We start from the raw sequence: 55,016 nt of genomic DNA, 5'->3' as shown, positions 1-55,016 counted from the left end.
TGGAAACGCGATGCAGCCGCGCGCGCTCACCGGCGACCTGAAGGCCGCGCTCGGTGTGATCCTCGGCCTCGATCACGAGATGGCCGAAGCGCTCGGCCAGCGTGACGAAATCGCCCTCGGGGTCGATGATGGCCTGCTGCACCCAGGGCGCGCTCTGCTCCAGCAGCCGCCGCAGCAGATGCGACTTGCCGGAGCCCGAATTGCCCTGCACCAGGAGGCGGGTCGCCAGCAGTTCCTCGAGGTCCATGGCCGCCGCGGCGCCCGCCGTGGTCAGCCCCATCTCGATCGCAACCGTCATGTCCCGACTCAAGTCCCCATCATTCGCGGACAGGGGCTTATCAACCCGGCCGCGGCGCGTCGAGCGCCGCAGCGCGAATCATGCTCTGTTGCCCACGGCGGAGTTCAGGCGTGACCGGGAACCGTTCCGCCCGCGTGGAATGACGCAGATCAAGGTCCATGACCCCGAGACCTGTTAGCTGGGTGCATGAACTTCCTGACCTTCTTCACGGCGACCTGCTTCCTCCTCGCCATGCCGGGACCGACCAACACCTTGCTCGCGACGTCGGGAGCAGGGATCGGGATCTCGCGGTCGCTCCATCTGCTCGCAGCCGAGCTGTTCGGCTATCTCGCGGCGATCGCGCTGCTGCGGCTGGCGCTCGGTCCCGTCGTGAGCGGCATTCCGCTTGCGGCCGTCGTGCTTCGCGTAGCGGTCAGTGTCTACATCCTGGGCCTTGCCGTCATGCTCTGGCGCGTCAACGCGCGGGAGCTGCGCGGCGGCGCCGTGGTGACGTTCCGCCAGGTGCTGATCACCACGCTGCTCAATCCGAAGGCGATTGTGTTCGCCTTCCTGCTCCTGCCGCTCCAGGCCGGACCGTTCGAGCTCCTGCCCTGGCTCGGAATGATCGCGCTTCAGATCGTCGCCGCGGGAGCTGCGTGGATTGCGTTCGGCGCAACGCTCGGCCGCGGCGCGCGTCGTCTCGGCCACCCCGAGATCATCACGCGCACCGGCGCGGTCACGCTCGTCGCGGTGACCGGCCTGATCTGGTTCCAATCATTCCTGAGCGCGTGAGCGCCGAGGATCGCACGATCGCAACAGAAGCGGCGTGCCGCTACTGCGCGCCCGATCCGCCCTGCACGATCTTCTCGTTCAGCTTCTGGTCCACGGTCTCGACGGTGCGGTCGATCTCGGGGTTGGGCGCGCCGAGCTGATGCGAGATCAGCTTCACCAGCAGGTCGACGCGCTCGATGAAGGGCGCGCCGCTCGCCACCGCGCGCGCGGCCGACGACGGCTTGAGCAGGCTTTCGGCCGCCTTGGCGTATTTCGCGAACGGCACCTGATCCTGCGGATCGGCGCCGAGGCGGCGGGCGATCGCGTCGACATGATCGTAGATCGTCTGCGAGCGCTCGAGATCGCCGTGCACGGCGTCGCGGATCGACTGCGGCTCGTGCGGCGTGATGCAGCGATAGTTGCCGGTCAGCAGCATCGACCATTTCGCCAGCGGCACGAACAGGGACGAGAACACTTTCAGCTTCACCGGCACGTCGAGGCCGTTGAGCGTCACCGCGTCGATGTCGGCTTCGAGCTCGCGCAGCACCTTGTTGTGTTTGTCGTCGGCGAAGACCGATGCCTTGAAGTTGGTGGGCAGGCCGACATGAAGCACGTTCGCGGCTTCCTCCGGCGGGCGGAAGGCCTGCGGGTCGGGCGAGCACAGCGTCACCAGCCCCGGCTCGAACCGCTCCCACACCTGCGCATTGGTGTAGGCCTCCTCGAGATCCATGCCTGCGAGCGCCGGGATCCGCTTCAGATAGGGCAGCGGCGGCATGTTCATGATCGACAGGCACGGCAGCTTCGCCGCGGCGATCTTGACCATGAGCACGCGCACCGTATGGTTGGTGTATTGCGGCTCCTGCATCGCGAGGCCGACCATGTCGTAACGGGAGACGTCGACATCGCCCGGCGTCACCGCGTCGAGCTTGCCGGGCAGGTCGCGCGAGAAGATTGCCCGGTGCACCGCCTCGTCGCGCAGCTTGATGCGTACCTCGGTACCGTCACGGTTGATCAGCTCAGCGGTCTTGGCGCGGCAGACCAGGGTGACATTGTGCCCCGCCATCAGCAGCTTCGTGCCCAGCAGGGAGCCGTAGGAAGCCCCAAGAATCAGAATATTGCGCGCCATGCTTCGTCCCTTTGACAATTTCTGCGGATTTTTGAGCCTCGGCCGTCATCCGAGGGCGAGTTGGCGGCATCTAAAGCGAAGTGCCCGGCGATGGCAACTGGGATAATGCATACAAGACTACCACCACACATTCCCCCAATGATCCGGAGCGACGCGTCATGCGAGGGTTTTTGCCCCGGATGGCGAAGCCTCAAAGCCCGACGGGCAAAACACCGGCAGGGCCTGTCAATCCGTCCGCGCAGAAATATTCCGCTTTACCGAAATTCGGATTTGTCGTATGTGTCGTCCATCCCGGCTTGACCTTGAGGGGCGATCATGTGTCGTCATTTTTCGCGAGCCGGGTTGCGGTGGACGCGGCGGCGTCGGCACGACATGGCGCGGGCAGGGCGGGTAGTCCCCGTGAGCCCGAAACCGCGTGCAGATGAGCGGCGCTGAAAGTTCGTCTCGCCAGCATTTTTCCGGCTACGTCGACAAGGCCGGAGAACCCTGCGGCGGTCAGCGAATGCGCGTACGGCAAAACCGTGTGGTCCTGGCCGTCGTTGCTACGGTCAAGCCTTTCGCGGAGGTGCACGCGAGCCCAACCGGGCGGACGGCATCGTCAATTCGCGGGGTGAGGGAGGCCAGAAGGAATTCGGCTCCCGGGAGAGCACGGCATAAGCCGTCAGGCCACTGCGCAGGGAAGGCCGAGTGTTTTGGCTGCACCTGTATGCCGCTGTGCATCTTTTCATGCGCTACACGCGCACAGCGGACCGTGGGTGCCAGCCGGCACCCGGCCTTCCCTGCGCCCTCTTGGCCTAGAGAGGGTGGAGCGATGAAGCAAAGCTCGGGCGAAATCCGCCGCGAGAGCGCGAAGGCGTGTCTGCGACCACATACTCGCCGTCATCGCCCGCCTTGTGCGCACTTGCGCACTGGGGCGGGCGATCCAGTATTCCAGCGACGGTTGTGATTGAGCCCGAGAGGCCGCGCCGTACTGGATTCCCCGCCTTCGCGGGGAATGACAGTGGTACTTGGAGACGAAGTCGATGCCTCTTGCTCCGTCATTGCGAGCGCAGCGACGCAATCCAGAGTCTTGCCGCGGAGGGCTTCTGGATTGCTTCCGCCTTCGCTAAAGCTTCGGCGGACAAGTCGCTGCACTCGCAATGACGATGTGGAAACTACGGGCTTTTATCTCTCACCGTCACCCCTGCGCAACGGCTTCGCCGTTGCGCGGGGATGACGGAGCTGATGGTGCCGTCATTGCGAGCGCCGCGAAATCTTCCGCAAGCTTTGGCCGCGCGATCCGTGCGGACGTTGCGCTCAGGCTGCGGGCCTTCGCCTCATCCCTGGCTCGCCACGCGCGCGCGGTCGAGATGCTCCTCGATCTTCGGGCGGTCGCGGGTGCGCTCGAAACTGGTGCAGAGCAGCTCGGTCTCCTCGAGCGAGACGGGGGCGCGATACAGCCGGCACATGAATTCTGCGGTTGCGCGCCCCTTCGCGGCGGCCGGGCCGACGCCAGGGCTGCGCTCGGCGAGAAACATGCAGTCCCGGCAGATGCTGGCGTCGAGCCGTTGGTGAGCTGCGTCGAGGTGATTGAGGATCTCCCGCAGCGAGTCGCGCAGCCTGAGACACTCGTCGGTTCCGAGCGCCGTGACCGCATTCAACACGTGGTTGATCGGGTCGTGCTGGTTCAGGCACTTCTCGCCCTGCGCGGTGACGTGGAGCACCACGGAACGCTTGTCCTCGTGCGAGGGCTTTCGCACCAGGAAGGACTTGCTCTCCAGCGTCTTCACGATCTGCGATGCAGTCGCTCTGGTGGCGCCGATGAAGCCGGCGAGCGCGGACGGTGTGCGCGAAAACCTGTTGGCGCGGTTGAGAAAGCGCAGCGCCATCCATTCCCGATCGCGCAATCCATGCTGATTGCCTTCGAAATACCAAGCCCTCGCCGCCTGGACCAGCAGCTCGACGGCTTCTCGTGCCAATGGCATGGATTTACCTCGTCCCCGGAACTTCGTCTGCGGCGTCCCGAAGCCGCCTTGCACCGTGGTTCGCGAATACTTCGGAAGACGTCAGACCTCCGGAGATGTCCGAGAAGCACGTCGTGCCCGATTCCTGCTCGACGGCTCGGACTGCAACGCGCCCGACCTGGACCAGCGTGCGTCGCGTCTTCCGGAGCGAGAGGCCGGCTCGCGGAGGGCATGCCAATCGCGTCGTCGTCGCGCGGGAGCCCGAGTTGCCGCCACGAACGGACGATGGACCGGAATTGTTCAACCGAAGCCTCTGAGTACAAGTCACAAGAAGACGTTTCTTGATATTCCACCGAAACGATGAATGACCTTCTCAACAAAATCAAGTAGAGACACTCACGGAGACTGGATGTCGTTGCAGGTGAATGTAACGTTCAAGACAATCTCGCTCTTAGGGACACATGATAGTGAACGCAATACGGAGTCCTACGAGCATGCCCGCAGTTATATGACGGTTTGATTGCAGGGCACGTAGTTGTCCGCCGTCGATGCAAGTTGATCGAAGCTTGTGCATGACAAGGGTGATGTGCGTTGATGAGTCATCCACAACTTGTGCGATGAGTCCCGAGAATCGCCGAGGGAATTTGCAGGGATTACACGCGGCGGTTGTTGCGGCTGCCGTCGCGGTGTCATCCCTCAGCCGCTTCCGTCGCGGCCGCCCGATCATTCATCCGAACGGTTGATGCGCTGACGACGGACCGCGGTGGCGGCGATGGATGTGCATGCGCCGGCAGCGTGACTGCATGCGCGGACCGGCTGTTGAAATAATGAGCAGGGCGAGATCGCGGGCGCGCCCCGCGCGGTCTCACCTGCTAGTCGCCCTTGAGCATGTCCCTCAGCTCGCGGAACGGATCGGCGCTCGGCTGAGCCGATGCGTCTTGCCGCATGGCGCTGTAGATCCTCGGAACCAGGTCGATCGCCTGGTCGAGGCCCGAATCACGTCCCGACTGGTACCCGCCCATCAGGCGAAGATCGCGCGTGTCCTCGTATTTGGCGATCATGGTGCGCAGCTTGCTCACCAATTCGCGCTCTTCGGGGTCCCAGACGTTATGGGCGAGGCGGGAGACCGAGGCCAGAACGTCCACGGCCGGGTAGCGCGCCTGGTCGGCGATGTGCCTGGAGAGCACGATGTGCCCGTCGAGCGTGCTGCGGATGGTGTCGGCGATCGGCTCGTTGTGATCGTCGCCGTCGACCAGCACCGAGAAGATCCCGGTGATGGTGCCGGATCCCTCCTCGCCAGGGCCGGCGCGCTCCAGAAGGCGCGGCAGGTCGGTGAAGACCGTCGGCGCGTAGCCGCGCGCGACCGCGGGCTCGCCGGCGGCGAGTGCGACCTCGCGGGCGGCGTGGGCGAAGCGGGTGATCGAATCGACCACCAGCAGGACCGATTCGCCCCGATCGCGGAAATATTCGGCGACCGCCATGGCCGTCTTCGGCGCCAGGCGCCGCATCATCGGGCTTTCATCGCCCGTCGATACGATGGTGACCGCACGATTGCGGTTGGCGCCCAGCACGTCCTCGATGAATTCGCGCACCTCGCGGCCACGTTCGCCGACGAGCGCCAGCACGACGGTGTCGAAGCCCTGGCTGCGGGCGAGCATCGCGAGTAGCGTCGATTTGCCGACGCCCGAGCCGGCAAAGATGCCGACGCGCTGGCCGGCGCAGATCGGGGCGAACAGGTCGATGACGCGCACGCCGGTGCGCAGCGGCTTGTGGACGCGCGCGCGCTTCATGGCCGAGGGCGCCTCGGCCTCCGCCGAGACGGGCCGCGATCCCGGCGTCAGCGGACCCTGTCCGTCCAGCGGGGCGCCGAGCGCGTTGATGACGCGGCCCTTCCAGCTCGGATCGGGCGCGAAAGACAGCGGCGGCATCCGGTAGGCGACGGAGCCGAGACCACCGGCAAATTGCCGGTCGAACGGCTTGGCGATGATGCCCTCGCTGTCGATCCGCACCACCTCGCCGATCTGCGGCTTGCCGCCGGAGTTGACGCCGATGAGTTCACCGAGCCTGACGAAGCGCGACAGGCCGGAGACACGGAAATGCGTCGGCGCGATCTCGGAGATCGCGCCGCTGACGCTTGCCAGGGGAGTGCTCTGCTGAAGCTCCAGCAGCGCCCACTCGAGTTGCCGAAGAGCGTTCAAGGAAACCGTCCACCCTCATTGCGCGCGAGGCGCACTCTACTTGCCGGGCTCGCCCAGCGTCCGGATTGCGTTCTGGAGCGAGCTCTCGGTACCCTCGATCATCGAATTGGTGCCGTCGAAGGCGCGCGAGGCCGCCATCAGCTTGGTCAATTCCATCATCGGATTGGCGCCGGAACCCTCGACATAGCCCTGCTTGAAGCCGTCGCGGGAGAAGTCGGCGATGGCGGTCGCGGGCCGGTCGGGCGTGACGCCCGAATTGCCGTAGCGTTCGAGATTGGCGTCGGCGGGAATGTTGAACAGGCCGATGGTGCCGATCTCGTTGTTGTCCTGGGTGATCGCGCCACTGCGGGCGATCGAGACCGGCCCGCCGTTCGGGTCGAGCGTGATCTGCGCGCCGCCGGCGTCGATGACGGGGAAGCCGGCCACCGTCTGAAGGTCGCCGTTGGCGGCGATCTGGAGGCGGCCGTCACGCGTATAGACGGTGCCGTTCGGGCCGGCGAAGGCGAGCCAGCCCTGACCGACCACGGCGACGTCGAGCGGATTGCCGCTCTCGGTGATGCTGCCGGTCTCGCGCGAGATGATGTTGTCGCCGGGCGAGGAGAACGCGACCGGGGTCGCGCCGGCCTTGGACAGCACGGTCTCGAACTTCACCACGTCGGTGCGGAACGCCGCCGTGTTGACGTTGGCGACGTTGTTGGCGATCGTCTGGAGGCGCTTTTCGAGGGCGACCTGGGCCGACAATCCCACATAGAGAGCCGATTGCATGATTTACCTGTTGAACTTGATGTTCTGAAGCGTCGCGAGCATGTCGGTATCCAGGCTGGCCGACGTCGCCGCGCTGCCGATCAGGACCAACGCGGGGTTGGTCGAGTTGTCGCTCTGGGCCTGGGTCGCGTCCCACATCGCCGCGAAGCGCTGCACGAATTTGGTGACCTTGGTCGGGTCCTGGAAATCGGTCAGGTCGATCTTGTCCGTGATCATCTTGGCCTGGGCGTCGATATCGGACGAGCTGATCGTCGGCGACCAGCCCATCGCGGTCTGGACCACCTGGGTCAGCGCCTTGTCGGCGAGGATCTGGTAGGCGCTCGTGATCGTGGACGCCTTGCGGGTGAAATAGAGCGCCAGCCGCAGGCCCTCGTTCTGGTCGCCGGCCTTCTGCTCCATCGTCTGCGTGACGTACTGGGTGGCCGTGCCGGTCGTGGCTGCGGTGGTCGAGGTCGCGTTGGCGCCGAGGGCGGCGAAATTGAAGGCCGTGGCGAACTCGCGGTAACGGGTGTCGGTGAGCTTGTTGGCGAAGGCGTCCTTGTCCGAGACCCCCTCGGTCAGCACCTTGCGCATGAACGCCTTGGCGTAGGCCATGTCGCTGAGGCCATAGGCCTTCATCGCATAGGTGTAGAGGCGATAGTCCTTCAGGAAGTCGTCGATCGTCTTCACGTTGCCGATATGGCCGAGGAAGTAATCGGTCTCGCGGCTGACATCCGGCTGCTTCGCGACCTGCGTCATCGACTTGCCCAGGTCCTGGGTCAATCTGGTGTAGTCCGCGATGGTGGATAGCATGACCCGCGCCTCTTTGGCCGCAATTGCGACTGCGTCCCAAGCTGCCGCGAATTGCTTGCGTGAGGCTGGCGATGCGGGAAGCCAGCCTCGCGCAAGCGTCGCCGACTAGATATTCCCGGTGGGATCGGCGATGGAGTTGCGCGTTGCTCAGTTTCGTGGGGATTTTCATCACGGTGGCGGCGCTGCTCGGCGGATTTGCCGCCATGGGCGGGCATCTGGCTGTGCTCATGCAGCCGTGGGAGTTCGTGATCATCATGGGCACCGCGATGGGCACCTTCATCGTGGCCAATCCGTGGAAGACGGTCGTGGATACCGGGGTCGCCTGCATGCAGGCCATCACCGGCGCGGTGCCGGGGCAGCGCTACTATCTCGACCTGCTCGGTGCGCTGCATGCCCTGATGCGCGAGCTGCGGGGCAAGGGCCGCAACGAGGTCGAGGCGCATATCGACGATCCCTCGTCCTCCGAGATCTTCAAGGCGTTCCCGAGCGTGCTCGGCGACCCGTCGCTGCTCCAGTTCATCTGCGACTATGTCCGTCTCATCATCATGGGCAATGCGCGCACGCACGAGATCGAAGCGCTGATGGACGAGGAGATCCACACCATCGTGAAGGGCAAGCTGGCGCCCTACCATTCGCTGGTGACGGTCTCCGAGGCGCTGCCGGCGCTCGGCATCGTCGCCGCGGTGCTCGGCGTCATCAAGGCGATGGGCGCGCTCGACCAGTCGCCGAAGCTGCTGGGCGGCTTCATCGGTGCGGCCCTGGTCGGCACTTTCGCCGGCATCTTCCTGTCCTACGGCATCATTTCGCCCTTCGCGATGAAGATCAAGATGACGCGCGAGAAGAAGTGCCGGCCCTACATCATCGTCAAGCAGACGCTGCTGGCATTCATGAACGGCGCCATGCCGCAGATCGCGGTCGAGCACGGCCGCAAGATGATCTCGAGCGGCGAGCGGCCCTCGATCGACGTGGTCGAGAACGAGACGATCGCGGGTCCGAAAGCCGTCGTGGCCGACGCCGAACCGAAGGCGGCACGCGCATGACGATGGAAGACGTCGAAGTCGATCAGCGGAAGCAGCTGCCGAACTACCTGCTGGACGCGGCCGGCATATCGATCGAGCGTATGCCGATGCTCAATGTGATCTTCGATCGCATGGCGGCATCCTGCACCGACAGCCTGCAGCCGATGGCGGGAACGCCCTGCTATTTCTCGGTCAACGGCATCACCAATGATCGGGTCGGCGACATCATCAAGGACTACGAGGCCAATGCGGTCGCCGCCGTGCTCTATGCCGAGCAGTGGGACTCCCGCATCATCATCATGCTCGACCGCGACTTCGTGTTCACAATGGTCGAGGCGATGTTCGGCTCCGATGGCGCCGAACCGCCGCTCGACGTCGAGCGCTCGTTCTCGAACATCGAGATCCGCCTGGTCCAGGCCCTGTTCGACCGTTTCGCCAAGGCGCTGCAATCCGCCTTCGCCGGCACCTCCAACGTCACCTTCCGTGTCGAGCGGGTCGAAACCGCGATGGCCTCGCTGGCGATCGGGCGGAGCGGCAACATGTCGATCTGCGCGAACATCATGCTGCAGGCGCTCTATCGCGGCGGCCAGATGTTCCTCATCATTCCGCATTCCGCGCTCAACCCGCTGCGCCAGAAGCTCGCCCATGTTGTCGTCAGCGACGGCCGTGCGTCCGATCCGCGCTGGCGCGAGCAGATGGAGAGTGAGGTCCACCGCACCGAAGTGACGTTGAGCGCAGTGCTCGACGAGAAGATGGTGACCCTCGGCGACGTCGTGAAGTTCGAGGTCGGGCAGGTGCTCGAGCTCGAAGCCACGCCGCGCACGCTGGCCCGCCTCGAAAGCAACAACCAGGTGCTGTTCTGGTGTCAGATCGGCCAGCTCGATGGCTATTACGCCATGCAGGTGGCAGATCCCGTGGATCAGAAACGGGAGTTCGTCGATGATATCCTATCTCGTTGATGCGGTGCTGCTGATTGCGCTTGCCTTCACCAGCATGCGGGTGACGCGGATGCACCGCGAGCTGGCGCGGTTGCGCAGCTACCAGGGCGAATTCTCGACCATCGTCCACGAGACGGCGGGCGCCTTCGACACCGTCATCACCGCAGCGCACGACTCGACCGCGAATCTCGGACGGCTCGCCAACGTGCTGAGCACGAAGATCGACCAGGCCAATGAGGCGATCGCGGCGCTCGACGCCAGGAGCGGACTCGCATCCGCAGCGACCGCGGGCGGCGCCGACGTGAACAAGCATTGAAGCCGGGGCCGGCGAACCAAAAACGACCGGAACGCCGCGGCGCTCCGGGAGCGGAAATACCAAGAGGCGATACCACATGGCGCAATCCTTCGACTATGAGTCTGCATCTGCATCGGAAGAGACCGAGACGTCTCCGCTGGAGCGGCTGGCCGAGATCGCCGCGCGCACGGCCGAGGAGAGCGGCAAGTTCGCCAATGTCGATGCCATCCTGCGCATTCCCGTCACCATGCAGGTGGTGCTGGGTTCGGCGACCATCCCGGTGGCGAACCTGATGAAGCTCGGGCGCGGCGCGGTGGTTCCGCTCGATCACCGGGTCGGCGAGCCCGTCGACGTCGTCGTCAACGGCCGTATCGTCGCCCGCGGCGAGGTGGTCGTCGTCGAAGAGGACAATTCCCGCTTCGGTGTCTCGCTCACGGAGATCGTTGGACCGCTGGGGCAGGGTGATACCTGACCATGGCGGCACAGGTGGGCATCGCTCCCGTCAAGCAGCGAGGCGTTGCCGCGCTGGGTGGTACGGAAAAGGTCGCGGCGCTCCTGCTGGCGATGGGCCGGCAGGCGGCCGCGAGCGTGCTCGCGCAGTTCGAGCCGCAGGATATCCGCATCGTGACCAAGGCCGCGGCCGAGCTGCGGCCGATCACCGCGCAGGAGCTTGAGTCGATTGTCGAGGAGTTCGCCCAGCAGTTCTCGATGGGTGCCAACATTCTCGGCACGCTCGGCGGCCTCGAGGCCGTGCTTGGCGACGTGCTTCCCGCCGACCAGGTCTCGGCGATCATGTCGGACCTGCTTGGCAATTCGAGCCGGTCGGTGTGGGACCGCGTCTCGTCGGTGTCGGAAAACTCGCTCGCGAGCTACCTCTCCAAGGAGCATCCGCAGACCGCGGCCCTCATCCTGTCCAAGGTCAAGCCGGCCTGCGCCGCCAAGGTCATGAGTCAGCTTCCCTCGAGCCTGCGCAACGAGCTGATGCGGCGCGTTCTCAGCCTCAAGCCGATCGCCGACGATGCCATGAGGGTCCTCGAGAAGACGCTGCACGAGGATCTGACGCTGAACTTCGCCCGCAACCTCGGTGCGGACACCTATGCCCGCGTCGCCGACATCATCAACAAGATGGAGCGCGGCCACATCGAGGACATGCTGAGGAGCCTGTCGGAGAAGCGGCCGAAGTCGGCCGAAGTGCTGAAGGAGCTGCTGTTCACCTTCGACGACGTGATCCACCTGACGCCGAAGGCGCGCACCATGATCTTCGATCAGGTGCCGACCGATCGCATCGTCGTCGCACTGAAGGGGACCGACAAGAATTTCCGCGAGCTGATCCTGTCCTCGGTCGCATCGCGCGTCCGCCGCGTCGTCGAGCACGAGCTCGCCATCGGCGAGCCGTCGAACCAGCGCGACGTGCTGGAGGCGCGGCGCGTGATCACCGATCTCGCGCTCGACCTCGCGGAGAAGGGCGAAATCGAGCTCAACCCCGAGCAGGAGGATGAGCTGGTCTTCCGCTGACCGCTGAACGGGCATGGCAGAAACATCCGATCAGGAGAGCAAGACAGAAGAGCCGACCGAGAAGAAAGTCCGCGATGCGCTCGAAGAGGGCAAAATCCCGGTCTCTCGGGAGGCTTCCATCTTCGCGTCGATGGCGGCGCTGATGGTGATTCAGATGTTCCTGATCGGTCAGGGCGTGCAGCGATTGACGCCGACCCTGAAGAACCTCCTCGACGATCCCGAGGGCTTCCCGCTCAGCACCGGGGCGGACGCGCAGAACCTCCTCACCGTGGTGGGACTCGAGGCGCTGCGATTCCTGGTGCCGCTGGTGGTCATCCTGCTCGTGTTCGGGCTGGCATCGTCGCTGCTGCAGAACGCGCCCAGCCTGGTGCTCCAGCGCATCATGCCGGACCTTTCGCGAATCTCCCCGATCAGCGGCTGGAACCGGCTGTTCGGAACACAGGGCCTCGTCGAGTTCGCCAAGTCGCTGTTCAAGCTCGCCTCGGTGACCGCCGTCGTCGCCTTCGTGCTGCGCTCGTCCGAAGCAAGGGCGTTTGAGGCGATGTACACCGATCCGGTCGCGCTGCCGGAGATGATTCTCAGCATCGCGATGCGGATCGTCTCGGCGATCTGCATCGCGACCATCGTGCTGGTCGCGATCGATCTCGCCTGGGCGCGCTTCCACTGGCGGCGCCAGCTGCGTATGACCCGGCAGGAAATCAAGGACGAGCACAAGCAGGCCGAAGGCGACCCGCTGATCAAGGCGCGCCTGCGCTCGCTGGCGCGCGACCGCTCGCGACAGCGGATGATCGCCTCCGCATCGCGCGCGACGCTGGTGATCGCGAACCCGACACACTTTGCGATCGCGCTGCGCTACAACCGCGAGGAAAACCCGGCGCCGCTCGTGGTGGCCAAGGGCATGGACGTGATCGCGCTGAAGATCCGCGAAGTCGCCGAGAAGAACAGGATCCCCGTGATCGAGAACAAGGCGCTGGCGCGCGCGCTCTACGAGGCCGTTCAGGTCGATCAGGTGATTCCGGCCGAATTCTTCCGGCCCGTCGCCGAGATCATCTACTTCCTCCAGTCGAAGCAGACGACGCGGCCCGAGAAGGTCCAGTAGATTTCCGAGGATGGTGCTTCGCCCAACAGCTTGACGAAAGCTTAACGCCCTAGGCTTCTCCTCGAATGGACCAGAATGGGGCTGTCGTGGGACCGCTTTATCTCTTCGAACTCGCATCGTCGCAAGCGCGGTATCTCGAACTCCGCCAGTCGACCATCGCCACCAACGTCGCCAACGCCAATACGCCGGGCTTCAAGGCGCGCGACGTCGAGCCGTTCAACAAGGTGCTCGACGGAATGCCGGTCCGGCTCGCGACGACGTCGCCGACACACATGCAGCTTTCCCCGGCAGAGACCGACACGCGCGCGACCGCCAAGAAGGACAGCTGGGAAGTGGTCCACTCCGGCAATTCCGTCAGCCTCGAGCAGGAAATGATCAAGGGTAGCGACGTCAACCGCGACTACTCGATGAACTCGGCGGTCGTGCGGTCGTTCCACCGCATGCTGCTGTCGAGCACGAAGACCTGAGGTGAATTGACATGCTGGACTCACTGAGCGCCTCCCTGACGGTCGCGAGCTCGGGGCTCGAAGCGCAGTCGACGCGCATGCGCATCGTCTCGGAAAACCTCGCCAACGCGACCTCGACGGGGCGGACCGCCGGCGCCGATCCGTATCAGCGCAAGACGATCACCTTCGACGCCGCGCTGGACCGTGCCTCGGGCGCGCAGCTCGCGAAAGTCAAGGAGGTCGGCGTCGACACCACGCCGTACCGCGTCGAGTACGATCCGGGGCATCCCGCCGCCGACAAGTCCGGCTACGTCAAGCTGCCGAACGTCAACATGATGATCGAGATGGCCGACATGCGGGAAGTCAACCGGTCCTATGAGGCCAATCTCCAGGTCGTGAAACAGGTGAGGTCGATGCTGGGCATGACCATCGACCTTCTGAGGAGCTGACAATGCTTGAGGCAATTTCGTCCACGGCGATCTCCGCAGGCCAGGCGGCGAGCCGCGCAACCGAGGCGCAGGCGATCTCGCCTGCGGCGCCGACCGCGATCCAGTCCGGCGGCGACGTCGGCTTCGATTCGGTGATGAAGCAGGTGACGACGGACGCGATCGGCACGCTGAAGGCGGGCGAGGCGGCGTCGATCTCGGCGATGCAGGGCAAGGAATCGACGCGGCGCGTCGTCGAGGCGCTGATGTCGGCCGAGCAGGCCTTGCAGACGGCGGTCGCGGTTCGCGACAAGGTCGTGCAGGCCTACCAAGAAGTCGTTCGTATGTCGATTTGATCTGAAGGAGTCACATTGTGAAATCGCTTGCCATTGCGGCCACGGGCATGAATGCCCAGCAGACCAATATCGAAGTCATCGCCAACAACATCGCCAACATCAACTCGACGTCGTACAAGCGGGCGCGGGCGGAATTCACCGATCTGTTCTACCAGATGGACCGCATGCAGGGCGTCGCCAACGTCAACGGTTCGTCGCCGATCCCCGAAGGCTCCAATCTCGGCCTCGGCGTCAAGTCGACGGCGATCCGCAAGCTGCACATTCAGGGCACGCTCACGCAGACCGGCAACCCCTACGACCTCGCGATCAACGGCCGCGGCTGGTTTCAGGTGCTGGGCCCGAACAACGAAGTGCAATACACCCGTGCCGGCGCGTTCAGCCCCAATCCTAACGGCCAGCTCGTCACGACGGACGGCTATCTGCTGGATCCCGCGATCACGATCCCGCAGGGCACTGTTCAGGTCACGGTGAACCAGACCGGGCAGGTGTTCGCCAAGCTGGACACGGAAGTGAACCCGCGGCAAATCGGTCAGCTCAACCTCGCCAACTTCGCCAACGAGGCGGGCCTCGAGCCGCTGGGCAGCAATCTGTACCGCGAGACGACGGCGTCCGGCACGCCCGTCGTCGGCCTGCCGGGCGATTCCGGTTACGGCAAGATCAACCAGCAATATCTCGAAGCCTCGAACGTCGATCCGGTCAAGGAAATCACCGAGTTGATATCGGCGCAGCGCGCCTATGAAATGAATGCCAAGGTCATCCAGGCCTCGGATGAAATGGCCTCGACCGTATCGAAGGGCCTTCGCTAGTTCCGGTGTGTCCATGTTGAACAGGGTGGGCCTGATCATGCGCGGGTTGGCCGCCGTGCTGCTGGTTCTCGTCTCGGCGCGCGTTGCTGCGGCCGAGGAGAAGCGGCTTCCCGTGCCGGCCGTGTCGATCCGCGCCGGCGAGCTGATCCGGGACGACATGATCACGGAGCGCGCCTTCGCGCCGAACCTGCTCGGCGTCGCCATGTTCATCGAAGGACGACAGGTCCTGGTCGGCCGCATGGCCCGGCGCGCGCTGCTGCCGGGCCAGCCCATCCCGACCAATTCGGTCGAAGACCCCTGGACCGTCGCCCGCGGCGCCATGGTCAAGGTCGTCGTCGAAGACAGCGGCCTGTCGATCGTCACCTACGGCTCGGCGATGCAATCGGGCGCCGCCGGCGCGCTGATTCCGGTGCGAAACACCGACACCGGCGTGATCATCAGGGGCGTCGTCCAGCCGGACGGCACCGTCAAGGTCGTGGACGGATCATGACCAGGCTCCTGCTTGCGCTCGTCCTTATCGTTTCCGCCGCCAGCGCCCAGGCCGCCGTCCGCATCAAGGACATCGCGGACATCAAGGGGCTGCGCGAAAACCAGATCATCGGCTACGGCCTCGTCATCGGTCTGAACGGCACCGGCGACACGCTCCGCAACGCTCCGTTCACGGAGCAGTCCCTGCAATCGATGCTCGAGAACATGGGCATCAATGTCAGGAACGAGACCACGAGCACCACCAATCCCGCGCGTCCGACCACCCTGCGCACGCGCAACGTCGCGGCCGTGATGGTGACCGCGGACCTGCAACCTTCGATCGGGGCGGGCGAGCGGATGGACGTGACGGTGTCGTCGCTCGGCGATGCGACCTCGCTGCTCGGCGGCACGCTGGTGATGACGTCGCTGCGCGCGGCGGACGGTGCGGTCTATGCGGTGGCACAAGGCGCGGTCACGGTCGCCGGCTACAGCGTGGGAGGTCAGGCGCAGAACGTCAGCCAGGGCACCCCGACCGCGGGCCGCATTCCGAACGGCGCGCTGGTCGAGCGAGAGGTGCAGGGAAGCCTCCATGAGATGGAATTCCTGGTGCTGGAGCTCAAGAACCCGGACTTCGTCACCGCAACGCGCATCCTCGATGCGATCAACCGCTACGCCGGCGGCCGCTATCGCGCGCAGATCGCCTTCGAGCGCGACTACCGCACCATCGTCTTGTCGAAGCCGCGCCATATCGGTCCGGTGCGCTTCCTCGCCGAAATCGGCGAACTGACGGTCGAGCCGGACACGCCGGCGCGGGTCGTGATCAACGAGCGCACCGGCACGGTGGTGATCGGACGGGACGTGCGGATATCGACGGTCGCGGTGACGCACGGCAATCTGACGGTCCGCGTCACCGAGATGCCCGTGGTGTCGCAGCCGGCGCCGTTCTCGCGCGGGCAGACCGTGGTCGTTCCGCAGACCGTGGTCGAGGCCAACGAGGCCGGCTCGCAGGTGGCGATCCTGAGCGGTGTCGATCTCCAGCGCCTGGTGCGCGGGCTGAACCAGATCGGCCTCAAGCCATCAGGCATCATCGCGATCCTCCAGGCGATCAAGACGGCCGGCGCGCTCCAGGCCGACGTCATCGTCCAATGATGCATAAGCGTCGGGCAAGCTTGGTCGCCCAATGCTGAGGTCTCGACCGAGAATCGCACGCGGCCCGATGCTGAAGCTGGATCACAAAGCCAAACTCCTCCTCCTGGTCGCGGCCGCGGCGCTCGCGGGCGCTTCGCCCGTGCTGGCGCTGGATGAGGCCAAGTCGTCGAAGCCGCTCAACCTGCTCTCCTTCGCGCGTGCCCGCGCGCCCGGACCGCAGAAGCCGCGCGCGCCGGTCGCGGGCGACATCGCGTCCATCCGGGCGACGGCATGGGCGGCCGAAGATACCGGACCGGCGATCACCGGTGCGGTGCCGGCTTCCGAGACGCCTGCACCGGCGCCTGCACCCGCGCCCGTACGTCCGGCCAAGCCCGGCAGCGTCACGGCGCCGCCAAAGCCCGCACCGCCGCAGGCCGCTGCGACCGCGGACAACGAGATCGCCCTGTTCTGCAGCAACGTGGCCGATCCCGCCGTCGATGCGAGATTGGCCTGGCAGCTCAAGGAGCTGGAAAAGGCCGAGAACCAGCTCCGCGAGCGCATCGCAGAGGTCGAGGCCAAACGCGCCGAATACGAGAAGTGGATGGCGCTGCGCGACGACTTCCTGAAGAAGGCCGAGGCGCAGGTCGTCGAGATCTATTCGCGCATGAAGCCGGATGCTGCCGCCACCCAGATCGCCGGCATGGCGGACGAGACCGCCGCCGCCGTGCTCGCCAAGCTCAGCCCGAGGAGCTCGAGCGCGATCTTCAACGAGATGGATACGGCGCGCGCCGCGCACCTCGCCGACCTGCTCGGCGGAATGCGCCGCGTGGATGACGGAAAGACGAAGTAGATGAAGAATCTGATCCTCATCCTGCCGCTCTTGATGCTTGCCGGATGCGTCGGTGATCCGGCGGAAGTCCTGACCGGTCCGCGATTGTCGCCGGTCGGCAGCGGCCTGCGGAGCCAGGCCGACCCGATCCCGGTGACGCCCCGCGTGCGTACGCCGGTCAGCTATCGCTCGACCTGGGACGACGGCACCGATCTCTATCGCGATCCCCGTGCCCGGCGCACCGGCGACGTCGTGACGGTGATCATCTCGATGCAGGACAAGGCCAAGCTCGACAACAAGACCGACCGCTCGCGCGATTCGCAGATCAAGTTCGGGCTCGACTGGCTGATGGACGTCGCCGGATGGGCCGACAAGGGCCAGGCCACCGCCAACCTCAGCACCAACACCCAAGTCAAGGGCAACGGCCAGATCGATCGCACCGAGGACATCAAGCTGTCCATCGCCGCGATCGTCACCGACGTGTTGCCGAACGGCAATATGATGATCAGCGGCTCGCAGGAGTTCCGCGTCAACACCGAGATGCGCGTGCTCAATGTCGGCGGCATCGTGCGTCCGCGCGACATCTCGCGAACCAACACGATCTCCTACGAGAAGATCGCGGAGGCGCGCGTATCCTATGGTGGTCGCGGAAATCTGTCGGATGTGCAGCAGCCTGGATGGGGACATCGGATCTATGACGCCGTGGCACCGTTCTGAGGTTCGCGCCGGCCGGGCCGCGTCGCGAGGGCAGGGGACGCGATGCGCCTGATTGCCGCCATTTTGGCGCTGACCCTGGTCGCGATCGGTGCCGGTGCCCTTGCCGGCCTGCATCTGTTTGCGGCCGCCGAGCGCGTCGCCGACGCGAAGAAGAGCGCCACGCCGCCGCCGCTTGCGTCGAGCTACGCCGGCAGCGCGCGGCTTCGAAAACTGTCCCCGATCGTGACCAATCTCGGCGCGCCGGCCAACAACTGGGCCCGTGTCGAGGCCTCCATGGTGACCGAGAGCATGAGCGACGAGGACGCCGGCATCCTGGCCGCCCATATCAGCGAGGACATCGTCACCTATCTGCGGTCGGCCTCGGTCACGCAGTTCGAGGGATCGCGCGGGCTCCAGCATCTGCGCGACGACCTCGCCGAACGCGCCAATGTCCGCTCTTCGGGCAAGGTGCGCGAATTGATCATTGAGACGTTGGTGATTCAGTGAAATTGAGAGTCCTGCTGCTCGCGTTGATTCTGGCGGTGCTGCCCGAGATGGCATTCGCCCAGATTCCGGACCTCAACTCGCTGCTGCCGCCCGGAAACGGCTCGACCAGCGGCCGCATCATCCAGCTGATGGCGCTGATCACGGTGCTGTCGGTGGCGCCGGGACTGCTCATCATGGTGACGAGCTTCACGCGGTTTGCGGTCGCGCTGTCGTTCCTGCGCTCCGGCCTCGGCCTCCAGACCACGCCGGCCAATCTGGTGCTGGTCAGCCTCGCGCTATTCATGACGTTCTACGTGATGGCGCCGACCTTCGACCGCGCCTGGGAGACCGGCGTCCAGCCGCTCATGAAGAACGAGATCTCGGAGGAAGAGGCTTATCTGAAGATCACCGATCCGTTCCGCGAGTTCATGCTGGCGCATGTCCGCGACAAGGATCTCCAGACCTTCGAGGCGCTCGCCGCGGAGAGCTTCCGCAAGAAGTTCGACGACAAGCGCATCGATTTGCGCGTCATCATTCCGGCCTTCATGATCTCCGAGCTCAGGCGCTCGTTCGAGATCGGATTCCTCATCATGCTGCCGTTCCTCGTCATCGACATGATCGTGGCGACGCTGACCATGTCGATGGGCATGATGATGCTGCCGCCGACGATTATCGCATTGCCGTTCAAGATGCTGTTCTTCGTGCTGATCGACGGCTGGAACCTGCTGGCCTCCGGACTGGTGCGGTCGTTCTCGTAGCAGCGGCGATCGCCGGCCGGCCGGTTATGGTTAGCGAGAAGTACCCGCTTATGGTTAGCGGCGGGTAATGTTAACCATATGATTTCACAGCGGAATTCAAGCCAACCTTAATCTGGCGGCAAGACTTCGCGTGCTAGCAATGCGTCACGGCGGGTTGGACCCCACCCACATCAGTCCAAAGGCATGATGCCGCCCCTCCGTACCGGTGAAAGCCCGGTATGTCCCCTCGTGAAAATGTAACGCGTACATAAAGGGACATTCGCAATGTCAAGCCTGCTTACGAACTCGACCGCCATGACCGCGCTCCAGACCCTCCGGTCTGTCAGCTCGCAGCTCTCCACCACGCAGAACCGCATCTCGACCGGCCAGCGCGTCTCGACCGCTTCGGACAACGCCGCCTACTGGTCGATCGCGACGTCGATGCGCTCCGACAACGCCGCGCTCGCTGCGGTCTCCGACTCGCTCGGTCTGTCGGCCGCGACCGTCGACACCGAATACACCGCTCTGACCACGGCTATCGGCGATAGCACCTCCGGTCTGACCAAGCTCCAGGCGCTGCTGGTCGAAGCCAAGACCGCCGGTGTCGATCGCACCAAGATCCAGGCTGACATCACCCAGATCCAGCAGCAGCTGAAGTCCACAGCCGGTGCGGCGACCTTCAACGGCATCAACTGGCTGAGCATCGACACCTCGAGCTCGTCCACGGCCACGCCGACGAGCTTCAACCTCGTGTCGTCGTACTCGCGCGTCGGCGGTACGCCCACCATCGGCTCCATCACCGTGACGACCGCCAACTACGCGCTCTATACCACCGGCGGCGCAACCAAGACCGGCATCCTGGACACGGTGACCGGCACCGGCTCGACCGCTGCGTCGGTCGACACGATCGCCATCGGCGCGCTGACCGACTCGGCGGCTGACCAGACCACGCTCGATGGCTACATCAAGCAGGTCACCACTGCGATCAACTCGGTGGCATCGGCCGCCGCCAATCTCGGTGCCGTCAAGAACCGCCTCTCGACCAACACGGAATTCGTCCAGTCCCTGATGGACTCCGTGGACCGCGGTATCGGCCAGCTCGTCGACGCCGACATGAACAAGGAGTCCACCCGCCTTGCGGCCCTCCAGGTCCAGCAGCAGCTCGGTGTGCAGGCGCTCTCGATCGCCAACAACAGCAGCCAGAGCATCCTGTCGCTGTTCCGCTAAACCTCAACTCGTCTGGGGGAGGGCCGCGCTTCTCGCGAAGCGCGGCCCTTTTTTGTCTGGCGTGACGCTGCGTCCACGCCATGATCCTGCCCCGCTGTTGCAGCGGGGTCACAGAGCCACAAGCCTCGCACAAGCTTCGGCGGGTAACCTCTCCGCTACGACAGGTTGGGCCCTTCACCGCATTTCCGCGGCCCAAAGGCATGACGCCGCCCTGTCGTACCGGTGCAAGCCCGGTATGTCCCCCAAACACAATTCAATCTTCAAAGGGACATCAAAATGGGTTCTAGTCTGCTCACCAACTCGTCTGCAATGACCGCGCTGCAGACCCTCCGCAACGTCAGCTCGCAGCTCGCGACCACGCAGAACCGGATCTCGACCGGTCAACGTGTCTCGACCGCTTCGGACAACGCTGCCTACTGGTCGATCGCGACGTCGATGCGTTCCGACAACGCCGCGCTCTCCGCCATCTCCGACTCGCTCGGTCTGTCGTCCGCGACCGTCGACACCGAATATACCGCTCTGACCTCGGTTATCGGCGACAAGACCGGCGGTCTGACCAAGCTTCAGGCGCTGCTGGTCGAAGCCAAGACCGCCGGCATCGACCGCACCAAGATCCAGGCTGACATCACCCAGATCCAGCAGGACATGAAGCTCAAGGCCAACTCGGCGACCTTCAACGGAATCAACTGGCTGAGCATCAACACCTCGACCGGTTCCTCGGCCACGCCGACGAGCTTCAACCTCGTGTCGTCGTACTCGCGTGTCGGCGGTACGCCCACCATCGGCTCCATCACGGTGACGACCGCCAGCTACGCGCTCTACACCACCGGCGGCGCAACCCAGACGGGCATCCTGGATACGGTGACCGGCAACAGCACGACCGGTTTCGCGTCGGTCGACAACATGAGCATCAGTGCGCTGACCGACTCGGCGGCGAACCAGGCCACGCTCGATGCCTACATTGCGCAGGTCACCACTGCGATCAACACGGTGGCATCGGCCGCCGCCAATCTCGGTGCCGTCAAGAACCGCCTCGCGACCAACACGGAATTCGTCAAGACCCTGATGGACTCCGTCGACCGCGGTGTCGGCCAGCTCGTCGACGCCGATATGAACGCGGAATCGACGCGCCTGCAGGCGCTACAAACCCAGCAGCAGCTCGGCGTTCAGGCGCTCTCGATCGCCAACGCGAACAGCCAGAGCATCCTGTCGCTGTTCCGCTAAGCCGCGGCTTCGAAATCGGCCGTGCTCCCAAGGGAGCACGGTCTCCGCCATGACGGCGGATATGACGGCACAAGATGTGCCCGCAATCGATCTCCTGACGCCAGATTTCAAGCAACACGCCGCAGCCGATCGCGCCGCGATGCGTCCGGCCGTGCACCTGTTGCCGATCCGCGCGATAGCGTCCCCCGACTTCTTGTAAAATTACAACGCCTCGCCCGCGAACCGACACATTCGTGTTCCTGCGCAACCTTCAGACAAGGTTGGCAGCGGAGTGTCCCATATGTTCGCATTGGTACGAGGTCACATGCTGTTCAGTCGTGCGCAGATACAGCAACTGCTCAACAATCTGCTGGAGCTTGGGCCGCGACGCCTGATGGCCCTGGGATTGATCGGCTTTGCCGTTCTCGTCACCGTCGTCGGCGGCGCCTATTATCTGAGCCGGCCTGAATTCGAGACACTCTATACCGGCCTTTCCCGCGAAGATGTGACGCGCATGGGCGCTGCCCTGCGCGAGCAGAATATTGCCTTCGACGTCAATACGGCCGGAGACGCCGTCTCGGTGCGCCCGAGCCAGACGATGCAGGCGCGGATGCTGCTCGCCGAGAAGGGGCTGCCGACCAGCGCCAATTCCGGCTACGAGCTGTTCGACAAGATCGGCTCGCTCGGCCTGACCTCGTTCATGCAGGAAGTCACGAAACTGCGCGCACTCGAAGGCGAGATCGCGCGCACGGTCCAGCTGATGAAGGGCGTGAAGGCGGCGCGGGTGCATATCGTGATGCCGGTGCGCGGCTCGTTCCGCGCGACGCAACAGCCGCCCTCGGCGTCGGTCGTGCTACGCACTGACGGCGCGATCGAGGCGCGCACGGCGCAGTCGATCCGCCATCTCGTCGCGGCCGCCATCCCCGGCATGAGCCGCGACAAGGTGACGGTGCTGGATGCCGACGGCTCGATGCTGCTGGCCGAAGAGGACGAGGCCACCGCTGCGCCGACCAAGATGGCGAGCCTCCAGAAGACGGTCGGCGGGATGGTGCAGGAGAACATCCGCAAGGCGCTGACGCCGTATCTGGGTCTCGACAATTTCGAGGTGAGCGTCGCGCCGCAGCTCTCCACCGACAAGCGGCAGACCAACGAGACCGTCTACGATCCGGAGAGCCGCGCCGAGCGTTCCGTGCGGAACGTGCGCGAAAAGGAGTCGTCGCAGAACGCGGACCGCTCGACGCCGACCACGGTGCAGCAGAACCTTCCCGATCAGCAGGTGAACGGCGGCGGCAGCAAGAACTCGAGCGAGGACAAGACCCGTCGCGAGGACGTCACCAATTTCGAGGTGTCGTCCAAGACCACCACGACGGTAAGCGACGGCTATCTGGTCAAGAAGCTCTTCATCGCCGTGCTGGTCAACCGCGCGCGCCTTGTCGCCGATCTCGGCGACAAGAGCAACCAGGCCATCGTCGACAGCAAGCTCGCCGAGATCAGCCAGCTCGCGGCGACCGCCGGCGGACTGGACAAGCAGCGCGGCGACCAGATCCAGGTCACGGCCGTCGACTTCATCGAAGGCTCGCGCGAACTGGCGCCGGTGCCGCCGATCAGCTTCGTCGAGATGATCAACAAGCAGCTCGGCAGTGTCATCAACGCGGTGACGATCCTGGCCGTGGCGTCGATGCTGGTCTGGTTCGGCCTTCGCCCCGCGGTCAACGGCATCCTGACCCACCGCGCGGCGCAGGCGCAGACCGAGGCGGCGGAGGCCGCTGAGCTTGAAGCTGCCACAGCCCTTGCATTGGCCGAGAGTCAGGACCCCGAGCTCAACCTCGTCGAGGACCTCGAAGGCAAGATGCAGCGCACGCCGCAGAAGCGGCTGGAGCAGATCGTCCGGCTTGACCAGGCCCAGGCAGCAGCGATCCTTAAAGACTGGATGCGACGCGAGGAGGCGGCATGAACGCGGCAATCGGAAAACTCCTGACGCAGTTCGACGCGAACGGCCGGGTCAAGTCACCGCCGCCGCCTCCGCCGCCCAAGATCCAGGACGTGCTGACCAGGCCGAAGGAGGTCCGGCGCGAGCCGCAACCTCAACCGCAGCCTCAGGCTCATTCGCAGCCGCAGTTTCAATCGCCGCCTCCGGCGCCCGCGACGGAAGCCCCCCCGGTCAATCTCCTGGACGATGCCTACCGGCGCGGCCATGCCGCCGGCGTTGCGGAAGGCGATGCCAGGGTTGCCGAGGAACGCGTGCGCAGCGCGATCCGGCTCGGCGAGGAGCGGGCCAAATGGTCCGACCAGCAGGCGGTCACGATCGTGAGCGGCTTCGAGGCGGCTTGCCGCGAGATCGAGACCAACATTGCGAGCTCCGTTGCCCGAATATTGCTTCCGTTCCTCGCCGATGCGGTCCGCGACAAGGCGATCGGGTCGCTGGTCGAGCAAATCGCGGCGCTGACCGGCAACTCGCCGGTGCCGGTGTTCAAGATCACCGGCCCGAGCGAACTGCTTGACCTGGTGAAGACGCAGCTCGAGACGGCCCGGCGAACGGGCATCGAGTACGAGGCCGCCGAGACTTTCGAGGTTCGCGTCGTCGCCGACCAGACCGTGATCGAGACGAAGATCGCGGCCTGGAGCGAGCGCCTGAACGAGGCACGCCGGTAGCCCGCCATGGAGGAGGTCAAGCAAGAGCTCGTGATCGTCCGCCGGCGCAGCGCGTTCGCCGAGGAGGCGCATCACGGTGGCGTATGGAAGATCGCCTATGCGGACTTCATGACCGCGATGATGGCGTTCTTCCTGGTCATGTGGCTGCTCAACGCGCTCAACCAGGACCAGAAGCAGGTGGTCGCGAGCTATTTCAATCCGATCAAGCTTGCGGAGAACGCACCCGCCCCGAAGGGCCTCAAGGATCTCTCCAAAAAGGAACCGACCTCGTTCGAGGGCCAGGACGGCAAGCGTCAGCCGGCCGGGCCGAACGAAGAACGTCGCGGAGACTCGCCGACGGCGGAGAAGCCTGCCTCCTTCGAAGAGAAGGTTCTGTTCCGCGATCCCTATGCGACGCTTGCCGAGATCGCCAATAGCGCGAACCAGGCCTCGGGCCAGCGCCGCGCCGGCGCGCTGACGTCCGCGGAAGAGGATGGCCTCAAGGGCGGCGACGCCTACCGCGATCCCTTTGATCCCGGCTATTGGAAACTGGCGCCGCAGGCGTCGAAGGATTCGGATCGCTTCATCGAGAGCGAGCCCAAGCCGAATGCGTCCGCGCGCGACAACGCGGCCGGGACGGGCCAGGGCGAGCCGCAGGCGCGCCGTGCCAAGGCGGATGATGCCGGCGGAAGCGTGGCGCCGAACGCCGATGCGTCGTCCGCAAGCCTGTCGCCCCTGCTGCCGCCCGGACCCGCGCCGTCGCAGTCTTCGCGCGAAGGCAGCGCGCAGGCGAACGCGCAGCCGGGTGCTCAGGCCAGTGCCGCTGCGCAAGGGCGTCCCGGCGATACGTCGAAGGATTCCGAACCGCGCGACGCCGCGCAAACGCAGCAGCCGACCGTCAAGCAGCTTCAGTCCGCGATCGCGGATGCGCTGTCGGACATCAAGGCGGGCGCGGGACCGGCGGCCGAGGTGCGTCAGGTCGAGGAAGGTCTGCTGGTCAGCCTAACCGACGATGCGAGCTTCGGCATGTTCGCGGTCGGCTCGGCAGAACCGCGGCCCGAGCTCATCCGCGTGATCGACAAGATCGGGCCGCTGCTGATGAAACGCCAGGGCATGATCATCGTCCGCGGCCACACTGACAATCGGCCGTACAAGTCGGAAACCTACGACAATTGGCGGCTGTCGACGGCACGTGCGCAGATGGCCTATTACATGCTGGTCCGCTCCGGCGTCGATGCGCAGCGGATCGAGCATGTCGAAGGCTACGCCGACCGGCGGCCGAAACTTCCGAACGACCCGGCGGCTGCGCAAAATCGCCGGATCGAGATCCTGATCCGGGAGAAGCGCCCTTGATCAGGCCGCTCCTCCGTGCCGCCCTGCTGGTGCTGCTGCCGTTCGCGGCGGCACGCGCGCTTGCCGATCCGGCGCCGGCTCCGGCGTCGACATCGGGTGAACCCTATGAGCTCGTGCGCGCATTGCAGGCCGTGCAGGACGGCATCGCCAACGGCGACACCGCGGCGCATGGCGGCCACATCGCGCTGATCCGGCAGATCGGCGAGAAATTTCTCGCCGCCGATGCGAGCGTGTGGAGCAACCCGCAGAACAGCCAGGCCGTCGTCATCTACCTGCTCAGCGGCGGCGCTCCGCAACTGGTCCGCAAGCTGCCGCGCGACAAGATGAACGTCGACGGACGGCTGTTCGACGGCGCGCTCGCCTATGTCGAGGGCCGGCAAGAGGAAGCGCGCGAGCTGCTCAAGGACGTCAAGCCCAGGACGATTCCGTCGGGTCTGGGCGGACAGGTCGCGCTGGTCCAGGGCGCGCTGTTTGCACGCACCGAGGCCTCGCTCGCGATCGAGCGTCTGGACGACGCGCGCCTGCTCCTGCCCGGCACGCTGGTGGAGGAGGCGGCGCTGCGGCGCGAGATCCTGCTGGTCGGGCAGGCCGAGGATTTCGACAAGTTCGAGTTCCTGACGCTGGCCTATATCCGCCACTACCGCAACTCGGTCTATGCCGGCGATTTCTGGCAGCGCTTCTCCACGGGCCTGACGCAATCGAGCCTCGCTCTCGACGAGCGTCGCTTTGCGCGGATCGTCACCATGCTGGAGCAGATCGATCGCAGTAGCCGCCTCAAGCTTTATCTCGTGATCGCGCGCAGTGCGATGGTGCGTGGACGGATGGCCGTGACCCGGCTTGCCGGCGAGCGGGCGCTGACGCTCAGCGCCGACGCTTCGGCGGAGCGCGAGCGTGCGCATTTCTTCCGTGGCGCCTCGCGGGTGCTCACCGACGAATATGACGGCGGTCTCGCCGAGCTGAAGGCGCTCGACCGGTCGAAGCTGCCCGAGCGCGACGTTCCCCTGCTGAATGCAACGGTCCAGCTCGCGCTCGATGTTCGCAAACCGTTCGCGGGCGGATCTGCCGCCACCGCCGACAAGCCTCCGGTCACGCCGGCGCGTCTCGATCTCGCCTCATCGAACGCGGCTCTCGCGCGTGCGCGGAAGGAGCTCGGCGAACTCGAACTTCTCACCAGGGATCGCCGCCCATGACCAAGCTCAGCGGAACCGCCGGACATTTTTCGGGGCTCGCCGAGAGCCTCAATATGCGCGGGACGTCGCGCGCGGCGAAGAGCGCCGGGGCAAAATCGCATGCGGATTCGTCGTTCAACGATCTGCTCCACACCGTCTCGAACCTGGCCAAGCGGGCGCTCAAAGACGAAGGCGGCGATACGACCGTGAAGGCCGGAACGCTGCGCACGCACCTCGCGCATCCGGCCGGAAAGGACGAGGCGATAAACGAACGCACCGAGGCGGCCGACGACGCCCAGTCCAGTCACAAGTCGTCCGACCAGGACACCGACGAGTCGTCGGAGACGCAAGGTCCGGTCGACCAGGCCGCGAAGGCGGACGTTTCGAGCCGGCCGAGCATTCCCGCGATCGTCGGACAGGAGCTCGCCGCCGTGCCGGCCGTGAAGCTGCAGGTGCCGTCACCGGCTGGGGACAGGAAGGACGCGCCCGCGCGCGACGAGCGCTCCTCCACGACGAAGGGCGAGGTTCAGGCGACGGGCATGGCGAAGGTCGCCATCGCCGACTCCGCGCCGCCCCCTGCCGGTTCGACAGGCGCGCGCTCACAGGCCGCGGCTTCGCAGGTGGCGGCCGCCGCGCCGCAGGGCAACGAGAGTTCGTCAAAAGCAATGCCCGCGACGCCGGGCTTCGAGGCCGTCACGGCCAATGTCGAACGCGCCGTCAAGGCTTCGACCCGGGACGCTTTGCCCGAGGCGACCAAGGTCACCGTGGTCCAGCAGGAGACCCATCTGCCCCCGGCGCAGTTCAACGCGCCGCAACAGGTCGCCAACGCGGTGGTTACCGAGCTGAAGGAATCCTCGGCGCCGGCGGCGTCCGCAGCCCCCGATCTCGCGACGTCCCAGACCAATGCGCCGGACCAGCCGCTCAAGATCCTGACCGTCAGCCTCGAGCCGCCGTCGCTCGGCAATGTCACCGTGCGCCTCCGCCTCGTCGGCTCGGAGGTCTCCATCCATCTCGCGGCCGAACGCAAGGACACCAGCCAGATGCTGGACCAGCAGCGCGACTCGATCCGCGAGCTGATGCAGTCGGCCGGCTACGTCGCCGACGTCGCGCCCGTCCAGCACGGCTCGCTGGACGGATTCCAGAGCGGCTCCGGCCAGTCGCAGCCGCAGTTCTCGGGCCAGCAACAGCCCTCGCCACAGTCGCAAGGCACGTTCGACGGCGCCGGCACGTCGTCGGGACAATCGGACGGCGATGCGAGACAGGCCCGGCAGGAGCGCCAGTCCAACCAGGAGACGCGTCATGACCAGGACGTGGCGCCGCAGATTCGTCGCGGCCCTGTTTATCTGTAACGCCGGCGCCGCCGAGGCGGCCGCCGACGGCGCGCGCCCCTGCGAGCGCGAGATGGCGCGTGCGTCCCAGCAGCACGGGATTCCGCTCGGCATTCTCTATGCGGTCGGCCTCACCGAGACCGGACGGCGCGGTTCGCTCCACCCTTACGCGCTCGGCGCCGACGGCCAGACCGTGTTCGCCAACGACATGAACGACGCGATCGCGAATTTCGAGGCGATGCGCAGCAAGGGCATCAAGCTGATCGACCTCGGCTGCATGCAGATCAACCACTATTATCACGGCGACAAGTTCGCTTCGGTGCGCGCGATGTTCGACCCCGCGAAGAACGTCGACTACGCCGCACGCTTCCTGAAGGAACTGAAGCAGCGCGAGGGCAGCTGGACCATGGCGGTCGCCCGCTACAACGCAGGCCCGAACAACCAGCCGGCGCAGAAGCGCTATGTCTGTCACATCGTGGCTCACCTCGTCTCGAGCGGCTTCGGCGCGTGGACCGACAAGGCGCGATCCTTCTGTCAGCCGAAGACAACCTGACAACAGGAAGTTGTGCATGGTTCCCGATCATCAGCCCCGCGCAAGCAAGAACCCTCATTGTAACTGCAACCTACCAAAGGAGCCCAATCCATGAGCCTGTATGGTGTTATGCGCACCGGCGTTTCCGGCATGTCTGCGCAGTCCAACAAGCTGTCGACGGTCTCGGACAACATCGCGAACGTCAACACGACCGGCTACAAGCGGGCTTCCACCGAATTCTCCTCGCTGATCCTGAAGAGCGGATCGGGCAATTACGATTCCGGCGCCGTCGAGACGACCGTTCGCTACGCCATCAGCGACCAGGGACATACGCAGTTCACCACGTCGACCACGGACCTCCGCGTCCAGGGCAACGGCTTCTTCGTGGTGTCGAACGCCAACAATACGCAGCAGTTTCTGACGCGAGCCGGCTCGTTCGTGCCGGACGCCCAGGGCAATCTGGTCAACGCGGCCGGCTTCTACCTTCTGGGACAGCCCGGCCTCGTGACCAATTTCTCGCAGAACAGCCTCTCGGGAATGCAGATCGTGAACGTCGCGCAGGTCTCGCAGGTGCCCGTGCCGTCGACGGCGGGAACGCTCACGACCGGCAATCTGGATCCGAAGGCGGCTGTCATTGCCGGCCCGCCGGGTCCGGCGTCATATTCATCGAAAAGCTCGATCGTGGCCTACAACAATATCGGCCAGGCCGTTACGCTCGACGTGTATATGTCCCACACCGCGACGGCTGCCGGCTCGGACACCTGGCAGGTGCAGCTCTATAACTCCGCGACCGGTGCCTCACTCGCTGCCGCAACCACCTTCACCTTCGATACCACGGCGGTCGGAAAAGGTGCGCTGGCCGCCGCGAGCCCGACGGGTCTCACCGTAACCGTCCCCGGCGGCGCGGCGCTCACCATGAACCTGTCGAACATGACGCAGGTCGGCACCGACTTCAGCTTCAAGGCCACCGTCAACGGCAGCGTCCCCTCGGCCATCGACAAGGTCAATGTCGACGACGCGGGTCACGTGACAGCCACCCTCAAGAACGGGCAGCAGCTGACGCTCTCTACGATCATGCTCGCCGACGTCGCGAGCCCGGACAATCTGACGCCGGAGCCGGGCAACGTCTATTCGACCAACATGAATTCAGGCAATGCGCAGGTCGCGAATGCCGGCACCGGCGGGCTCGGTACGGTCCAGTCCAGCGCCCTGGAAGATTCCAACGTCGATCTCGCGGACGAACTCACCGGGATGATCGAGGCGCAGCGCGGCTTCACTGCGAACTCGAAAACGTTCCAGACCGGCTCCGACCTTCTGGACGTCGTCGTCAACCTGAAGCGCTGAATCCTCAAGCGCTCATCCTGGGCCAGAGCAAATCATGTCCCTTACCGCCGCTCTCGACTCCGCCCGCGCTTCGCTCATGGCGTCGGGTATCCAGTCCTCGACCATCTCGCGCAACATTGCCGGTGCCAGCGCAACCGGCTATTCGCGCAAGATTGCCGTGCTGGACAACCTCCCCGGGGCCGGCGTCTATGTGGCGGCGATCCAGCGCGCCGCCAGCTCGGGTCTCTACAACAACGTCTTGGTCGCGACCTCGTCGTCGGCCAAGCAGAACGCGATCTATGACGGGCTCCAGAAGATCGCATCTGCCACGGTGGACGATACGGAGCTCGACCAGTCGCCGACGGCGCAGCTCAATGCGCTGAAGAAGGCGCTGCAGCAGTATGCCAACGCCCCGGACAACACCACGCTGGCGCAGGCGGCGGTCACGTCCGCCAAGGACATGGCGACCGCGCTCAATCAGGCGACCCAGACCGTGCAGTCGGTTCGTGAGGGCGCGGATGCCGACATGAAAACGTCGGTTCAAAACATCAATCAGCTGCTCACCCAGTTCCAGACCGTGAACACCGAGATCATGAAGGGCACGGTCTCCGGCGACGACATCACCGACTATCTCGATCAGCGCGACAACATTGTCTCGCAGCTGTCGCAGGAACTCGGCGTCACCATGTCGCTCCGACCTAACGGCGACGCGGCGCTCTACACCGACAGCGGCGTCGTGCTGTTCGACAAGTCGGCGCGAACGGTGAGCTTCACCGCGACCAACGTCTATACGCCCGGCACCACGGGCAACGCGGTCTATATCGACGGTGTGCCGGTGACCGGCGCCAATTCCGTGATGCCGCTGAAGTCGGGCAAGCTCGCGGGCCTCGCCCAGTTGCGCGACAATGATACGGTCACATACCAGAGCCAGCTCGACGAAGTCGCGCGCGGTTTGATCAATGCGTTCAAGGAAAGCGACCAGTCGCCCGTCCCGACCCTGGCCGACAGGCCCGGCCTGTTCACATATCCCGGCGCGCCGGCGATGCCAGCGAGTGCGACGGTATCGGTCGGCCTCGCCGGCTCGATTACGGTCGCCGCCTCCGTCGATCCGGCCTTGGGCGGAAACCCGAACCTGCTGCGCGACGGCGCGATCAGCGGCAACCCGGCTTATCGATACAACACCGCCGGCAACGCCGGCTACTCGGTCCGGCTACAGCAGCTCATCGGCAACATGGATGCGTCGCAGCCGTTCGATGCAACCACGCAAGGCAAGCCGAGTGGCAGCTTGATCGACTTCGCGTCGTCGTCGACGAGCTGGATCGAAAACCAGCGCAAGACCGCGGACTCCAACGTCAGCTACCAGAAAACGCTGCTCGACCGCAGCACCGCGGCGCTGTCCAACGTCAGCGGCGTCAACATGGACGACGAGATGTCCTTGATGCTTCAGGTCGAGCGCACCTATTCGGCCTCGTCGAAGATCATCTCGACCGTCGACGAAATGTTGCAGAGCCTGCTGGCCGCCGTGGGGAATTAAGCCATGATGAGCGCGAACTACATCTCGACCTTGATGCTGTCTTCGTCGTTGAGGTCCTCGATCACGAACAACCAGGCCGCGCTGAGCAAGGCGTCGAAGGAGGCGACCACCAGCCGTTTCGCCGATGTTGGCCTCGAGCTTGGTGCCACGACGGGAAGCGACCTCACCCTGCGGGCGGACTGGGGCTTCGCCGATCAGCTCGTCGATACCAACGAGCTCGTCTCGGGACGCCTCGACACGACGCAAACCCGGATCACCCAGCTCGGCAAGACCGCAACGGACTTCCTCAAGGATCTGATCGCGGCCCGCAGTACCGACGGCGGCGGGCGGATCATTCTGCCGCCTGCGTCCTCCAACCTCCAGGATCTGATCGGCGCGCTGAACGTCTCGTACAACGGCTCGTATCTTTTCTCGGGCATCAACACGCAGAACACGCCGGTCACGACCTACGCCGCGGGCTCGGCCAGCAAGAACCAGGTCGACGCCGACTTCCTTGCGGCCTTCGGCTTCTCGCAATCGTCAGCGAGCGTCAGCAGCATTACCGCGACCCAAATGCAGACCTTTCTCAACACCACCTTCGATGCCGAGTTCGCGAGCCCGGCCTGGAACACCAACTGGTCATCGGCCACCGACCAGGTCATGCAAAGCCGTATTTCCACGACCGAGATCGCCGATACGTCCGTTAGCGCCAACCAGATCGGCTTCCGCAGGCTCGCCGAGGCCTACACCATGATGGCGGATCTCGGGAACGCGAAACTGAGCCAAGAGACGTTCCAGGTCGTCGTTGACAAGGCCATCGGCCTCGTTGGCAACGCCATTACGGATCTTGCTACGCTCGGCGGCAGCGTCGGTACGGTCCAGCAGCGCATCACCTCCGCAAACGACAAGCTCAAGGCGCAGCAGGACATTCTCAACAATCAGATCGTCGGCATGGAGAAGGTCGATCCGGCGGAAGCCGCGGTCCGGGTCAACACCTTGCAGACCCAGATCCAGACGGCGCTGGCGCTGACCTCGCAGCTCCAGAAGATCAGCCTCATCAACTATCTCTGAGCCACGTTCATTTGCAAGGTTCGCACCCTTTGTCTTGTTATCCAGTTTCCTGCGCAGAGTGGTCCTGATGACGTTTGAAGCCTATGAAGCGGTCGTTGACGAGAGCGGCTATGAGGCCAGAGGCCGCGAGCGACAGGCGCTCAGCCTCGGCATCGACCGGCTCGAGCGGATCCAGAAAGGGCGCTTCAGTTTCGAGGATCTGGTCGAGAGCCTGCTCTATGTGCGCCGGCTGTGGACGATCTTCATCGAGGATCTCGCGCACCCGGAAAACGGACTCCCGGACAAGCTGCGCGCCGACATCATTTCGATCGGCTTGTGGGTCGTCAAGGAGGCGGATCGCCTTCGCGAAGAGAGGTCGGGCGACGTGACGCAGCTCATCGAAATCAACCGCCTGATCCGAGACGCTCTTTAATGAAGATCTCCTTGCGGGCGGGCGAACGGATCTACATCAACGGCGCGGTGCTGCGCGTGGACCGCAAGGTCTCCGTCGAGCTCGTCAACGACGTGATGTTTCTGCTCGAAGGGCAGATCATGCAGGCCTCCGACGCCACCACGGCGATGCGGCAGCTCTATTTCATCGTCCAGCTCATGCTGATGAACCCGACCGATGTCCGCGATGCCTCGGCGCTCTACGGCCAGCACCACGCGGCCCTGGTTGCGGTGTGCGAAAGCCGCGAGATGCTGGACGGGCTTGTCGCGATCGACGAGCTGGTCGGGGCAACCCGTTACTTCGAAGCGCTCAAGCGGATCCGGGCGCTGTTCCCGGTGGAGCAGGCCATCCTGGCCGGCGTCGCCACCGACATCCCATTCGAGGCTGCCTGACAGCGGAGAGGCTAGATGAACGTTACCAGCGCGACCGACAGCACCAGCAAGTCGTCCAGTTCGACCAGCTCCACGACGTCCACGTCGAGCAACAGCGTCGACTACAATACCTTTCTTCAGCTTCTCGTCGCCGAGATGAAGAACCAGGATCCGACCAATCCGATGGATACCTCGCAATATATGAGCCAGTTCGCCCAGCTCTCGACGGTCGAGCAGGCCATGCAGACCAACACCAAGCTGGATGCGCTGCTGTCTTCGCAATCGCTGTCGCAGGCCGACGGGCTGATCGGAAAAACCGTCAGCTTCACCGACTCGACCGGTGCGACCTTCTCAGGCAAGGTCAAGTCGGTCTCCATCAACAGCGACGGCTCCGTCGCGACCCTCGAGAACGGCACGAAAGTCGCGATCGGGCCCGGGCTCACGATCAGCCAGTCATGAACGAGCGGGACGCCCTCGACATCGTCCAGGCGGCGATCTGGACCATCATCGTCGCCTCCGGGCCTGCCGTCGGGGCGGCGATGCTGGTCGGCACCATCATTGCACTGATCCAGGCGTTGACCCAGATCCAGGAGGTGACGCTGACCTTCGTTCCGAAGATCATCGTCATTCTGGTGGTCGTCGCCATCTCCGGCTCCTTCATCGGCGCACATCTCTCCACCTTCACCGAGATGGTCTATTCGCATATCGAGCGCGGCTTCTGAGCCGCGAGGCCTCGGCCACCACCCTCGCGTAAGCTTTGCGCGGCAGATTACCGGGCGGACCCTCTGCCGGTGACCCATGGCCGATACGTTAGCTGCTAGCCTGCCAAACCCGCGACGACTCGGGGCGGATGCCTTTTTTGCAGGCGGCATCGTGGCCATGCTCACGATCCTGTTCCTGCCGATCCCGCCGATCCTGATCGATCTCGGCCTCGCCTTCTCGATCGCGCTGTCGGCGTTGATCCTGATGGTCGCGCTGTGGATCCAGCGGCCGCTCGACTTCTCCGCCTTCCCGACCGTGCTGCTGATCGCAACGATCCTGCGGCTGGCGCTGAACGTCGCGACCACCCGCCTGATCCTGTCACGCGGCGGCGAGGGCGAGCAGGCCGCGGGCCATGTCGTCGCCGGCTTCTCGAAATTCGTCATGGGCGGCGACTTCGTCATCGGCCTGATCATCTTCGCGATCCTGGTCACGGTGAATTTCGTCGTGATCACCAAGGGCGCGACCCGTATCGCGGAAGTCGGCGCCCGCTTCACCCTGGACGCCATTCCCGGCAAGCAGATGGCGATCGACGCGGACCTGTCCGCGGGCCTGATCGACGACAAGGAAGCTCAGCGCCGGCGCCGCGAGCTCGAAGAGGAGAGCGCATTCTTCGGCGCCATGGACGGTGCGTCGAAATTCGTCCGCGGCGATGCCATCGCCGGCCTGATCATCACCGCGATCAACATCTTCGGCGGCATCATCATCGGCGTCACCCATCACGGCCTGACGCTGTCGCGCGCCGCCGACGTCTATACGAAGCTCTCCGTCGGCGACGGTCTGGTGTCGCAGATGCCGGCGCTGATCGTGTCGCTGTCGGCGGGCCTGCTGGTCTCCAAGGGCGGCACCAGGGGCTCGGCGGAGCAGGCCGTGCTGCGGCAGCTCAGCGGCTATCCGCGCGCCGTGTCGGCCGCCGCATTGATGATGTTCGTGCTCGCCTTCATGCCGGGGCTGCCGATGGCGCCGTTCGTGCTGCTCGGCGGCGTCATGGCCTTCGTCGGTTACACGCTGCCCAGGCGGCAGGCGGCGCGGGAGCGGAAAGAGGACGCGCGCAAGGCCGACGAACGCACCCAGGCCGAGGCCAAGGAATCCGTCAAGGAATCGCTCAAGACCGCGGAGATCGAGCTGGCGCTCGGCGGCCACCTTTCGGTCCATCTGTTGGGCTCGCGCACCGAGCTTGCCCATCGCGTGGCCAAGATCCGCAAGAAGTTCGCCAAGCAGTACGGCTTCGTCGTTCCCGAGATCAAGCTCACCGACAATCTGTCGATCGATCCCAAGGGATACCAGATCCGGATCCACGACACCCGCGTCGCGCATGGCGAGCTCAGGCTCGGCGAGGTGCTGGTGCTGGTCGACAAGGACGGCAAGCCCGACGTGCCCGGCGAGGAGGTGATCGAACCCGCCTTCGGCATGAAGGCGCTGTGGGTGACGGAAGCCTTCACCGACGAAGTCAGGCGGCAGGGCTGCAAGCCGGTCGACAATCTGTCGGTGCTGCTCACGCATCTGAGCGAGGTGATCAGGGCGAACCTCGCCCAGCTCCTGTCCTACAAGGACATGCGCGCGCTGCTCGACCGGCTCGATCCCGAATACAAGCGCCTGATCGAGGATCTCTGCCCGTCACAGATCTCCTATTCGGGCCTGCTGTCGATCCTGAAGATCCTGCTGGCCGAGCGCGTGTCGATCCGTAATCTCCATCTGATCCTGGAGGCGATCGCCGAGATCGCGCCCCATGTGCGGCGCTCCGAACAGGTCGCAGAACATGTCCGCACGCGTCTTGCCCAGCAGATCTGTGGTGACCTCTCCGACAACGGCGTGCTCAACGTGGTCCGCCTCGGCAATCGCTGGGATCTCGCCTTCCACCAGAGCCTGAAGCGCGACCCCAAGGGCGACGTCGTCGAATTCGACGCCGATCCGCGCCTGATCGAGCAGTTCGCGACGGACGCCAGCGCCGCGATCCGCAAGTTCACCGAGAACGGCACCAGCGTGGTGCTGGCGGTGACCCCGGAAGCCCGACCCTATGTCCGGATGATCCTGGAGCGGGTGTTCCCGACACTGCCGGTCCTGTCGCATGTGGAGGTTGCGCGCAGCGCCGAGATCAGGGCGCTCGGAGCCATATCGTGATCAGCAGCCTCGCCGACAGCGTGCTGGTGACGTTCATCGTGTTCTGCCGAATCGGCGCCTGCCTGATGTTCGTGCCCGGCTATTCCAGCGTCAACGTTCCGGCCCAGGTCCGCCTGTTCATCGCGCTCGTCACGACGTTTGCATTGACGCCGATCCTGATCGCGGTCCTGAAGCCTCTGACGGACAACGCGGCGCCGCTGACGCTGGCGCTCCTGATCGGCTCCGAGATCCTGGTCGGCAGCGTCATCGGCCTCGGCGGGCGCGTGTTCTTCCTCGCGCTTCAGACCATGGCGACCGTGATGGCCAGTGCGATCGGGCTGAGCAACATCCCGGGCACTCCGATCGCCGACACCGATCCGGCGCCGGCCCTGGTGCCGCTGATCATGGCGTCCGTCACCACGCTGTTCTTCATGACCGACCAGCACTGGCAGGTGCTGCGCGGGCTGATGAACTCCTACGACGTTTGGCATCCCGGCGACAGGCTCGGCGGCAGCATGGCGCTCGACCAGCTCGTCGGCCGCCTGTCGGAGGCGTTCGTGCTGACACTGCGGATCACGAGCCCCTTCATCGTCTATTCGGTCATCGTCAACCTGGCGGTCGGCCTGATCAACAAGCTGACGCCGGCGATTCCCGTCTACTTCATCTCCGTGCCTTTCGTGCTGTTCGGCGGCTTCCTGCTGCTCTATCTCACCAGCGACGAGCTCTTGACGCAATTCATGCTCGGCGTCTCGTCCTGGCTGGCGGAATGACCATCATGAGGTCGCGCGCAGACAAGCTCGGTCGGATGGTCTCGCTCGTGAAGCTCCAGCTCCGGCTGTCCGAATGGCAGCTCGCACACTTGCGGCAGCAGGAGCGCAGCTTGCAGGACGAGCAGGAATGGCTGGTCGGGGCGCTGAACGAGGGGAGGCCGCCGGCGGGATCGTCGAGCGAGTCGATCGCGCGGCGCCTCAACAGGACGAGCGTCGGTGCGCGCGCCGTGAAGGAGCAGGCTTCGCGGCAGCTCGACCAGGTTCGTGCGGAGAGCCGGCGTGTGAAACAGCTCGAGGAAGTCGCCAAGGCGGCGCTCGCGGACAAGCTTCGCGAGGCGGAAAAGCGCTCGCTCGAGGAGATGACGGGAACAAGCCTCACCGTGCGCGAGTGGACGCCACGGCCAGCCAGCCGGAACAAGACATGATCGTGACCGCGACGCCCGACCTCGTCCTCGACGTTCTCGAGGCCGCCGACCCCGTGACGCAACGCGCGGCGACCGCGAAGCTCGATGCGCTGAAATCGTCGAACGCCGATTTCGCCGCCACGATGGACGCGGAGGCCGGCAAGGCCGAGGCGGCTACTGCCGGTCAACCCGCGGCGCAGGTTTCCGAAGCGCAGTCGGGGGCGGTGAACGGGGCCCCGGTGCAGGTGATCAAGGCGCCGGCGTCCGGCGACGTCTACCGGAAGTTCGAGGCGTTCATCCTCCAGACCTTCGTCGAGACGATGCTGCCGAAGGAATCCGAGGAACTCTTCGGCAAGGGGACCGCCGGCAGCGTCTGGAAGTCGATGCTGGCGGAGCAGCTCGGCAACCAGCTCGCGAAGGGCAAGGGCATCGGCATTGCGAGACAGCTTGCCGGCGCGCATCCGGAGGGACCGGACGTGACGGGGAAGGCCGGATGATGATCCGGGAATGGGTGACAGAAGTTGAGGGGTGAATTTCCAATGCAGGCACAAGAAGGCGCGGCAGCCCTGGTGATGGAGCAGCCGGTCGTGGACACCGGGGCAATGACGGTTGAAGCAGCATCGGACGATGCGCTGTTGCCCGTGCTGCTGTCGAACGTCGGCGGCGAGGCGGTGGTCGACGGCGCCGAGGCGGCGAGAGCGGACGAGGTGCGCGGCCTTCTGGCGGCGATTCGCCGGCTCGAGGCTATCGTCGAGGAGGAGACGGTTGCGCTAGCTACGGGCAAGAAGATCGATTTCGACGACTTCAGCGCCCGCAAGAGCCGGAGCATGCTCGAGTTCGTCCGCCTGATGCGGGCGCGGATGCATCTCGGCAGCGAGGTTGAGATCACCGAGGAGATCCAGCGGTTGCGCGAGAAGCTCGAGCGGAATCGTTCCATCCTCGAAATGCACTACGACGCGGTGCGCGAGGTCGCGACCATCATCGTCAAGGCGATCAGGGATGCCGATTCGGACGGCACCTACACCGGTCGCGAAGCGCAGGACGGAAAATGATCAGACTCGTGCTTGCCGGGCTCTGGGTCTGCATCCTCACGGCAGGCACGAGCTACGCCGTGGCCTATTGGAAGGAAAACGGCAGCCTGCTGCCGGCAAAGGACGCATATCTCGACGGCCTCCAATACCAGAAGACGCGGGCGCTGAGCGTGCCCATGGTCGAGAACGGCAATGTGCAGGGCTACATCGTCGCGCGCTTCGTCTACACCGTGGAGGCGCGGACCATGCACCAGCTCAACGTTCCGCCGGAGCCGTTCGTCGTCGATGAGGCCTTCCGCAGGATCTATGCCGACGACCGCCTCGATTTCAGGAAGCTCGCCCGTTACGACCTCTCGATCCTCACGACGGGCATCAAGCAGCGCGTCAACCAGCGGATGCAGGCCGACGTCGTCCAGGACGTCCTGGTCGAGGACTTCAACTACGTCTCGAAAGAAGAATTCCAGCAAAAGCCCTAGAGCGTGATCCGGACAGGCGCGAAGCGGCTTTCCGGGAGGACCATGCTCGACCAGGATTCCAAAGCGGGCCTGATCTCGTCGCGCTTCGGTATGGCGGCGCCTCGTGCCGCGAGGCCTGCGTTCTGCCGTCTCCGCCGCTGAAAGTGCAGCGGCCTCTGCGAAGGTGCTCCGCAGAGGCCGTTGTCGTTTTCCGCGGCAGCGCTCTGCCGCGTCAGTTTCCGGCTGGATAGGCCGCCGGGACGGCATGCGCCCTGTTGAGGAGGATGCCGACCTCGTCGAGATCCTGCATCGGCACGTCGACGGTCTCGCCGGCGGGGATGTTGAGGCGGTATCCGACGTAGCGCCGGGCCACGATCGCGTCGAAGCCGAGGCGGTCGCGGAGCTTCTTGCGCAGTTTGCTGACGTGGCTCTCGATCACGCTCTCGTCGAAGGTCGACTCGAAGATGCCGTAGACCGCGTTGAAGATCTGCGTCTTGGTGATCCACTTGCCGTGGTTGCTGACCATATATTCGAGAATGCGCAATTCGCGGCGGGGCAGGGTGAGGGCGTGGCCCGCGATCTCGGGGTCGCGTCCGTTGAAGAAGACCTGGATCCTGGTCTCGCAGGGTCTCGGCAGCTCGCCCACCCGGCGGCGCGCGATCGCGGCCGTTCGGGCAAGTATCTCGCGCAGGTGAATCGGCACGTACACGACGTCGTCAACGCCCGATTCGAACAGCTCTAGCGTGCTCTTGAGCATCTTCTGGCCGCTCATGGCGATGATGGGCGCCGAGGAGCGCTTGCGCATCGCCCGCGGCAGGCTTCCGCGGGCGTCGCAGTCCCCGAGGAGGAAGGCGTCGACCGCTGCCAGGTCGGATTCACTCGCAGATTGCAGCCAGTCCCAGAATTCTCCGGAGGAGAAGCCGATCGACGATACGCCTTCGCGAACGAGCCCTCCAACATAGCTGTTCGCGACGCTCTCGCGATCATCAACGATAATATACATCAGTCTTTCGCCCCTGTTTCGCACTTGTCGCGGCCGGTGGGTTGTTGTGATGCCCGGCTCGGCGACCGTGCTGTTTGACGATATTTCCATCCCGCGAACCGTTGTTATGGTTTCGATATTCGCGGGCAGCCCTACGCACTCAGTGCCTGCGTTTTCCGCGGGCCTGTTACTTCGACTCGATACTGAACGCTTACTGCGTGAGGCCCGGCGGGTGTCTTGCGGATCACCTCGCGGAGCGGATTGAGACAGCGACCTAGAACAGTTGCGTCAAGTTGCTTATCACGTCCGAACGCTACCGAACTTTGCTGATCTCCTCGCCAACTGGCGAGAATCACTTGAGTAGGACCGTAACAATTGCCGATTTCCGATCAAGCGCGCGCAACAAAGCGATTGCTATGTGTGTTTGATGTTGTTGATTTGTTTCGAGTTGTTTCTTGATATATTCAATCGTATCAGTTGATTTGGATTCCGAACTAGTTTTGCACCGTGACGGTTCTATAGTTCCGCATCCTCGTATAATCACAGCTGTTTTGGGTGCTGCTGCGGGGTAGGCGCATGGAGGGGTTTTCAACCCCGGATTGACTCTCTCCACCGCTTTTCCACATGCGACAATTCGACTCATGTACGGCGAGGCGACTCCAGCTTGGCGAAATCTTGGCGAGGGTGTGTCTTTCGAGTCGCACTCTTGCCACGTGCGTGACGCTTTCGACTCATGCGACGTCGCGTCGGGCGCGATGAAAAGATTTCGATGCGCACGTTTCGGGCAAGCTTCGACAAATAAATTCGTCGTTCGATAGATCGAACCGAACGGAGCATTCTTGCATGTTGTCCGATGGAAAAGCTCGTCCCAACGAGACTGCTGACGTTTCCGCGGCGGCGAAGCCGGCTCCGGCGCCAGGCAATACAAAGGACAACGCGACGCAAACGGCCAAGCCCGCCGCGAGCGCGAAGCGTGCGTCGGCTGCGGCGAGCGATGAAGCGTTGGCTAAAGAGGCGCTCGAGGGGCTGAAGCGCATTCGCGCCAAGGCGCGCCTCGACAAGATGGCGATACCCAAGCCTGCGCCGGTCGTGATGAAGCCGGCCGTGATCGTGGCCAAGCCGCCGCCGCCCCGTCCGACCTGGGTCGCGCCGCTCGCGACATTGGCGGTCGCCGCCGTGCTGGTGGTCTGCGCCTGCACCGGCGTGATCGCCTATCTCACCACGCAGCCCGCCCAGAACAATGTCGCGGCCAATACGGAGATCAGGAATCTGCGCGAGACCGTCGCCCAGTTGCGCAAGCAGGTGTCGGGCGTGTCCGAAAATCTCGACGGCCTGCGCACCGCGGTCGATCAATCGAGCAAGGCGACCAATGATCGCTTCGGCAGGTTTGCCGAGAATCTGGACCGCATCGAGCGGGTGAGCTCGTCCTCGACGGTGAAGCTCGACAAGCTCGCCCAGGCGCAAGCCCAGGCTCCGGCGCCGACTTTGGCGCAATCGCAGCCGTCACAGGCCGCGCCCATGATGGCTTCGCTCGCAGCGCCCGAGGTCACGGGCTCGGTGCCTCCCTCCGAGCGCGCATCGGCGCCGCGGAAGGTGGTCAAGGGCTGGTCGGTGCGCCAGGCCTATGAGGGGATTGCGATCCTGCAAAGCCCGAACGGCGTCATCGAGGCCGTGCTGGGGCAGCAGGTGCCCGGCCTTGGCCGCATCGAGGAGATCCGGAACGAGAACGGGCGCCTGGTGGTCGAATCCAGCGGGGGCGTGATCTATTCGTCGCGCAAGGCAACGCCCTGATCGACGGCGCCTTCTATTGGCGGTGATGCTCGAAGCTGGTGCATAGCAGATCGACCTCCGGCTCCGCGATCGGCGCGCGAAACAGGCGGCAGCTGAACTCGACCGTCGTCTTGCCGTCCGCCGTGGTGCGATCTTCCCGGAGGAAGATGCAGCGCTTGCAGATGTCGGTATGGTGCCGCTGCTCGGCCGCGTCCGACTGGTCCAGCACGTGGCGGAGCGCGTCGCGGAAGCGGATCTTGGCCTCGTCGTCGAGAACGGCAATCGCCTCGACGAGAACGCTGACGGGGTCGCGCGCCAGGAACTTCTTGCCCTGCTGCGTGACGCTCAGCATCACCGACCGCTTGTCCTTGGCTGAGCGCTTTCGCTCGAGATAGCCGAGCCGCTCGAGCTCACCGATGATGAACGAGGCGGTGCCGCGCGTGGTGCCGACGTAGCTCGCGAGCGCCGAGGGCGTGCGGGAGAACCGGTTGGCGCGGGAGAGGAAGCGCAGCGCCATCCACTCGCGGTCGCGCAAGCCGTGCTTGGTGCCTTCGAACCACAGGATTCGTGCGACCTGCTCCAACAGTTCAATCGATTCGCGAGCCAAATTCATTTCACATCCAGGTCGGATAAAGCTTTATTCAATTGAGCCTTCGGGTAGCGCAATCTGGGTGGACGAGAATGAAACTCTCGGGCGATCCTTGGGCCGGACGGCGGGGCGCACTTGGAAGACCGTCTCTCCGTTTCCGGAGATGGAACTTCCGGCCGTGGAACTAGAGCGTCACAAAGAAAGTTCGAGTAAACCGCACGGCTCAACTCTTCTGAAAATTTCAGTCAAATGACGGCGGCTCGCGTGCGGGATTCCGATAGCGCGCAACATCCGGGCAACATGATGTGTCGTTGCGGCCACCATGGAGCCCATTTGTTGCGGCGAAGCGTTTCGAATTGCGCGAAGGGGCGGAGCGGCTGCAACTTCTGACCGCGTGAGGTGCGGCGGAAGAACCCTCGTTTTCGGTTAACGGATGTTGCGCCGCAGCGCAGCCACGCGGTTAAATCGGGCACACGATCAAATCCGGAAAGCTTGCGCGTGGCCTTGCGCGCGGACGATCGCCGGCCCGCGGCATCATCTCGATCCGGCTCATGCAGGCCTGAAGACTACATGCTCGCAGGCTGGTGATTTGCGTTTCCCCGGCGACTATTGGCGAATGCGTCGCCCCCGGGGGTACCATTGCAGGCAGCAGGAAGGATAGACTGATGAGTTTCGAAACGACCATGACATCCGACGTCGTCGGGCTGACGAAAGTTGCCCCGGTCTCGCGCCGCGGATTCATGAGCGCTACCGCGGCCGTCGCCGCCGGCTACACGCTCGCGGCAGGTCCAGTCCGTGCCGACATCATCACGACGGACACCAGCGGCCTCCAGGCCGGCGACGCCAGGATCAAGGTCGGCTCCGAGGAGATGCCCGCCTATTTCGCCCGCCCCGCCGGCAACACCAAGGCGCCGGTGATCATCGTGGCGATGGAGATCTTCGGCCTGCATGAATACATCAAGGACGTGACGCGGCGCCTGGCCAAGCTCGGCGCATTCGCAATCGCGCCCGACTATTACTTCCGCAAGGGCGTCGACCTGACCAAGGTCACCGACATCAAGGACTTGCTGGCGGTCGTGAATGTGAAGCCGGATGCCGAGCTGTTGTCCGATCTCGATGCGACGGTGGCGTGGGCGGGATCGCAGGGCGGCGAAACCGCCAAGCTCGGCATCATCGGCTTCTGCCGCGGCGGGCGCACCGTCTGGGAATATGCCGCTCACGGCGGTACTCTCAAGGCGGGTGTCGCCTTCTATGGGACGGTGGTCGACCCCGCCAACCCGCTGTGGCCGAAGAGCCCCCTCCAGCTCGCACCCGAGATGAGGGCACCCGTGCTCGGCCTCTATGGCGGCGCCGATACCGGCATTCCCGTCGCCCAGGTCGAGCAGCTCAAGGCGGCGCTCGAGCAGAACAAGAAGACGGCTGAATTCAAGATCTACCCCGAAGCGCCGCACGGCTTCCATGCCGACTACCGCGGCAGCTACCGCAAGGACGCCGCGGAAGATGCCTGGAAGCAGGCCGAGGCCTGGTTCAAGAAATACGGCGTCCTAAGCTGACGCTGGATTCTAGAGGGCGGCCGATCGGCCGCCCTTTCTCTATCAAGGCGCGCTGACGCTACTTCACCATCGCGCCATAGACGATGTCCTGGACCTGCTCGCGATAGTATTTCCGGAGCTCACCGGGCGCCGCCGTTCCCACCACTACGACAAGCCGCTCGTTGGGATCGCAGAAGAACTGCGTCCCGAACGCGCCGTTCCAGGTGAACTCGCCGGGATTGCCGGGGACCGACGACAGCCCTTCGCTGGTGCGGACCGCAACCGCGAGGCCAAAGCCGAAACCGGCGCGATGCGGCTCGACGTTCGCCACGTTGTTCTTGATCTCGGGGCCGAGATGGTTGGTCGTCATGTGATGCACGGTCTTCGGGCCGAGGATGCGCTGGCCGTCGAGCTCGCCACCGTTGAGCAGCATCTGCCCGAAGCGGATATAGTCGCCGACCGTCGCGAACGAACAGGCGCCGCCGCAGTCGAACCTGGTCGGCGTGTCCAGCAGCTTGATGGCTTGCGGCTTCCCCGTCAGCGGATCGTTGGCGAACGGGCGGGCGAGGCGAGGGCGTTGCGCGTCGGTCGGGTGGAAGGTCGCGTCCTTCATGCCGAGCGGCTGCCACACATTGGCGGCGAGATAGTCGCCGAGCCGCTGCTCGCTCACCTTCTCGACGACGGCGCCGAGCACGTCGATCGAAAACCCGTATTCGAACTCGGTCGAGGGCTGATGCGCCAGCGGCAGCTTTGTCATGCGCTCGATGAAGGCGTGGGTTTCGCCTTCGATCGCCGGCGCGACGCCGTCAGGGTATTGCCGCGCCACCGGGCTCGATGAGTCCGGGCGGCCGCCATACATCAATCCGGACGTATGCCGGTAGAGATCGTGGATGAAGATCGGCGAGGCCTGTGGCTCGAGCTTGAGCGAGCCGTCGGATTGGGGCACGCCGACCTTCATGTCGGCAAAGCCGGGATAGTAATCGGACAGCCTGGCCTGGAGCGGCAGCCGGCCCTGCTCCATCAGCGTCAAGCCGGCGACCGCTGCCATCGGCTTGGTCATCGAAGCCAGTGCGAAGATCGCGTCAACGGGCATCGGCGTGCCCTTGTCCGGATCGAGCATGCCGTAGGCCTTGTAGTGCACGAGCTTGCCGTCCCGCGCCACCGCGACGACTGCACCCGGCACACGCTTGGCTGCAATCTCGCGCGCGAAGAAACTGTCGAGCCGCGCAAGACCCTGCTTCGAGAAGCCGGCGTCATCAGGGTTGGCTTCGGGCAGCGGTGCGGCGCGCGCCGCACCGAACGTGATGACGGCAGCCGCCGCCGCGATCATGGCGATCGTCTTCTTCATTGTATCCTCCCAAGGGGCGAGCTCGTTATGCAGTGGCTCGCTGAATGCGTAGATCACGATCGCACCGGAGCGAAGTCAAGCGCGGGCAGGGCATGTCTGGGACGCGTCGGAGATGGCCGAACCTATCGTCCTTCGCCGGCGCGCCACAGCGCATCCAGGCCGTGCCGGTAGGTCGGATGGGCGAGCGTGACGCCGAGCTCGCGCTTCAATTTCGCGTTGGAGACACGGGCGCTGCTGGCATAGAAGCTGCGTGCCATCGCGGACATCTCGGCAGTCCCGAACGCCTCTTCGGGCGGCGGCGCAACGCCCATGAGCTCCGCGGCATAGGCGATCACGTCCTGCGGCGGTGCGGGCTCGTCGTCGCAGACGTTCCAGGTGCCGCTGCCCTGGTGATGAACCGCGGCCATGATTGCACTTGCGATGTCGTCGGTGTGGATGCGGTTGAAGACCTGTCCGGGCTTGATGACGCGCCGGGCCGTTCCGGTGCGCAGCGTCACCAGCGCGTTGCGGCCGGGACCGTAGATGCCTGCAAGCCGCAGGATCGCGACATCGCCGCGCCCCATATCCGTCCAGGCCTGCTCCGCTGCGAGCCGCATGCGTGTGCGGTCGAGGGCGGCCTGCGGCGGCGTGCTCTCGTCCACCCAGCTGCCTGCGTGATCGCCATACACGCCGATCGTGGACAGGTAGATGATCTTGCGTTGACGGCCCGCGGCCAGCACGTCCGCGAAGGCCGCGATTGCGGGATCGCCGCCGCTGCCGGGCGGGACCGATACCAGAAGGACATCGGCGTCGCAGATGCGTTCAGCCGTCTCGCGCGCCGGACGGCTCCCGGAAAACGGATGCACCTCGATGCCTGCAAGGTCGTCCCGTTTCGCGGGATCGCGCACCGTGCCGGCAATGTGCGAGAAGGCGCCGCCGAATCTGCGGACGAAATGCCTGGCGCTGTAGCCGAAGCCTAGAATGAAGAGCCGCATGCCTCTCCCGTGCAGGTCGGAGTTCCCGTTCGCGCCCCGGCGCGCCCCCGCTCATAAGGGATTTTTGGGTCCGGCAAAAGATATTGCAATTTTACGCGCCTGCCAGTGCAGGCGATGATCGCTCGTCACGGAGACGTCATGCGGGAAGTGTCGATCATGCAGGCAGAAGCGGCCACGATTGAGCCAACCGACGCCAGCGAACTGATCCGGCGCGCGGCCGCGCTGATCTTCGATGTCGATGGCACCCTTGCCGAGACGGAGGAACTGCATCGGCAGGCCTTCAACCACGCCTTTGTCCGCCACGGTCTCGACTGGCATTGGGATCGCGCCGTCTACAAGGACCTGCTGCGGGTGACAGGCGGCAAGGAGCGCATTCGCGCTTACCATGGAAGGCGAGAGAACGCGTCGCCATTATCGGATGCCGACATCGCCGAACTCCACCGCGTCAAGACCGCGCATTACGCCGGACTGATCGAGACGGGCTGTTGCCCGCTGCGGCCGGGCGTGACGGACCTTCTCACCGCGGCGAAGGCGCGCGGCCAGCGGCTGGCGATCGCGACCACCACCTCACACGGCAACATCGATGCGCTGCTGTCGCAAGCGCTGGGAAAGCGCTGGGCCGCGGATTTCGATGCGATCGTTGCCGGCGACGACGTCCGCGACAAGAAGCCTGCGCCGGATGTCTATCTCGAAGTCCTGGCGCGGCTGAAGCTGGAGGCTTCCGACTGCGTCGCGATCGAGGATTCCGCCAACGGGATGATCGCGGCGTCGCGGGCGAATATCCCGGTTCTGATCACGCGCAGCATGTTCTTCCGGGACGATGATTTCAGCGCGGCGCGGGTCGTACTGGACGATCTGTCGGGGCTGGGATGAGGTCGCCAACTCAAAAACTGAAAAACAACCCCATACACAGTAGAACGGGCGTGCGTCCCTGCCGCCTTCAGTGAACGCGGTGACTCGTTCTATCGTCTTCAGCCTGCTCGACAATCTGCGCAATCGGGCTCGATTGATGGTGAACCAGGCGCCAGTCGTCGCCGACGCGGCGAAAATGGTTGGCCGCGGCCAAGGCGGTGCCGTCGACGATCTCGATGCAGAGCACGCGCGCGCTGTCGCCGTCGACGATGGCCTGCGGTTCGGCGCAGACGATCTGCGGCCGCTCGGGATTTTGCAGGATGTCGCGCCAGCTCCCGATCACGGTGGCCCGCCCGATGATCGCCGGCCAGCCGGGATGGATGCAGGAAATGGCGTCGTCATCCGCCCACATCCGTTCCATGCCGGCGAAGTCGCCCGTCGAAAAGGCGGCGTAGAAGGCCGCGTTCGCGGCGATGACCTTGCTGTCCTTTGCCATGGCTCTCGGGTGGGCCAAGGACAGGCAAAAATCAAGCGAGACTTCCGTCGATTTTGACCGCAGTGCAGCATCGACGTTCGGGATTGCCGTCACGCGGAAACGTGCGTCTCCACCGCCCGCCGCGCGCCATCCTTATAGAGACGGCCGAGCGCCGCGGTCACGGCCTCGCGCAGACGCGGCTCGGCACCCAGCGGCCCGAACACCTTCTCGACCCCGAGCAGTGCGGGGGCGAGCCGTTCGGCGACGGGGCCCGCCTCGCGCGCCAAGCCTGCGAACTCGCCGGCCAGCGGATCGCGCACGTCGATGGCGCCGCCCTGCTCGTCGCGCGCGGTGACGTAGCGCATCCAGCCGGCGACCGCGAGCGCATGCGTCGCGATCGGCAGGTTCTTGGCGAGGCGATCCCGCATCGCGCCGAGCAGGCGCTGCGGCAGCTTTTGCGAGCCGTCCATCGCGATCTGCCAGGTGCGGTGATGCAGGGCCGGATTGGCAAAGCGCTTGAGCAGCGAGGCACGATAGGCGGCGAGATCAGTGCCAGCCGGCATCGTCAGCGTCACCGCGGCCTCTTCCATCACCTGCGCGGCGAGACGGGCGAAATGCGGATCCTGCATGGTGTCTGCGATGGTCTCGTAGCCGGCGAGATAGCCGAGATAGGCGAGCGCCGAATGGCTGGCGTTGAGCAGCCGCAGCTTCATCAGCTCGAACGGCTTGACGTCGGTGACGAGCTCGACGCCTGTGGCGGCAAGATCGGGCCGGCCCGCTGTGAAGCGGTCCTCGACCACCCATTGCGTGAACGGTTCTGTCATCACGGGCCAGGCGTCGCGGAAGCCCAGCGCCGATGACACCGCATCGCGGTCGGCATCCGTCGTCTCCGGCACGATGCGGTCGACCATGGTCGAAGGAAACGCCGCGGTATCCGCGATCCACTTGCCGAGATCCTTCGAGCGCAGCGCCGCGAACTGCGTCACGATCCGCTGCACGGTGTGGCCGTTGGCGGCGAGGTTGTCGCAGCACAGCACGGTGAAGGGCGGAAGCCCCTGCGCCCTGCGGCGCGCAAGTGCAGCCACGATGAAGCCGGGCGCCGAGCGCGGCGCGTCAAAATTGTTCAGATCGTGCACGACGTCCGGGTGCCGCTCGTCGAGATCGCCGGTCTGCGGCGTGTGGCAATAGCCTTTCTCGGTGACGGTGAGCGAGACGATGCGAATGGCGGGATCGGCCATCCGCTCGATCAGCCGCGCCGGGTTCTCGCGTGCGACGACGCTGTCGAGCAGCGCGCCGATGACGCGGTGCTCGGTGCCTTCGGCAGCACGCACGGCAACGGTGTAGAGATGATCCTGCGGGGTGAGGGCGTCGCGCGTATCCGGGCTGCGCAGGCTCGCGCCGACGATGCCCCAGGATGCGGCCCCGGTGGCAAGGCAATCGTCGATGACGACGGCCTGATGCGCGCGATGAAAGGCCCCGAGGCCGAGATGCACGATGCCGGGCGTGACGCGCGAACGATCATAGGCCGGGCGGCGGATGCCAGGTGGCAGCCGGTCGAGATTGGCGCGGCCAAGGCGCGTCGAATTAAGACGCATGGACGTCTCCCCTTTGCTTTGCCGCTGCTTGACATGGCGCCCGTCCTCGGTCAATGCTCCGGTCAATTGGTAAGACCAATTTTCCAAAAATTGGCGGGCCGCCGGGGGCGATGCTTCCCAGCGAGACCTTTCGGGGAGGCCAGCGTGCCGCTGGAAGCTGTGGAGGCGAGACGGCTCTATCGCCAGGTCGCCGATCAATTGCGAAGCCTGATCGACAGCGGCGAGTACGCGGTCGGCAGCCGCTTGCCGACCGAGCGCGAGCTCGCCGAGCAGCTGAAAGTGTCGCGGCCGACGGTGCGCGAAGCCCTGATCGCGCTCGAGGTCGAAGGCCGCCTCCGTATCCGCGTCGGATCCGGCATCTATGTGATCGAGCCGGCGGCCGTTGCGACGCCCGCAACCGCTTCCGTCATCGAGGGCCCGTTCGAGCTCTTGCGCGCCCGCGAATTCCTGGAAAGCGCGATCGCCGAGCAGGCCGCGCGCGTCGCCACCAGGGACGATCTCGCCCGCATCGACGCGTCCCTTCTCGCGATGGAGAATGTCGAGCATCCCGGCGAAGCCTCGATGGTCCACGACCGCGCGTTCCATGTCGCGATCGCCGGAAGTCTCGGCAATGCCGTTCTGGTGCGCGTGGTCGGCGAACTGTTCGACCAGCGCCTCAATCCCTATTTCGCGCAGCTTGCGCATTATTTCGAGAACCCGGGCACGTGGCGCACCGCGCTCGACGAGCATCGTGCCGTGCGCGATGCGATCGCCGCGCACGATCCGGACGCCGCGCGCGAGGCGATGCGCAATCACCTGGCGCGCTCGCAGGCGCGCTTTGCGCAGAATTTCGGCGCCGTGGCCGCGTCAGGATCGTCCTCGGCACGATCTCCGGCAGCGCCGGCAAAACCAGAACGGGCGCCGAAGAAGCAGGCCGAAAGACAGGCCAAGAAGCAAGCCAAGAAACAAGCCACGAGCGGCAGCGCGCGGCGGCGATGAGATTGGGCGGCCCGCATTCCTTGGAGGCGGGCGAACAAGAAGCAGACTTGAACGATGGAGGAAAAGTCAGTGTTGAAGAAGATGACGATGATGCTCGCGGTCTCGGCCGCGGCGATGTTTGCGACGACCCATGCCGGCATGGCGCAGACCAAGCTCAAATGGGCCCATGTCTACGAGACCTCAGAGCCGTTCCACACCGCTTCGGTCTGGGCCGCGCAGGAGATCGGCAAGCGCACCAACGGGCGTTATGCGGTCGACGTCTATCCTGCGTCCCAGCTCGGCAAGGAAGCCGACATCAACCAGGGCCTCTCGCTCGGCTCGGTCGACATCATCATCTCCGGCTCCAGCTTCGCGGCCAAGAGCTTCGCGCCGATCGGCGTGACCTACTATCCCTACACCTTCCGCGATGCCGATCATCTTCTGGCCTACACCAAGAGCGACATCTTCAAGGAACTCGCCAAGGGTTATGAGGACAAGAGCGGCCACCACATCGTCGCCGTGACCTATTACGGCGTGCGCCAGACCTCGTCGAACAAGCCGATCAAGAGCTGCGCCGACCTCAAGGGCCTGAAGATGCGCGTGCCCGACGTTCCTGCCTATCTCGCGATGCCGCGCGCCTGCGGCGCCAACACCGCGCCGATCGCGTTCGCCGAAGTCTATCTCGCGCTGCAGAACGGCACCGTCGAGGCACAGGAGAATCCGCTGACCACGATCGAGGCCAAGAAGTTCTACGAGGTGCAGAAGCACATCGTGCTGACCGGCCACATCGTCGACCACCTCAATACGGTGGTGGCGGGTGCGCTCTGGAAGAAGCTGAGCGACGAAGACAAGAAGATCTTCACCGACGTGGCGCAGGAGGCCGCCGCCAAGGCGACCGCGGAGATCAAGCAGAACGAGGCCAAGCTGGTCGCCTTCTTCAAGGAGAAGGGCCTGACCGTGACCGAGGTCGACAAGAACGAGTTCCGCGACACCGTACTGAAGAACGTCGCGTTCGAGACGTTCGGCTATCGCAAGGCGGATTGGGAACGGATTCAGGCGGTCAAGTAATTCACGCCGTCATTCCGGGGCTCGCGAAGCGAGAACCCGGAATCTCGAGGTTCCGGGTTCGACGCTGACGCGTCGCCCCGGAACGACGTTCAAGTCCCTAGGAGTAACCCCATGTCGACCGCCGAAATACACCGGCAGATCACCGCGGACGAGATCGCCCACACCTTCGAGGAGGAGGCGGCGCCGAAGGTTGATCTCGGCATCTACGCTTTCGAGGACTGGGTGGCGCTGGCGATCTTCTGGGTGATGGCGCTCGCCGTCTTCCTGCAGTTCTTCACCCGCTACGTCCTCAACGATAGCTATGCCTGGACCGAGGAGATCGCGACCTACTGCCTGATCGGCGTGGTCTTCATCGGCGCCTCGATGTGCGTGAGGCTGTCGCGGCACATCCAGGTCGATCTGATCTATCGCTATCTGCCGCATCTCGTGGCGCGCGCGCTGTCGACGGTCATCGACCTGATCCGGATCGCCTTCTTCGGCTACGCCATCAAGCTGGTCTGGGTCTACATCCAGATCATCGGCGACGAGTCCATGACCACGATCAATCTTCCCAAGGACTACGTCTACTACGCCGTGCTGGCCGGCTTCGTGCTGATGTTCGTGCGCTCGGTGCAGGTGGCGCTGCAACATTTGCGACAGGGCTATTCGATCCTCGAACGTCCCGGCGCCTACGACGGTTTTGAAGGGTAAGGTCATGCTGCTGTTGCTTGGTGGTTTTCTCCTCCTGATGCTGCTCGGTGTGCCCGTGGCGATTGCCATGGCTGCGTCGTCGCTGCTCTACATCTTGGTCAGCGGCGTGACGCCCGACGTCACGTTGGCGCAGCGCATGATCGCCGGCGTCGAGAGCTTTCCACTGCTTGCGGTGCCGTTCTTCATCCTGGCCGGCAATCTCATGAACATCGCCGGCGTCACCGGCCGCATCTACAAGTTCGCGGTCGCGCTGGTCGGCTGGATGCGCGGCGGCCTCGGTCACGTCAACATCATCGGCTCGGTGATCTTCTCCGGCATGTCCGGCACCGCGATCGCGGATGCCGCCGGTCTCGGCACCATCGAGATCAAGGCGATGAAGGATCACGGCTACTCTACCGAGTTCTCGGTCGGCGTCACCGCGGCGTCCGCAACGCTCGGCCCGATCATCCCGCCGTCGCTGCCCTTCGTGATCTACGGCATGATGGCGAACGTCTCGATCGGCGCGCTGTTCCTCGGGGGCGTCATTCCCGGCATCGTCATGACGCTGCTGATGATGGCCACCGTCACCTACTTCGCGCACAAGAACAAATGGGGCAGCGATACGCCGTTCTCCTGGCCGCAGCTCGGTTCGGCCGGGCTCGAGATCGCCATCGTGCTGGCTTTCCCGCTCGCGATCTGGCTGATGGTCGTTGCCGGCATGTCGACCAACATGGCGGTGGTCATCGGGCTCGGCGCGCTGCTCGCGATCGACTGGTACTTCGACTTCTCCGCGGTGATGGCGCTGATGGCGCCGGTGATCCTGATCGGCGGCATGACGCTTGGCTGGTTCACGCCGACCGAGGCCGCGGTCGCTGCCGTGATCTGGTCGCTGTTCCTCGGGCTCGTGCGCTACCGCACCATGACGCTGAAGACGGTGGCGAAGGCGACTTTCGACACCATCGAGACCACGGCCTCGGTGCTGTTCATCGTGACGGCTGCGTCGATCTTCGCCTGGCTGCTGACGGTGTCGCAGGCAGCCCAGATGCTCTCGGACTGGATGCTCAGCATCACCCACAACAAATGGGTGTTCCTAGCGCTCGCCAATGTCCTCATCCTGTTCGTCGGTTGCTTCATCGACACCACGGCGGCGATCACCATTCTGGTGCCGATCCTGTTGCCGATCGTGCTCAAGCTCGGCATCGATCCGATCCATTTCGGCCTGATCATGACGCTGAACCTGATGATCGGCCTGCTGCATCCGCCGCTCGGCATGGTGCTGTTCGTGCTCGCCCGCGTGGCCAAGCTCTCGGTCGAGCGTACGACGGTGGCGATCCTGCCCTGGCTGGTGCCGCTGATGCTCGCGCTGATCGCGATCACCTACATCCCCGAACTGACCCTCTGGCTGCCTAAATACATGGGACTCTCCAAATGACCTCCACTGCTCTCGCCGCAACCCTGTTCGGCCCCGAAGATCTGCGCATGATCGAGCATCCGCTCGACAAGCTCGCATCAGGCATGGTGCGCATCCGCTTCGGCGCCGGCGGCATCTGCGGCTCGGACATGCATTACTTCCGCCACGCGCGCACCGGTGATTTCGTTGTGAAGTCGCCGCTGGTTCTTGGCCACGAGATCTCGGGCGAGGTCGTGGAGATCTCGGGTTCCGCCGCGAACCTCAAGGTCGGCGACCGCGTCGCCGTCAATCCGTCGCGCTGGTGCGGCCATTGCGTCGCCTGCCGCGAGGGCCGGCCGAACCTCTGCGAAAACATCTATTTCATGGGCTCGGCCTCGAAGACGCCGCACATGCAGGGTGGTTTCGCCAACTACTTCGACGCGATCCCCGCGCAATGCGTGAAGATTCCCGACCACGTGTCCTATCAGGCCGCGGCGCTGGCCGAGCCGCTCGCGGTCTGCCTGCACGCGGTCGCGCGTGCCGGCAATATCGAGGGCAAGCGCGGCATCATCTTCGGCGCCGGCCCGATCGGGCTTCTGACCATGCTCGCCGCGCACCGTGCCGGCATGGCCGACGTCACTGTGGCCGACATCGCGCCGGCCCCGCTCGCCTTCGCGACCCGGCTCGGCGCTTCGCATGTCGAGAACGTCTCGGCTGGCGAGGAGGGCCTGAAGGCGCAGGCGGCGTCGCGCCCCTATGACGTCGCGTTCGAGGTCTCGGGCACGGCCGCGGGCCTTGCCAGCGCGATCGGCATCGTCAGGCGTGGCGGCGTTGTGGTGCAGATCGGCAATCTGCCGGGTGGCCAGATCCCGACGCCGTCGAACGCCGTGATGGCGAAGGAGATCGACCTGCGTGGCTCGTTCCGCTTCGGCTTCGAGTTCATGACGGCGGTGGAACTGATCGGCGCCGGCAGCGTCGATGTGCTGTCGCTCGTCACCGCCGAGCGGCCGCTCTCGACCGCGCCCGATGCGCTGCGGCTGGCGCTCGACCGCTCGCAGAGCGTCAAGGTCGTGCTGACCGCGAACTGATCGGAGAGACTCACCATGCTAGAGGGATGGCGCTGGTACGGGCCGGATGATCCGGTCTCGCTCGACGATGTCAGGCAGGCCGGGGCGAGCGATATCGTCTCGGCGCTGCATCAGGTGCCGATCGGGGAGGCCTGGACACGCAAGGCGGTCGAGGAGCGCAAGAACTTCATCGAGAACGGTCAGCCCGGTCGCTCGCCGCTGACCTGGTCGGTGGTGGAATCGATTCCGATCCCCGACGATGTCAAGCGGCTCGGGGGCAAGGCGACGAAGTCGATCGAAGCGTGGATCGCGAGCCTGGAGGCGGTGGCCGCTTCCGGCATCAAGATCATCTGCTACAATTTCATGCCGGTGGTCGACTGGTGCCGTACCGATCTGGAATGGGAGCTGCCGAACGGCGCCCGCGCCATGCGCTTCGACCAGGACCGCTTTGCCGCGTTCGAGCTGCACATCCTGAAGCGGCCGGCCGCCGCGCAGGAATATTCACCGGAGCAGCAGGCGCGCGCCAAAACGCTGTTCGACCAGATGAGCCAGGCCGATATCGACTATCTCGTCATGGTGATCGCCAGCGCGCTGCCCGGCTCGACCACCGAGCCGATGACCATCCCGCAATTCCGCGACCGGCTGGAAACCTACCGCGATATCACGCCAAAGATCCTGCGGCAGCATCTCGCCGAATTCCTTGCGCGCGTGACGCCGGTGGCCGAGCAGCTCGGGGTGTCGCTGACGCTGCATCCGGACGATCCGCCACGCCCGCTGTTCGGCCTGCCGCGCATTGCCTCGACCGCCGACGACTACCAGGCGCTGTTCGATGCCGTGCCGTCGAAGGCGAACGGCATCTGCCTGTGCACGGGCTCGCTCGGCGTGCGGCCTGAGAACAACCTGCCTGATATGGCCGAGCGCTTCGGCCCACGCATTGCATTTGCGCATCTGCGCGCGACCAAG

Annotated in this window: 60 protein-coding genes (2 of these 60 running past the window's edge); 48 read left to right on the top strand and 12 right to left on the bottom strand. The window is 64.9% G+C overall.

What is annotated here, in order from left to right:
* A protein-coding gene (locus E4K65_RS20855; RefSeq protein ID WP_135175756.1) for a helicase HerA domain-containing protein crosses the window boundary here: on the bottom strand, positions 1–298 show its 5' end (the start). It extends 1,214 nt beyond the left edge of the window; the window shows 298 of its 1,512 coding nt (coding positions 1–298); the start codon lies at positions 296–298; its stop codon lies beyond the left edge, outside the window.
* Positions 299–484: 186 nt separating this feature from the next.
* On the opposite strand from E4K65_RS20855, the gene E4K65_RS20850 reads away from it, so the two are divergent.
* Positions 485–1,069 (top strand): LysE family translocator, encoded by a 585-nt coding sequence (locus E4K65_RS20850; protein WP_135175755.1) that lies wholly within the window; start codon positions 485–487, stop codon positions 1,067–1,069.
* A gap of 40 nt (positions 1,070–1,109) precedes the next feature.
* On the opposite strand, the gene E4K65_RS47370 is transcribed toward E4K65_RS20850, so the two are convergent.
* The 5 genes from E4K65_RS47370 to E4K65_RS20815 form a co-directional block, all read right to left on the bottom strand.
* The gene (locus E4K65_RS47370; RefSeq protein ID WP_167770984.1) at positions 1,110–2,174 is read right to left on the bottom strand and encodes a ketopantoate reductase family protein; all 1,065 of its coding nucleotides are present in this window, start codon (positions 2,172–2,174) and stop codon (positions 1,110–1,112) included.
* A 1,316-nt stretch (positions 2,175–3,490) separates the two neighbouring features.
* A complete protein-coding gene (locus tag E4K65_RS20830) occupies positions 3,491–4,138 on the bottom strand; it encodes a MarR family winged helix-turn-helix transcriptional regulator (RefSeq protein WP_135175754.1) in 648 nt (215 codons plus the stop codon).
* Positions 4,139–4,989: 851 nt separating this feature from the next.
* Positions 4,990–6,315: a flagellar protein export ATPase FliI gene (gene fliI / locus E4K65_RS20825; RefSeq protein ID WP_027546099.1), complete on the bottom strand. Its 1,326-nt coding sequence runs from the start codon at positions 6,313–6,315 to the stop codon at positions 4,990–4,992.
* Between the two features lie 36 nt (positions 6,316–6,351).
* Positions 6,352–7,080 (bottom strand): flagellar basal-body rod protein FlgF, encoded by a 729-nt coding sequence (flgF, locus tag E4K65_RS20820; RefSeq protein WP_135175753.1) that lies wholly within the window; start codon positions 7,078–7,080, stop codon positions 6,352–6,354.
* A gap of 3 nt (positions 7,081–7,083) precedes the next feature.
* The gene (locus tag E4K65_RS20815; RefSeq protein WP_167770983.1) at positions 7,084–7,872 is read right to left on the bottom strand and encodes a DUF1217 domain-containing protein; all 789 of its coding nucleotides are present in this window, start codon (positions 7,870–7,872) and stop codon (positions 7,084–7,086) included.
* 143 nt (positions 7,873–8,015) lie between these two features.
* On the opposite strand from E4K65_RS20815, the gene motA reads away from it, so the two are divergent.
* The 38 genes from motA (at position 8,016) to E4K65_RS20630 (ending at position 38,806) form a co-directional block, all read left to right on the top strand.
* Complete coding sequence (gene motA / locus E4K65_RS20810) at positions 8,016–8,912, top strand: flagellar motor stator protein MotA (RefSeq protein ID WP_135175751.1); 897 nt, start codon at positions 8,016–8,018, stop codon at positions 8,910–8,912.
* Positions 8,909–9,850: a flagellar motor switch protein FliM gene (locus E4K65_RS20805; protein WP_135175750.1), complete on the top strand. Its 942-nt coding sequence runs from the start codon at positions 8,909–8,911 to the stop codon at positions 9,848–9,850. Before motA ends, E4K65_RS20805 begins: the two co-directional genes overlap by 4 nt.
* On the top strand, positions 9,831–10,145 hold the full coding sequence (locus E4K65_RS20800; RefSeq protein WP_027546104.1) for a hypothetical protein: 315 nt from the start codon (positions 9,831–9,833) through the stop codon (positions 10,143–10,145). Before E4K65_RS20805 ends, E4K65_RS20800 begins: the two co-directional genes overlap by 20 nt.
* A gap of 76 nt (positions 10,146–10,221) precedes the next feature.
* Positions 10,222–10,596 (top strand): flagellar motor switch protein FliN, encoded by a 375-nt coding sequence (gene fliN, locus E4K65_RS20795; protein WP_011089617.1) that lies wholly within the window; start codon positions 10,222–10,224, stop codon positions 10,594–10,596.
* Between the two features lie 2 nt (positions 10,597–10,598).
* Positions 10,599–11,639, top strand: a complete 1,041-nt coding sequence (locus E4K65_RS20790) for a flagellar motor switch protein FliG (protein WP_135175749.1) — start codon at positions 10,599–10,601, stop codon at positions 11,637–11,639.
* 13 nt (positions 11,640–11,652) lie between these two features.
* Positions 11,653–12,738: a flagellar biosynthesis protein FlhB gene (gene flhB, locus E4K65_RS20785; RefSeq protein ID WP_135175748.1), complete on the top strand. Its 1,086-nt coding sequence runs from the start codon at positions 11,653–11,655 to the stop codon at positions 12,736–12,738.
* 65 nt (positions 12,739–12,803) lie between these two features.
* Positions 12,804–13,205, top strand: coding sequence for a flagellar basal body rod protein FlgB (flgB, locus tag E4K65_RS20780; RefSeq protein WP_135175747.1), 402 nt, complete (start codon positions 12,804–12,806; stop codon positions 13,203–13,205).
* Positions 13,206–13,216: 11 nt separating this feature from the next.
* Complete coding sequence (flgC, locus tag E4K65_RS20775; protein WP_027546108.1) at positions 13,217–13,633, top strand: flagellar basal body rod protein FlgC; 417 nt, start codon at positions 13,217–13,219, stop codon at positions 13,631–13,633.
* 2 nt (positions 13,634–13,635) lie between these two features.
* Complete coding sequence (gene fliE / locus E4K65_RS20770) at positions 13,636–13,965, top strand: flagellar hook-basal body complex protein FliE (protein WP_135175746.1); 330 nt, start codon at positions 13,636–13,638, stop codon at positions 13,963–13,965.
* A 17-nt stretch (positions 13,966–13,982) separates the two neighbouring features.
* Positions 13,983–14,771 (top strand): flagellar basal-body rod protein FlgG, encoded by a 789-nt coding sequence (flgG, locus tag E4K65_RS20765; RefSeq protein WP_135175745.1) that lies wholly within the window; start codon positions 13,983–13,985, stop codon positions 14,769–14,771.
* A gap of 13 nt (positions 14,772–14,784) precedes the next feature.
* Positions 14,785–15,261, top strand: coding sequence for a flagellar basal body P-ring formation chaperone FlgA (gene flgA / locus E4K65_RS20760; RefSeq protein ID WP_167770982.1), 477 nt, complete (start codon positions 14,785–14,787; stop codon positions 15,259–15,261).
* On the top strand, positions 15,258–16,388 hold the full coding sequence (flgI, locus tag E4K65_RS20755) for a flagellar basal body P-ring protein FlgI (RefSeq protein ID WP_135175743.1): 1,131 nt from the start codon (positions 15,258–15,260) through the stop codon (positions 16,386–16,388). Before flgA ends, flgI begins: the two co-directional genes overlap by 4 nt.
* A 67-nt stretch (positions 16,389–16,455) precedes the next feature.
* Positions 16,456–17,217 (top strand): MotE family protein, encoded by a 762-nt coding sequence (locus E4K65_RS20750; protein WP_167770981.1) that lies wholly within the window; start codon positions 16,456–16,458, stop codon positions 17,215–17,217.
* Positions 17,218–17,913: a flagellar basal body L-ring protein FlgH gene (gene flgH / locus E4K65_RS20745; protein ID WP_027546113.1), complete on the top strand. Its 696-nt coding sequence runs from the start codon at positions 17,218–17,220 to the stop codon at positions 17,911–17,913.
* A 42-nt stretch (positions 17,914–17,955) separates the two neighbouring features.
* Entirely contained in the window at positions 17,956–18,399 is a 444-nt protein-coding gene (locus E4K65_RS20740; protein ID WP_135175741.1) for a flagellar basal body-associated FliL family protein, read from the top strand.
* Complete coding sequence (gene fliP, locus E4K65_RS20735) at positions 18,396–19,136, top strand: flagellar type III secretion system pore protein FliP (protein ID WP_027546115.1); 741 nt, start codon at positions 18,396–18,398, stop codon at positions 19,134–19,136. Before E4K65_RS20740 ends, fliP begins: the two co-directional genes overlap by 4 nt.
* A 264-nt stretch (positions 19,137–19,400) precedes the next feature.
* Entirely contained in the window at positions 19,401–20,342 is a 942-nt protein-coding gene (locus tag E4K65_RS20730; protein WP_135175740.1) for a flagellin N-terminal helical domain-containing protein, read from the top strand.
* A gap of 276 nt (positions 20,343–20,618) precedes the next feature.
* Entirely contained in the window at positions 20,619–21,566 is a 948-nt protein-coding gene (locus tag E4K65_RS20725; RefSeq protein ID WP_027546117.1) for a flagellin N-terminal helical domain-containing protein, read from the top strand.
* A gap of 49 nt (positions 21,567–21,615) precedes the next feature.
* Entirely contained in the window at positions 21,616–21,765 is a 150-nt protein-coding gene (locus E4K65_RS47365) for a hypothetical protein (protein ID WP_167770980.1), read from the top strand.
* A gap of 105 nt (positions 21,766–21,870) precedes the next feature.
* A complete protein-coding gene (fliF, locus tag E4K65_RS20720; protein ID WP_167770979.1) occupies positions 21,871–23,499 on the top strand; it encodes a flagellar basal-body MS-ring/collar protein FliF in 1,629 nt (542 codons plus the stop codon).
* Positions 23,496–24,197 (top strand): hypothetical protein, encoded by a 702-nt coding sequence (locus tag E4K65_RS20715; RefSeq protein ID WP_135175738.1) that lies wholly within the window; start codon positions 23,496–23,498, stop codon positions 24,195–24,197. The genes fliF and E4K65_RS20715 overlap by 4 nt, the downstream gene beginning before the upstream one ends.
* A gap of 6 nt (positions 24,198–24,203) precedes the next feature.
* Positions 24,204–25,529: a MotB family protein gene (locus E4K65_RS20710; protein ID WP_135175737.1), complete on the top strand. Its 1,326-nt coding sequence runs from the start codon at positions 24,204–24,206 to the stop codon at positions 25,527–25,529.
* Positions 25,526–26,719 carry a chemotaxis protein gene (locus E4K65_RS20705; protein ID WP_135175736.1) on the top strand — a complete coding sequence of 398 codons (1,194 nt, stop codon included), beginning with the start codon at positions 25,526–25,528 and terminating at the stop codon, positions 26,717–26,719. Before E4K65_RS20710 ends, E4K65_RS20705 begins: the two co-directional genes overlap by 4 nt.
* Complete coding sequence (fliK, locus tag E4K65_RS20700; RefSeq protein ID WP_135175735.1) at positions 26,716–28,047, top strand: flagellar hook-length control protein FliK; 1,332 nt, start codon at positions 26,716–26,718, stop codon at positions 28,045–28,047. The genes E4K65_RS20705 and fliK overlap by 4 nt, the downstream gene beginning before the upstream one ends.
* Complete coding sequence (locus E4K65_RS20695; RefSeq protein WP_135175734.1) at positions 27,998–28,579, top strand: transglycosylase SLT domain-containing protein; 582 nt, start codon at positions 27,998–28,000, stop codon at positions 28,577–28,579. The genes fliK and E4K65_RS20695 overlap by 50 nt, the downstream gene beginning before the upstream one ends.
* 90 nt (positions 28,580–28,669) lie before the next feature.
* The gene (locus E4K65_RS20690; RefSeq protein ID WP_135175733.1) at positions 28,670–29,902 is read left to right on the top strand and encodes a flagellar hook protein FlgE; all 1,233 of its coding nucleotides are present in this window, start codon (positions 28,670–28,672) and stop codon (positions 29,900–29,902) included.
* 34 nt (positions 29,903–29,936) lie between these two features.
* Positions 29,937–31,415: a flagellar hook-associated protein FlgK gene (gene flgK, locus E4K65_RS20685; RefSeq protein WP_135175732.1), complete on the top strand. Its 1,479-nt coding sequence runs from the start codon at positions 29,937–29,939 to the stop codon at positions 31,413–31,415.
* Positions 31,416–31,418: 3 nt separating this feature from the next.
* Entirely contained in the window at positions 31,419–32,465 is a 1,047-nt protein-coding gene (locus tag E4K65_RS20680) for a flagellar hook-associated family protein (RefSeq protein ID WP_135175731.1), read from the top strand.
* 67 nt (positions 32,466–32,532) lie between these two features.
* Positions 32,533–32,877 carry a flagellar biosynthesis regulator FlaF gene (gene flaF, locus E4K65_RS20675; RefSeq protein ID WP_167770978.1) on the top strand — a complete coding sequence of 115 codons (345 nt, stop codon included), beginning with the start codon at positions 32,533–32,535 and terminating at the stop codon, positions 32,875–32,877.
* The gene (gene flbT / locus E4K65_RS20670; RefSeq protein ID WP_011089592.1) at positions 32,877–33,287 is read left to right on the top strand and encodes a flagellar biosynthesis repressor FlbT; all 411 of its coding nucleotides are present in this window, start codon (positions 32,877–32,879) and stop codon (positions 33,285–33,287) included. The genes flaF and flbT overlap by 1 nt, the downstream gene beginning before the upstream one ends.
* A gap of 15 nt (positions 33,288–33,302) precedes the next feature.
* Complete coding sequence (gene flgD / locus E4K65_RS20665) at positions 33,303–33,725, top strand: flagellar hook assembly protein FlgD (RefSeq protein WP_027546129.1); 423 nt, start codon at positions 33,303–33,305, stop codon at positions 33,723–33,725.
* Positions 33,722–33,988: a flagellar biosynthesis protein FliQ gene (gene fliQ, locus E4K65_RS20660; RefSeq protein ID WP_008130649.1), complete on the top strand. Its 267-nt coding sequence runs from the start codon at positions 33,722–33,724 to the stop codon at positions 33,986–33,988. The genes flgD and fliQ overlap by 4 nt, the downstream gene beginning before the upstream one ends.
* A gap of 76 nt (positions 33,989–34,064) precedes the next feature.
* Complete coding sequence (gene flhA / locus E4K65_RS20655; RefSeq protein ID WP_135175730.1) at positions 34,065–36,146, top strand: flagellar biosynthesis protein FlhA; 2,082 nt, start codon at positions 34,065–34,067, stop codon at positions 36,144–36,146.
* Entirely contained in the window at positions 36,143–36,895 is a 753-nt protein-coding gene (fliR, locus tag E4K65_RS20650; protein ID WP_135175729.1) for a flagellar biosynthesis protein FliR, read from the top strand. The genes flhA and fliR overlap by 4 nt, the downstream gene beginning before the upstream one ends.
* 5 nt (positions 36,896–36,900) lie before the next feature.
* Entirely contained in the window at positions 36,901–37,320 is a 420-nt protein-coding gene (locus E4K65_RS20645; protein WP_135175728.1) for a hypothetical protein, read from the top strand.
* Positions 37,317–37,796, top strand: a complete 480-nt coding sequence (locus E4K65_RS20640; protein WP_167770977.1) for a rod-binding protein — start codon at positions 37,317–37,319, stop codon at positions 37,794–37,796. Before E4K65_RS20645 ends, E4K65_RS20640 begins: the two co-directional genes overlap by 4 nt.
* A gap of 42 nt (positions 37,797–37,838) precedes the next feature.
* On the top strand, positions 37,839–38,351 hold the full coding sequence (locus E4K65_RS20635; RefSeq protein ID WP_135175726.1) for a flagellar biosynthesis protein FlgN: 513 nt from the start codon (positions 37,839–37,841) through the stop codon (positions 38,349–38,351).
* Positions 38,348–38,806, top strand: a complete 459-nt coding sequence (locus E4K65_RS20630; protein ID WP_135175725.1) for a hypothetical protein — start codon at positions 38,348–38,350, stop codon at positions 38,804–38,806. Before E4K65_RS20635 ends, E4K65_RS20630 begins: the two co-directional genes overlap by 4 nt.
* 211 nt (positions 38,807–39,017) lie before the next feature.
* Here E4K65_RS20630 and E4K65_RS20625 read toward each other — a convergent pair whose 3' ends face one another.
* Positions 39,018–39,788 (bottom strand): response regulator transcription factor, encoded by a 771-nt coding sequence (locus tag E4K65_RS20625; protein ID WP_027546136.1) that lies wholly within the window; start codon positions 39,786–39,788, stop codon positions 39,018–39,020.
* An 822-nt stretch (positions 39,789–40,610) separates the two neighbouring features.
* Between E4K65_RS20625 and E4K65_RS20615 the strand changes: the two genes are divergently transcribed.
* Positions 40,611–41,558 carry a hypothetical protein gene (locus E4K65_RS20615; RefSeq protein ID WP_135175723.1) on the top strand — a complete coding sequence of 316 codons (948 nt, stop codon included), beginning with the start codon at positions 40,611–40,613 and terminating at the stop codon, positions 41,556–41,558.
* Positions 41,559–41,571: 13 nt separating this feature from the next.
* Here the strand turns inward: E4K65_RS20615 and E4K65_RS20610 are convergent, their stop codons facing one another.
* Positions 41,572–42,150, bottom strand: coding sequence for a MarR family winged helix-turn-helix transcriptional regulator (locus tag E4K65_RS20610; protein WP_135175722.1), 579 nt, complete (start codon positions 42,148–42,150; stop codon positions 41,572–41,574).
* A gap of 641 nt (positions 42,151–42,791) precedes the next feature.
* Between E4K65_RS20610 and E4K65_RS20600 the strand changes: the two genes are divergently transcribed.
* Entirely contained in the window at positions 42,792–43,679 is an 888-nt protein-coding gene (locus E4K65_RS20600) for a dienelactone hydrolase family protein (protein ID WP_135175777.1), read from the top strand.
* Positions 43,680–43,737: 58 nt separating this feature from the next.
* Here the strand turns inward: E4K65_RS20600 and E4K65_RS20595 are convergent, their stop codons facing one another.
* Entirely contained in the window at positions 43,738–45,006 is a 1,269-nt protein-coding gene (locus E4K65_RS20595; RefSeq protein ID WP_135175721.1) for a serine hydrolase domain-containing protein, read from the bottom strand.
* A 122-nt stretch (positions 45,007–45,128) separates the two neighbouring features.
* Entirely contained in the window at positions 45,129–45,980 is an 852-nt protein-coding gene (locus E4K65_RS20590; protein ID WP_135175720.1) for an SDR family oxidoreductase, read from the bottom strand.
* Positions 45,981–46,136: 156 nt separating this feature from the next.
* Here E4K65_RS20590 and E4K65_RS20585 point away from each other — a divergent pair, with 156 nt between their 5' ends.
* Positions 46,137–46,853: an HAD family hydrolase gene (locus tag E4K65_RS20585; protein WP_167770996.1), complete on the top strand. Its 717-nt coding sequence runs from the start codon at positions 46,137–46,139 to the stop codon at positions 46,851–46,853.
* Positions 46,854–46,920: 67 nt separating this feature from the next.
* On the opposite strand, the gene E4K65_RS20580 is transcribed toward E4K65_RS20585, so the two are convergent.
* Together E4K65_RS20580 and E4K65_RS20575 are read right to left on the bottom strand one after the other, a co-directional pair.
* The gene (locus tag E4K65_RS20580; RefSeq protein ID WP_027546142.1) at positions 46,921–47,328 is read right to left on the bottom strand and encodes a nuclear transport factor 2 family protein; all 408 of its coding nucleotides are present in this window, start codon (positions 47,326–47,328) and stop codon (positions 46,921–46,923) included.
* 89 nt (positions 47,329–47,417) lie between these two features.
* Positions 47,418–48,902: a mannitol dehydrogenase family protein gene (locus E4K65_RS20575; protein ID WP_135175719.1), complete on the bottom strand. Its 1,485-nt coding sequence runs from the start codon at positions 48,900–48,902 to the stop codon at positions 47,418–47,420.
* A 144-nt stretch (positions 48,903–49,046) separates the two neighbouring features.
* On the opposite strand from E4K65_RS20575, the gene E4K65_RS20570 reads away from it, so the two are divergent.
* The 6 genes from E4K65_RS20570 to uxuA form a co-directional block, all read left to right on the top strand.
* The gene (locus E4K65_RS20570) at positions 49,047–49,880 is read left to right on the top strand and encodes a FadR/GntR family transcriptional regulator (protein ID WP_135175718.1); all 834 of its coding nucleotides are present in this window, start codon (positions 49,047–49,049) and stop codon (positions 49,878–49,880) included.
* Between the two features lie 87 nt (positions 49,881–49,967).
* Positions 49,968–50,927 (top strand): sialic acid TRAP transporter substrate-binding protein SiaP, encoded by a 960-nt coding sequence (locus tag E4K65_RS20565; RefSeq protein WP_167770995.1) that lies wholly within the window; start codon positions 49,968–49,970, stop codon positions 50,925–50,927.
* Between the two features lie 111 nt (positions 50,928–51,038).
* The gene (locus E4K65_RS20560) at positions 51,039–51,617 is read left to right on the top strand and encodes a TRAP transporter small permease (protein WP_135175716.1); all 579 of its coding nucleotides are present in this window, start codon (positions 51,039–51,041) and stop codon (positions 51,615–51,617) included.
* A 4-nt stretch (positions 51,618–51,621) separates the two neighbouring features.
* Positions 51,622–53,028, top strand: coding sequence for a TRAP transporter large permease (locus E4K65_RS20555; protein ID WP_027546146.1), 1,407 nt, complete (start codon positions 51,622–51,624; stop codon positions 53,026–53,028).
* Positions 53,025–54,074, top strand: coding sequence for an L-idonate 5-dehydrogenase (locus E4K65_RS20550; RefSeq protein ID WP_135175715.1), 1,050 nt, complete (start codon positions 53,025–53,027; stop codon positions 54,072–54,074). Before E4K65_RS20555 ends, E4K65_RS20550 begins: the two co-directional genes overlap by 4 nt.
* A 15-nt stretch (positions 54,075–54,089) precedes the next feature.
* On the top strand, positions 54,090–55,016 hold the 5' portion of the coding sequence (gene uxuA, locus E4K65_RS20545) for a mannonate dehydratase (protein ID WP_135175714.1). The gene runs 261 nt beyond the window's last position; the window shows 927 of its 1,188 coding nt (coding positions 1–927); it begins with the start codon at positions 54,090–54,092; the stop codon falls past the right edge of the window.

Origin of the sequence: Bradyrhizobium niftali (assembly GCF_004571025.1) — a bacterium.
GTDB classification, from domain to species: Bacteria; Pseudomonadota; Alphaproteobacteria; order Rhizobiales; family Xanthobacteraceae; genus Bradyrhizobium; species Bradyrhizobium niftali.
Note: the sequence above shows the minus strand (reverse complement) of the source record. Positions and strands in the feature narration are given on the sequence as shown.

What these genes read in the sequence shown, in the direction of transcription:
- E4K65_RS20850 (WP_135175755.1), top strand. Translation starts at nt 485, where the DNA reads ATGAACTTCCTGACCTTCTTCACGGCGACCTGCTTCCTCCTCGCCATG.
- E4K65_RS47370 (WP_167770984.1), bottom strand. Translation starts at nt 2,174, where the DNA reads ATGGCGCGCAATATTCTGATTCTTGGGGCTTCCTACGGCTCCCTGCTG.
- E4K65_RS20830 (WP_135175754.1), bottom strand. Translation starts at nt 4,138, where the DNA reads ATGCCATTGGCACGAGAAGCCGTCGAGCTGCTGGTCCAGGCGGCGAGG.
- flgF (WP_135175753.1), bottom strand. Translation starts at nt 7,080, where the DNA reads ATGCAATCGGCTCTCTATGTGGGATTGTCGGCCCAGGTCGCCCTCGAA.
- E4K65_RS20815 (WP_167770983.1), bottom strand. Translation starts at nt 7,872, where the DNA reads ATGCTATCCACCATCGCGGACTACACCAGATTGACCCAGGACCTGGGC.
- E4K65_RS20805 (WP_135175750.1), top strand. Translation starts at nt 8,909, where the DNA reads ATGACGATGGAAGACGTCGAAGTCGATCAGCGGAAGCAGCTGCCGAAC.
- E4K65_RS20800 (WP_027546104.1), top strand. Translation starts at nt 9,831, where the DNA reads ATGATATCCTATCTCGTTGATGCGGTGCTGCTGATTGCGCTTGCCTTC.
- fliN (WP_011089617.1), top strand. Translation starts at nt 10,222, where the DNA reads ATGGCGCAATCCTTCGACTATGAGTCTGCATCTGCATCGGAAGAGACC.
- E4K65_RS20790 (WP_135175749.1), top strand. Translation starts at nt 10,599, where the DNA reads ATGGCGGCACAGGTGGGCATCGCTCCCGTCAAGCAGCGAGGCGTTGCC.
- flhB (WP_135175748.1), top strand. Translation starts at nt 11,653, where the DNA reads ATGGCAGAAACATCCGATCAGGAGAGCAAGACAGAAGAGCCGACCGAG.
- flgB (WP_135175747.1), top strand. Translation starts at nt 12,804, where the DNA reads ATGGACCAGAATGGGGCTGTCGTGGGACCGCTTTATCTCTTCGAACTC.
- flgC (WP_027546108.1), top strand. Translation starts at nt 13,217, where the DNA reads ATGCTGGACTCACTGAGCGCCTCCCTGACGGTCGCGAGCTCGGGGCTC.
- fliE (WP_135175746.1), top strand. Translation starts at nt 13,636, where the DNA reads ATGCTTGAGGCAATTTCGTCCACGGCGATCTCCGCAGGCCAGGCGGCG.
- flgA (WP_167770982.1), top strand. Translation starts at nt 14,785, where the DNA reads ATGTTGAACAGGGTGGGCCTGATCATGCGCGGGTTGGCCGCCGTGCTG.
- flgI (WP_135175743.1), top strand. Translation starts at nt 15,258, where the DNA reads ATGACCAGGCTCCTGCTTGCGCTCGTCCTTATCGTTTCCGCCGCCAGC.
- E4K65_RS20750 (WP_167770981.1), top strand. Translation starts at nt 16,456, where the DNA reads ATGCTGAAGCTGGATCACAAAGCCAAACTCCTCCTCCTGGTCGCGGCC.
- flgH (WP_027546113.1), top strand. Translation starts at nt 17,218, where the DNA reads ATGAAGAATCTGATCCTCATCCTGCCGCTCTTGATGCTTGCCGGATGC.
- E4K65_RS20740 (WP_135175741.1), top strand. Translation starts at nt 17,956, where the DNA reads ATGCGCCTGATTGCCGCCATTTTGGCGCTGACCCTGGTCGCGATCGGT.
- E4K65_RS20730 (WP_135175740.1), top strand. Translation starts at nt 19,401, where the DNA reads ATGTCAAGCCTGCTTACGAACTCGACCGCCATGACCGCGCTCCAGACC.
- E4K65_RS20725 (WP_027546117.1), top strand. Translation starts at nt 20,619, where the DNA reads ATGGGTTCTAGTCTGCTCACCAACTCGTCTGCAATGACCGCGCTGCAG.
- E4K65_RS47365 (WP_167770980.1), top strand. Translation starts at nt 21,616, where the DNA reads ATGACGGCGGATATGACGGCACAAGATGTGCCCGCAATCGATCTCCTG.
- fliF (WP_167770979.1), top strand. Translation starts at nt 21,871, where the DNA reads ATGCTGTTCAGTCGTGCGCAGATACAGCAACTGCTCAACAATCTGCTG.
- E4K65_RS20715 (WP_135175738.1), top strand. Translation starts at nt 23,496, where the DNA reads ATGAACGCGGCAATCGGAAAACTCCTGACGCAGTTCGACGCGAACGGC.
- E4K65_RS20710 (WP_135175737.1), top strand. Translation starts at nt 24,204, where the DNA reads ATGGAGGAGGTCAAGCAAGAGCTCGTGATCGTCCGCCGGCGCAGCGCG.
- fliK (WP_135175735.1), top strand. Translation starts at nt 26,716, where the DNA reads ATGACCAAGCTCAGCGGAACCGCCGGACATTTTTCGGGGCTCGCCGAG.
- E4K65_RS20695 (WP_135175734.1), top strand. Translation starts at nt 27,998, where the DNA reads ATGACCAGGACGTGGCGCCGCAGATTCGTCGCGGCCCTGTTTATCTGT.
- E4K65_RS20690 (WP_135175733.1), top strand. Translation starts at nt 28,670, where the DNA reads ATGAGCCTGTATGGTGTTATGCGCACCGGCGTTTCCGGCATGTCTGCG.
- flgK (WP_135175732.1), top strand. Translation starts at nt 29,937, where the DNA reads ATGTCCCTTACCGCCGCTCTCGACTCCGCCCGCGCTTCGCTCATGGCG.
- E4K65_RS20680 (WP_135175731.1), top strand. Translation starts at nt 31,419, where the DNA reads ATGATGAGCGCGAACTACATCTCGACCTTGATGCTGTCTTCGTCGTTG.
- flaF (WP_167770978.1), top strand. Translation starts at nt 32,533, where the DNA reads ATGACGTTTGAAGCCTATGAAGCGGTCGTTGACGAGAGCGGCTATGAG.
- flbT (WP_011089592.1), top strand. Translation starts at nt 32,877, where the DNA reads ATGAAGATCTCCTTGCGGGCGGGCGAACGGATCTACATCAACGGCGCG.
- flgD (WP_027546129.1), top strand. Translation starts at nt 33,303, where the DNA reads ATGAACGTTACCAGCGCGACCGACAGCACCAGCAAGTCGTCCAGTTCG.
- fliQ (WP_008130649.1), top strand. Translation starts at nt 33,722, where the DNA reads ATGAACGAGCGGGACGCCCTCGACATCGTCCAGGCGGCGATCTGGACC.
- flhA (WP_135175730.1), top strand. Translation starts at nt 34,065, where the DNA reads ATGGCCGATACGTTAGCTGCTAGCCTGCCAAACCCGCGACGACTCGGG.
- E4K65_RS20645 (WP_135175728.1), top strand. Translation starts at nt 36,901, where the DNA reads ATGAGGTCGCGCGCAGACAAGCTCGGTCGGATGGTCTCGCTCGTGAAG.
- E4K65_RS20640 (WP_167770977.1), top strand. Translation starts at nt 37,317, where the DNA reads ATGATCGTGACCGCGACGCCCGACCTCGTCCTCGACGTTCTCGAGGCC.
- E4K65_RS20635 (WP_135175726.1), top strand. Translation starts at nt 37,839, where the DNA reads ATGCAGGCACAAGAAGGCGCGGCAGCCCTGGTGATGGAGCAGCCGGTC.
- E4K65_RS20630 (WP_135175725.1), top strand. Translation starts at nt 38,348, where the DNA reads ATGATCAGACTCGTGCTTGCCGGGCTCTGGGTCTGCATCCTCACGGCA.
- E4K65_RS20625 (WP_027546136.1), bottom strand. Translation starts at nt 39,788, where the DNA reads ATGTATATTATCGTTGATGATCGCGAGAGCGTCGCGAACAGCTATGTT.
- E4K65_RS20615 (WP_135175723.1), top strand. Translation starts at nt 40,611, where the DNA reads ATGTTGTCCGATGGAAAAGCTCGTCCCAACGAGACTGCTGACGTTTCC.
- E4K65_RS20610 (WP_135175722.1), bottom strand. Translation starts at nt 42,150, where the DNA reads ATGAATTTGGCTCGCGAATCGATTGAACTGTTGGAGCAGGTCGCACGA.
- E4K65_RS20600 (WP_135175777.1), top strand. Translation starts at nt 42,792, where the DNA reads ATGAGTTTCGAAACGACCATGACATCCGACGTCGTCGGGCTGACGAAA.
- E4K65_RS20595 (WP_135175721.1), bottom strand. Translation starts at nt 45,006, where the DNA reads ATGAAGAAGACGATCGCCATGATCGCGGCGGCGGCTGCCGTCATCACG.
- E4K65_RS20590 (WP_135175720.1), bottom strand. Translation starts at nt 45,980, where the DNA reads ATGCGGCTCTTCATTCTAGGCTTCGGCTACAGCGCCAGGCATTTCGTC.
- E4K65_RS20585 (WP_167770996.1), top strand. Translation starts at nt 46,137, where the DNA reads ATGCAGGCAGAAGCGGCCACGATTGAGCCAACCGACGCCAGCGAACTG.
- E4K65_RS20580 (WP_027546142.1), bottom strand. Translation starts at nt 47,328, where the DNA reads ATGGCAAAGGACAGCAAGGTCATCGCCGCGAACGCGGCCTTCTACGCC.
- E4K65_RS20575 (WP_135175719.1), bottom strand. Translation starts at nt 48,902, where the DNA reads ATGCGTCTTAATTCGACGCGCCTTGGCCGCGCCAATCTCGACCGGCTG.
- E4K65_RS20565 (WP_167770995.1), top strand. Translation starts at nt 49,968, where the DNA reads ATGATGCTCGCGGTCTCGGCCGCGGCGATGTTTGCGACGACCCATGCC.
- E4K65_RS20560 (WP_135175716.1), top strand. Translation starts at nt 51,039, where the DNA reads ATGTCGACCGCCGAAATACACCGGCAGATCACCGCGGACGAGATCGCC.
- E4K65_RS20555 (WP_027546146.1), top strand. Translation starts at nt 51,622, where the DNA reads ATGCTGCTGTTGCTTGGTGGTTTTCTCCTCCTGATGCTGCTCGGTGTG.
- E4K65_RS20550 (WP_135175715.1), top strand. Translation starts at nt 53,025, where the DNA reads ATGACCTCCACTGCTCTCGCCGCAACCCTGTTCGGCCCCGAAGATCTG.